A 57,671-nucleotide genomic window follows, 5' to 3' on the forward strand; every position below is an offset into this window, starting at 1 on the left:
TTAATGAACCCTAAACATTTAAGAAATTGGTTTGCTAATTGCTGCTACTGTACCTCATAACAGCGGGAACCGCTGTACTTGTAACTTCGATCGATCCATTGTCGGTACTTTCTACCTGGTCATCTAAGTTTTTAGTGTTCATTATTTACTTTAAGTACGCCTTAAACAGGATTTAGATTCTTTTCCACGATTGAAGTTTGAGACTTTTAAGTCACACGAGTTAACGACCACAGCACTCTGCTACGAAAGCAAGGTCTTGAACCATGCTGAGTATAGTCTGAGCCAAACCCCTCGGACTGTAGTAAGACTCACTAATTGATCGGGAGCGATCGCACAACTGACAACAGGAAGAATACCCAAATCTTCAACGAATCGGGGGCAAAATTTTAGATGAAGAAAGCCCAGCTCGCTGTCGCCATCCCAAACCAACATATTCGGGAGATGGGCTGCTGCTTAAGGATGAGTTTAGGGGATCGATCGCCCATCAAACTAATAAGTTTTGTGCAAAACCCGGCCTGTACTGCGAGAATTATCACTTTTGCGCCTGCATGACAGCCAAAAAGATTATGCTAGAATCCATCAATACGCAGTCGTAGGTTGGGCACGGGCCGAGAAGAGCAATCTTCTTGCAGTCTAGGGGAGGTTGTAGGTCAGCCACCATTTGGGTCTTCCCAGTTGAAAGCCACCCTGCAACATGAGCCTGGAATCTGCAACCGCAGCCGAGTGCGGCAGATAGGTTGGGAGTGTCGCGCTAGAATAAGCAGTACGAGTTAACACTCGAACACAAACGCTCGTTGTGCGAGCGTGACCTCGAAACGGGCACATAGCAGCAGGTGATGGGAATAAATCATGTTTGAACGCTTCACAGAAAAAGCAATAAAAGTAATCATGTTGGCCCAGGAAGAAGCTCGCCGCCTGGGTCACAACTTCGTAGGGACAGAACAGATCCTCCTGGGTCTGATCGGAGAAGGAACCGGGGTTGCAGCGAAAGTCCTCAAATCAATGGGCGTCAACCTGAAAGACGCGCGCATTGAAGTGGAAAAAATCATCGGGCGCGGTTCCGGCTTCGTAGCAGTCGAAATTCCGTTCACTCCCCGCGCCAAGCGGGTTCTAGAACTATCCCTAGAAGAAGCTCGCCAACTCGGACACAATTATATAGGTACTGAACACCTGCTGCTGGGCCTGATCCGCGAAGGTGAAGGAGTAGCGGCCAGAGTCCTGGAAAATCTGGGAGTAGACTTGTCGAAAGTCCGCACCCAAGTGATTCGGATGCTGGGAGAAACCGCAGAAGTCGCAGCCCCTGGCGGCGGCGCTCGCACCAAAACCCCAACCCTCGATGAATTCGGCGCCAACCTGACTCAAATGGCGGTCGATGGCAAACTAGACCCAGTAGTCGGACGCCAAAAAGAAATCGAACGGGTAATTCAAATCCTCGGTCGCCGCACCAAAAATAACCCGGTGCTCATCGGCGAACCCGGAGTCGGTAAAACCGCGATCGCCGAAGGTCTGGCCCAGCGCATCGCTAACAACGACATCCCAGACATCCTCGAAGAAAAGCGCGTCGTTACCCTCGACATCGGCTTGCTCGTCGCTGGTACCAAATACCGGGGCGAATTTGAAGAACGCCTCAAAAAAATCATGGACGAAATCCGCACAGCGGGTAACGTGATTTTGGTGATTGACGAAGTGCACACTTTGATCGGTGCTGGTGCGGCGGAAGGCGCGATCGACGCGGCGAACATTCTCAAGCCGGCTCTGGCTAGAGGCGAACTCCAGTGTATCGGCGCTACAACTTTAGACGAGTACCGCAAGCACATCGAGCGCGATGCAGCCCTAGAACGGCGCTTCCAGCCCGTTATGGTCGGCGAACCGACTGTAGACGAGACGATCGAGATTCTCTTCGGTCTGCGGGAACGCTACGAACAGCACCACAAGCTGAAAATTTTGGACACGGCCCTGGAAGCTGCAGCCAAACTCTCACATCGGTACATCTCCGATCGCTTCCTCCCAGACAAAGCAATTGACTTGGTAGACGAAGCTGGTTCCAGAGTTCGCCTGATCAACTCCCAACTGCCCCCCGCAGCCAAAGAACTTGACAAAGAACTGCGCCAAGTCCTCAAAGATAAAGACGAAGCGGTGCGTTCTCAAGACTTTGACAAAGCCGGCGAATTGCGCGATCGAGAAATGACGATCAAAGCCGAAATTCGCGCAATTTCCCAAGCTAAAAAAACCGACTCGGCCCGCACCGGCGAAACCGACCCATCGCCAGTTGTCACCGAAGAAGACATTGCTCAAATCGTGGCAAGCTGGACGGGCGTCCCGGTCAACAAACTGACCGAATCCGAATCCGAAAAGCTGCTGCACATGGAAGATACCTTGCACCAGCGCTTGATCGGCCAGGAAGAAGCAGTGAAAGCCGTTTCCCGCGCCATCCGTCGCGCCCGCGTCGGTTTGAAAAATCCCAATCGCCCGATCGCCAGTTTCATCTTCTCCGGGCCTACCGGCGTCGGCAAAACCGAACTCACCAAAGCCCTAGCAGGCTACTTCTTCGGTTCCGAAGATGCCATGATTCGGCTGGATATGTCGGAGTACATGGAACGGCACACCGTCTCCAAACTCATCGGTTCTCCGCCTGGGTACGTCGGCTACAACGAAGGCGGCCAACTCACAGAAGCAGTCCGCCGCCGTCCTTACACCGTCGTGCTGTTCGACGAAATCGAAAAAGCCCACCCCGATGTCTTCAATATGCTGTTGCAAATATTGGAAGACGGCCGCTTAACAGATGCCAAAGGTCGCACCGTGGACTTCAAAAACACGCTGCTGATTATGACCTCAAACATCGGTTCTAAGGTGATTGAAAAAGGCGGCGGCGGTCTCGGTTTCGAGTTCAGCGACAACCAAGCCGATGCTAATTACAACCGCATTCGTTCTTTGGTTAACGAAGAACTCAAAAACTACTTCCGCCCCGAATTCCTCAACCGACTCGACGAAATTATCGTCTTCCGCCAGTTGAACAGGGAAGAAGTCAAAGAAATCGCCGTCATTATGCTCAAAGAAGTGTTCAGCCGTTTGACAGAACAGGGCATCACCCTGGAAGTGACCGAAAAATTCAAAGAACGGCTGGTAGAAGAAGGCTACAACCCCAGCTACGGAGCCCGACCCCTGCGCCGCGCCATTATGCGCTTGCTGGAAGACAGTTTGGCTGAGGAAATCCTTTCTGGCCGCATCAAAGACGGCGACACCGCTGTTGTGGATGTGGGCGAGGACGGAATTGTTAAGGTGCTGCAAGGTCAAAAGCGGGAATTGCTGCCCCAAGGCGTTGAGTAAGTTTGAGTAAGTGCGATCGCGAGTAAAGTTTTGAAATAACCAATCTCGCGATCGCAAACAACTCAAAATCCTCACATAAAAAAGGTAGAGAATTTAAATTCTCTGCCTTTTTTATGAGTTAATATCAAGATGAGAGTTATTGTATAAATCTTTGATTGATAGGGAAATCGCAGGTGCAACGCCGATGCCTTTCTAGATACTTTGCAACTTTGCAAATGCCTGCACTTCACGTCTAGTAATTAACAGCGACATACTTCAATGGTAAGCTGTACTGCATTTAAATTGTATATTTTGGGCTGGTTCGCGTGTGCAGCTAGTCATGGTTTGATGATTTGTAGAGATGCAATTTAAATGCTGAGCGAGCTTAATCAGATAATTAGTGGCAACTATTTAGCGAGGACTTTCATGACATCTGAAAAAAAGAATTTGGGTACAGAAGTAGCAGAAAATCCGCCTGAAAGCTGGTGGCAGAAAGCGTGGAAGTCACAGCGAGAAAATCTTCAGATAGTGATTATTGCTTTAAGTTTAGCAATAGTGATTCGAGCCTTGGTCGCCGAACCGCGCTACATACCCTCAGATTCTATGGTACCCACTCTGCACGTGGGCGATCGCGTCGTAGTCGAAAAAATCTCCTACTACCTCGAACCTCCAAAAACTGGCGACATCGTAGTATTTGCCCCGCCCGAAAAGTTGCAAGAACAAGGCTTTACCCAAGACCAAGCATTCATCAAGCGGGTAATTGGCTTACCGGGTCAAACAGTCGCCGTTAAAAAAGGTTTAGTTTATCTCAACGACAAACCCCTGGTCGAAAAATATATTGCCGAACCTCCTAAATACCAGTGGGGGCCTTATCGCGTTCCAGAAAATGAATACTTTGTGATGGGAGACAACCGCAACAACAGCAACGACTCCAGCAGGTGGGGATTTTTACCTAAGCAGAATATCATCGGCCGCGCTGTAGTGCGGTTTTGGCCTCTAGAACGCATCGGGGAAGTTTGAAGAAGTCATTAGTCATCAGTTATCAGTCATTAGTTATTGGTTATTGGTTGGTTGTTAGTTTGAATAACCAATAACCAACGCTTTTGGGGCCCGATGCCCTGCGCGGGCATCGGCCCTGCGCGGGCATCGGCCTCTCCTGTACGGAAATTTCTACTAATTCTTGTACCTTGAGGGGTAGGGACTTCCTCCGGCAACTGATAAAATGGTACAAAAAGCAGCGGGTTTTCTCGCCTCGATCAAAATTAGTTGAATATTAAAAAATTAGGAAAGCTATGGGATTTTTTGATTCGGAAATTGTTCAGCAAGAAGCCAAGCTGTTGTTTGAAGACTATCAATCTCTCATCAAACTAGGTGGAAATTACGGCAAATTCGATCGCGAAGGCAAGAAAATGTTCATCGCTCAGATGGAATCGATGATGGAGCGCTACCGTATTTTTATGAAGCGCTTTGAGCTGTCTGAGGACTTCATGGCTCAGATGACTGTAGAACAGTTAAAAACACAGCTCAATCAATTTGGCATCACGCCCCAGCAGATGTTTGAGCAAATGAACTCAACGCTGGAGCGGATGAAATCTGAGCTGGAAAAACAATCCTAGTGTCAGAAGGAAGAAGGAAGGCACAACACGGATGTTGATACGGATACACGGATTAATTATCGAGTGTGAGCCAGAAGCCAGAAGTCAATCGATTTTAGATTTTAGATTTTAGATTTTAGATTGAAGCATTGACCCCACGCATAAATACGTTCGGCAAGTTTCATCTGATACAGGTTTTTTATTTCTCCACGGATGAATCACGTGGCGGGTATCCTGGATTCTTTCGGTCAGAGGAGAAATAATGGGTAATTGTCAACTGCCAAGTGTCAATTGTCAACTGTCAAACACCAACTGCCAACAGTCAACAGTCAACTGACAACTGACAACTGACTGATAATTAAGGCCGCTCAAAAGATGAAGCAGGTTTGAAACTTTCTGCGGGAACTCCCTGCAAAGCTTGGCTCATAAAATCACGCCAAACAGGGGCGACAATCCCACCGCCAGTAGCACCGTAGCTCATCGGTCTATAATTGTCGTTGCCCATCCAAACAGCCACCGACAACTGGGGCACGTAACCCACAAACCAGATATCGCGTTCTGAGGAAGTTGTACCAGTTTTCCCCGCAGCCGGCCGGCCAATTTGAGCCGCCCTTGCAGTTCCGCTGGTAATTACTCCTTGCAGGGCGCTGTTGACAGATGCCGCCGCCCAGGAATTGAGAACTAATTTGGGTTTGGGCGTATTGTCGAGCAAGACGTTGCCACTGCTGTCAGTGACTTGCACGATAAACGTGGTGTCAGAATGCCAGCCGTTGTTGGCGAAGGTAGCAAAAGATCCGGCCATTTCTAAAGGAGTGAGGTCAACTGCACCCAAGGGCAAAGAAATCACCGGTTCCATCGGACTTCTGATGCCGAGCACGCGGCAAATCTCAATCACTTTATTCAATCCGACTTCTTGGCCAAGCTTGACGGCGGGAATGTTCAGAGAGACTTCCAATGCTCTGCGGATGCTGACAGCACCGGAGAAGCCGCCACCGTAGTTTTGAGGGTAGTAGTAGCCGTCGCCGTCGCGGTAGCCGACAGGGGAGTCGTAGACAACTGAATCGGGGGCGTATTTGCCGCTAGCAAAGGCAGCGTAGTAGATAAAAGGTTTAAAAGCAGATCCGGGCTGGCGGCGTGCTTGAATGGCGCGGTTGAACTGACTCTTTTCGTAATCGACGCCGCCAACCATTGCTTTGACGAAGTGGGTGCGGGGATCGACGGCGGCTAGGGCAATTTGACCTTCATCGCGATCGTAAAACAGCCCTTGGTAGTAAAGCCGATTGTGCCACGCTTTGACGGTTTCTTCGGCTATGCGCTGCATTTTGAGGTCGATCGTGGTTTGAACGCGCATTCCTCCCTTAACCACGGCATCTCGCCCAAAACGCCTTGTCAGTTCTTGGACTACGGCTTGTGTTACGTAAGGAACTTGAGAGCCGCCAAAAGAGGTAATTTTGCCTAGCTTAATTTTTTCCTGTCGGGCTGCTGTCTCTTGGGCCGGCGTAATCCATTTAAGATCCTTCATGCGGCCTAAAACGAGGGCTTGCCGCTCTTTTGCCAATTTGTAATTGACGAAAGGACTGTATTCTTCGGGGGCAGAAATTAAGCCGGCCAGCATCGCTGCTTCTGAAAGAGTCAAATTACTTGCGGATTTGTTGAAATAGCTTCGAGAGGCTGTCTCTACGCCGTACAAGTTGTGACCTAAGTAGATTTGATTCAGGTATAGTTGCAGAATTTGGTCTTTGTTGAGAATTTGCTCCAAGCGGATAGACATTACCGCTTCAGCTACCTTGCGACTAAATTTTGACTGGGGAGAGAGAAACAGGTTCTTGACTAGCTGCATAGTCATAGTCGAGCCGCCTTCAACGGTTCTACCTTTCTCTAGGTTGACCATCAGAGCTCGGGCTATCCCGCCGGGGTTGATACCTTTGTGGGTGAAGAAGTTGCTATCTTCGATCGCCAGAACAGCTCGTTTCAGGTTCGGGGAGATTTGGTCAAGGGGTACGACATCCCGGTTGGCTTCGTCGTGGATGCTGGCTAGCGGCTTGCCGTTGATGTCGTAAATGTGGGTAGTTTCTGTGGGAGAGTAGGTTTGCAAGATCCGAACATCTGGCAAATTGCGGAAGCTGATCGCTAAGCCAACCAGTCCACCAGCGACTACGGAACTGGCAAGCATTGTCATGCTGAGTATGGTTCCGGCGGTCACTTTACTGACTGACTGAACAAACTCGAATACGGGGGCTGAGTTTTCCGTGTTATTGCGGACTGCGTTGGTTGACACGTGGATTTCACTTCCTCACTCGATTTGGGGTTTAAGACTTTTAATTTTAGATGCGAAACCTAGAGACTGTCAGTCGATCGATTTTAGATTTTAGATTTTAGATTTTAGATTTTAGATTTACTCCACAGATCAATTTAGGAGTTTGAACTAGCGTCTAAAATTGTGGGATGTCGGCGACTGTTGTCGGGGCTGGTATCCGTTTTTGGGCGGGGTCAGCTAATGAAAGCCGGTCAGGTTTCGGATTATAGTAGCGTGATAGTTATGTTTTTATGCGTCAACCAGTGAGTGTAACTAATTCTGCTGCACTTTGGCAAAATATGATGAACGATCGCTCCCCGATGATAACTCCTAACCTTTCAGCGCTTTACCGCGGCATCAGCGAGATTTTTCCAGATCGACCTGATTCTAGCAACTCTGACGAAAATTTAGCCCAACTGCTGGCCCAAGTCGATCGACCCTTGCGAGTCAAACTGGGAATCGACGCCACAGGGGCGGACATTCACTTGGGACACAGCATTTGCTTCCGCAAACTGCGGGCTTTTCAGGATGCCGGTCACACAGCGGTACTGGTCATCGGAGATTTTACCGCAAGAATTGGCGATCCGACAGGGAAGTCCGAGATGCGAAGCCAGTTGACAGCCGAACAAGTGGCGGAAAATGCCAAGACTTATTTAGACCAAGTGCGTCCGATTCTAGATTTTGACACGCCCGGACGTTTGGAAATTCGCTATAACTCCGAGTGGTTGTCGAAATTGGACTTGGCGAAGATTTTGGAACTGCTGAAGACGATGACGGTGCAGCAGATGCTCGCTAAAGAGGGATTTGATAATCGGATGCAGCAGGAAAATGCGATTTATCTGCACGAGTTTCTGTACCCACTAATGCAGGGTTACGATTCGGTGGCTTTGGAGGCTGATGTGGAGTTGGGGGGAACTGACCAAAAGTTTAATATTGCGGTGGGGAGAGATTTGCAGCGGCATTTTGGGATGAAGCCGCAGTTTGGTTTGCTGATGCCGATTTTGATAGGGACTGACGGGGTGCAGAAGATGTCGAAATCTTTGGGCAATTATGTGGCTTTGTCGGAAGACCCGCTGACGATGTATTCTAAGTTGGAGAAAATTGCTGATAGTTCGATCGCCCAATATTTTGAACTATTGACAGATTTACCAATTGATGAATTGCCAGAAAATCCGCGAGAAAAACAGAAACTTTTGGCTTTGGATGTGGTGCGCCAGTATCGGGGGCAGGAAGCGGCGGAACGCGCACAACAAGATGCAATGGCGCTGGTTAAAGGTGCTGCGGGACAAGCTGATGCTGTGGCGGAGTTTTCTTTGGCAAACGTGCAGTTTCCGGCTAAGTTGTTTTATATTCTGAGTGCTAGCGGGCTTTGTAAAAGCAGCGGTGATGCGCGGAAGTTGATGCAGGGGGGCGGGGTGAAGTTGGAGGGCGATAAAGTTTCTGATGTTAATCTTACTTTTGAATCACCTGCTGATTTATGCGGTAAGGTTTTGCAAGTCGGGAAAAATAAGTTTGTGCGATTGGTGTCTTGAATAGACATCTCCAATAATTATTGTGGAACAGGCATCTTGCCTGTTCAAAGCAGGCAATTATTGCGATGACTAATCTATTTTTTTAACCGCAGATGAATACTGAAGATGAACGCTGATGAACGCTGATAATCGAATTATTGTTGCTTTGGATGTTTCGAGTCAAGAAGAGGCGATCGCGCTTCTGGACAAACTGCCGCAAGTATCTTTCTGGAAAGTGGGTTTGGAACTGTTTGTGAGTTCCGGGCCGGGGATTTTGGAAATTTTAAAACAACGGGAAAAGCGGATTTTTCTCGATTTGAAGTTTCACGATATCCCGAATACTGTGGCTGGTGCTTGTCGGGCTGCTGCTAAGTATAATGTGGATTTATTGACTATCCATTCTACTTGTGGTAAAGATGCTTTGAAAGCGGCACAGTTGGCTTTGACTGAAGGGGCGGCGGCTGTGGATAAACCGAGTCCTAAGTTGATTGCTATTACCCTGTTAACGAGTTTGAATTCGCGACAGTTGGCTTTTGAGTTAAAAATACCTTTGGAGTTGCCGGAATATGCTTTGCACATGGCATTGTTGGCTAAGGAAACTGGTTTAGCTGGGGCTGTTTGTTCTCCGCAAGAAGTGGAACAGTTAAGAATGAGTTGCGGGGATGATTTTGTGTTAGTTTGTCCCGGTGTGCGTCCGAAATGGGCTGAGGGAGGCGATCAAAAAAGATCGATGACTCCGAAGGCGGCTTTGAAAGCTGGTGCGGATTATCTGGTGATTGGGCGCCCGATTACTGCTGCGTCTGATCCAGTGGCGGCTTTTGCACGTATTTGTGAAGAGTTGGAGTAACAATATGAATGTTGTTTTTAACTCACATCTTGCACCATTCTCAAGAACAGGCAAGATGCCTGTTCCACAAGAAAATTCACTCTTTGTGGAACAGGCATCTTGCCTGTTCATAAAAGGCTTATTGAGAATGGTGCAACATCTCAGTTTTAACCGCCGATAAACGCCGATGAACGCCAATGGAATTTTATCTGCGTTCATCTGTGTTTATCTGCTGATATCTGCGGTTGCAACTCCGACTTTGGCTGCTAATGTTGTCACAAATGCCGATCGCACTATAAACGCAAGTGGGTATGGTTGGTTAGCGCGATCGCCCTGTCCCGCTGATTTAGAAACTTTGGTCGATCGCCTGTTGCAAGATTTGCCGAGTTATGCTAATCGCGTAATTGTGCGATCGCACTTTTCTCCTAACACTAACACACCGCCCGGTTACGCGCTGCCTCAAATAATTTTAGCCGGCCGCCCGGAGTTTGAACCGCTACCTTTGAATTTTGAAGATGCGCTTCCTGAAAATGCCAGTCAAGTTTTCATTACTACTTTGGAACGGCAGTATCGCGGGGGAAAACGAGTTGAAATTGAGCAATATCATTGGTTATTTTTCACTAAAACGGAGAACGGGTGGGAATTAGTGAAAATTGTTTCTAGGTATGATACCGTGGCGGCTGTTAGTCCGTTGTTGCGGCCACAGGGGGAGAAAAGCGAAATTGCTGAGGCGATTCGTTTGTGGCTGCGCGATTGTCAGGCAAAGCCATAGCTTTCGCTGGTTCCGATGATTTTTTTTACACTTAAAAATAGCCTCTTGACAGCACGTCATCTTCGTCTAGTTCATCTTTACCAATCATCCCTTCAATCTCACTTAAAAATCTCATAAAAACTTCCGGTGCAAAGGGGTTGTTATCGAGATGGTTGACAAAATAATCTTTATTTTTCTTTCTTCCCTCTACCGTACTAAAAGCACTTCTTATATTAGACGATAAGCGTTTTGCTTTTCTCAAAATTAGTATCTCATCAATAGCTGTGAGTGATGAGCTAATCGGCGACATATCAAGCCACTCACATAGCAAGAAATACTTGGCTCCTGGTACACTCAATTTTACATCCAGGGCAGTTGCTGCGCCCTCTTGAAACATGGTTTTATCAAGATTTGTTTTACACTCAGCCGCAACATAAGCAATATTTGCCTCACGGGAGGTAGTCTCCTTAAAATCTTGGTTATGAGAGGCTTTTAGGAATATTTTTCTACTAATCGCAAAATCTTGATCCTTGGCTCGAATACTCATCCCGCCGCCTTTTGGACTGAGTTTTAAACTTGACTCAAATCGTAGTGATGAAAAACACTGTGTTGGGCCAAAGGATAATTCTTTGTCCTTTAATGAATCTGCAAAGACGGTTGTAACTAAGATAGGTATAAATTCTTCAATAATTGAGTTGTCAAGTTTTAATTGCCCTTTTTGACGGTACAAAAAATCATTGTCACTGTCAAAAATTAGTTCAACGTCAATGTATCGCTTATAGGAGGTTAGATGGGATACCATCTCTGGAACAACTTTCAGATCATCCCCCCTGATGTTTTTAAGCGTTTCCAACCATTTTTTGTAGTATTCGATTGCTTGATTAACACGCCGTTTATCTGTAGGAGGTAATTTCACGTTATCAAGTAATGCTGCTAGTTTGTCCCCATGTGGTTGAGCTAAATTAAACATAATTTTCTGCTTTTGGGTTGAGTATTTCAATGGTTTTTCGTGAACGCTGCAGATCGAAATAAGGTGAGGGCTGTACTGTGGCAGCCTTATCGATAGCATCCTTGATTTCATCTTTTACTTGTTCATTGGCTACGGAATAAGCAGATATTAAAGCTTCTATAGAAAGAGTTCTGGCTTGATGTATGGCAAAATAATACTGTAAGTCTTCTCTTTTTGTAAAGTGTAGTATATCTTCTTTGATAATTTTTCCATAACGATTTACAAAACTTCTTTCTTGACGGATATCTAAGCTAATCCCCAAGACTTGACGAGCAACTTCTGCAACTAACTCCCCATTTAAAAAAGGCGTTCCTCTAATATTTGATTCTTTACCTAGTACAAATATTATTCTACTGTTAGGGCTGCATATTCTTAACAATTCTTGCAAAGTATAGGCGATGTCTAAGCAATATTGAATGACAGTTAGAAATCTATTACTTCTATGCTTGCGATTAGAACCAAACTCTGATTTTGCCACCTCTAAAATTTTCCAATTTAGTGCTTCAGTAGAACCGCGATACTGCTGATGATAGTTAAATACATTGATATAAGGGGGGGAGGTAATCACAAGATTGACGCTGGAGTTTTGTAAGGGAACGTGTCTTGCATCGGCATTGTAGGCATTTATCGGCTTTTTACTATAGGGTAGTTTAAGGACAAAAGTAGCGATATTTTCCGCAAGTGTAAAAACTCTTGATTTGGTAAGTTTTTTGTTTTCTAAGTCTAGCAATATCACTAATACTTCATGTAAAATATTAAGGAAGTTTTCTTCATCATCAACGGCTACATCTACGATTTTATCTATTAAATCATTAGGTGTAAGTTCTTTTTGTATTGTTTGGAAGAGTGGCATTCTCTCCCATATCTCTGTTTTTAGTTGAGCGAGAAAACAATTGATACATTTTTCACGCTTTCCGGGTGAAATAGTGATGAATTTATAAGTGTTAGCTAGGATTAAAGCTGCTGGATTGATTTCTGTTCCGCAGGCTTCCACTCCGAATCTTCCTGCCTCATATAAAACTGTTCCACTACCTAAAAATGGATCAAAAATAACACTATTTTTAGTTGCGTATTTATCAATCAAAGTTTGGACGAACTGGGGTGAAAATTGCCCTTTCCAAGGAAGTGGATTAGTACGTTGTTTATCTTCAATGTCTAATAGTTCTTGAGGAATTTCTTGTCTATTGATAGGAGTTTCACTAAAAATACTAGAGACAACCATAATTCGGATTTTTACTACGGGGCGTGAATTTATGAATGGAAAGCGGGAACTTGTTTTGTAGATGGCAGGTAAAAATCAGAGATTGTTGGTGAAACCCGTCCCCTACTAATTGCACATGAAAATTAATTATAATTTTTCGGTGGGTGGGGGCGGGTTTTAAGATTGTGGGTAAAAATCCGAGATTGTGCCTCAAACCCGCCTACAAATCAACAAGAAAAATTGATTAGACTTGCTCTTTGAATTCATCCAATTTAGCCTTGATTAGTTGCATATCTTGCCACATATACCATTTTGGAGTTTCCGGTTCGCGGGAGGGGTTTCGCAACAAGTACGACGGGTGAAAAATTGGCATACACAAACGATTTTCCCATTCAATCCATTGACCTCTAATTTTACTAATGGGTCGCTTGTCGCTTAGCAAACCTTTGAGGGCTGTTGCACCGGTTAATAAAATAATTTTGGGGTCTAAGATGCGGATTTGTTCGAGCAAGTAAGGTTTGCAAGCTTCGATTTCTTTTGCTGTCGGAGGGCGGTTGTTGGGAGGGCGACATTTGATGACGTTGGCAATGAATACGTCGGTTTCTGCACTCAATCCCACGGATTCTAAAATCTTATCTAACAGTTTGCCCGATCGCCCGACGAAGGGCAATCCGGTTTCGTCTTCGTTTTGTCCGGGCGCTTCTCCCACAATCAAAATTGAGGCTTGAGGATTGCCGCGCCCGATGACGGCGTGAGTGCGGCTGTTGCCCAATTCGCAGCGGTAGCAGCGGTTGCAGTGCTCGGCGATTTGTTCCATATTTTGATAAGTGCCGGGAGGGATGGGAATTTTGGCATTTGCTGGTATTGAGTCTGTTTGGAAAGTGGCACTTTGATTGTTGTCAAAAAGGCTGAGTTGCAAGTCGCTGGACATACATTTTACAATTAGGGAGATTTTTTCGAGCCTAGAGTTTATAGTTTAGATCGGGTTGTGTGATTTGAGATTGGCTAGAAGCTTGTGTGCGATGCTGTCGATTCCCTACGGGATAGCTACGCACGCGCGCACAATCTCCAATTAACACTCGCAGAATCTCCAATTGTTTGGTTGAGCTCGTACAGGCAAAAATATGTTCTCTAACCCGTTTTTTGACGATCGCGCCGATGCAGGCGAAAAACTGGCCGAGGCAGTTGTGGACGAGTTCGGCAAGTTGAGTTTAATGACACAGAAGGCGGTGAAACCGATTGTTTACGCCTTGCCGCGCGGGGGTTTGCCCGTTGCTGTGCCGATTGCGCGCCGCTTGGGCTGTCCTTTGGATGTGGTTGTTGCCAAGAAAATTACTCGCCCAGATAATTTAGAATTGGCGATCGGGGCTGCAACTGCTGATGGTCATGTCCTCTGGGAAAAGCAAAAGCAGCACAATTTACGCTTGCAAAAATCAGCATTGCCCGTGGCTCAAAATAATGCTCAATCTCTGCTGGCAGACTTGTCTCCGGGACGCCCAAATATCAGTGCGGCGGGGGCTTTGGCGATTGTGGTAGATGACGGCATTGCGACGGGGATGACAATGGCTGTGGCGGCTAAGGCTTTGCAGTCGCAGCAACCGGCGGCTTTGTGGATTTGCGCGCCTGTCGCCCCGGCAGATTTGATGGGATTTTTGGCCCAAATGGGCGATAAGGCGATCGTCTTGGAGACTCCTCACCCTTTTTACAGTGTCAGCCGCTTTTATGGGCAATTTCCGCAGGTTGAGACGGCGGAGGCTTTAAGGTGTTTGCAGGAACAAACAGAATGGCGATCGTAGGTTAAGCTAGAAGGCTAAATCCAAAAGCTCGATCGCTAACACATGAGACCTTGGCAATATTGGTTGGACACTTTAATTCTGTCTACTCAGCACAATCCGCCTCGCTTTGTTGAGTTGGTGATGTTGACTTTGGCGATGATTTTGCTCGGGCTGTGGAGTGTAACATTGCAGTGGCAATATTTAACGCTGTCTCTGAGTTATATAATTGGTTCGTCTTTTTCAATTTTGGTGCGGGAATCGATCGGCCCACGGCCTCAATTTCAGCTAACTCACCTAACAGCCTTGTTGTTATTAATTATCAGTTTTTATAGTTTTGCTGAACTGATGAGATAGTTAAGGCCGTTTTGATTTGTAGACGCGGGTTTGACAATGTGATTGCGAAGGTGGTGAAGCAATTGCATAATATCAAATCCGTTAGCATCGGAATTACATCTCTCTGTTCTCTTCCTCTGCGTTCTCTGCGTACTCTGCGGTTTAATCATTCCAATGCAACCGGAATTGATATAACTTATATAGCAATCCTCAGCGGGTTTTGAACTAGATGTTTTTTTGAACGAACCGCGAAGACGCGAAGAAAGAGAAGAGAAGATCGAGAGTTCACCAATAATTAGCCATCATCCTACATTCTAATGGGATTGATGTAAAATTATGCGGTTCCCGGCAGGATCGAAGGCATAGATTTCTAGACCGTGAGAAGCTTTGATAATTTCTCCGCTGGGCGGATAACCTAAAGCCCAAATTCGGGCGATCGCAGTTTCGATATCGCTGACTTCCAAACACAAACTCATGCCTGTTTTTGCTCGATTTGCAAATTCCGATTTGTGGGAATCTTTGGGTTTGAAGATGCCGAGTCTTAAGCCGTTGAGTTGAAATTCCGCATAAGTATTGGGAATGTAAGGGTTTGGTTCTATGTCGAGAAATTTTGTATAAAATTTAACGAGAACTTCTTTATCAAGGTCTGCTAAAGTCACTAGGGCGGCGCTGTATTGGAAACTCATATAAATTGGCACTGCGTAGTTGGTGATGGGGAATTGATAATATTATAACTTTCTATCTATTTAAAATCCTCCAATTCGTCCGAGTATTTGGATTTTACCTTGTCGATCGCTTTTGAGAATCACAGCTTCGCCACTTTGCGGTACAATATCAGTAATCGCGGTAATATTTACTTGATGAGTTACCAGAATAATCGCGCCTTTTGTGTTGCGATTATCAACAATTAATTTGCGGATTGTCGCTGTTTGTCTGGCTTCTGTGCTGCTGTCCCTAAAGAACGAGTTCAGCGCTGGGAAGGGTTCGACTTTGCCTAACTTTATCAATTTTGCTGTTTCCAAACACCTACACCACTGACTCGATAAAACTCTGGCAACTTTGATGTTGCGGTTGCGAAATTCGGCTCCAATTTGCTTGGCTTGGGTTTGTCCCTGTGCTGATAAATTGCGCTGGGTGGAACAGTCGCCTAACTTAAAGTTAGCAGGATCTCCCGTACCTGGGGCGATCGCGTGTCGCATTGCTACCACCAACCCTGTCTCATCCCGCTGCAACAATTGCCACCCTGCTTGAGTTTGGGCGTTGGTTGCTGCGTCAGAACTTGCAGTTGCAATCATTAAGCCGATCGACAATACTAAAGCTAGCGACCGGAAAAACCATTTCCAGTTAAGGTAAATCCGTGCAGCCATTGTTGCAGAAGTTAGGAATTAACTTATCATATTATAATACAACAAATATTGCTCTATGGAACTCACCAATTTTATTGCTCTGTCTGTCATTATTGCCCTTGTGCTGGGGATTGGGTTTGGAACAATGACTTGGGCTTACTTCGGCAAGGGCAGCATTTCTGTAATATTTAAAGAACCAATTTTAAATTCCCCAGAATTTCCCGATACCGACAGTGGCAGCAAAGCTTCCGTTTATTTTCAACAAGGAATTGAGGCTTATCAGTCGGGAAAGTACCGCAAAGCCAAAGATAAATTTAGCAGCGCTGTAGAACAAGTTTCAACTTTGGCAGAAGCTTACCACAATCGCGGCTTAGCTTTTGCAAATTTGCGATCGGATGACGAGGCTGTTGCAGATTTGATCCGTGCCAGCGAATTATACCAACAGCAGGAGGCTGGATTTGCGATCGACACGATTAAACAAAATCTGGCAGCCTTGAAGCAGCGCAAATTAGAACGAGAAAAACAAAAAGCAGTAGCGAGATAAATTATTATGTTCAACCAGTTGGACTCAACTCACACCTAGATTTGAGGTCTGAAAAACCCGGTTTCTTGAGTGTGGTTGGGAGAAACCGGGTTTGTTTACATAATTTTTATTAAAGTTGAAAATCAAGATTTAACCTTCTCCTTCTCAACTAAATTGTTCTGGTATCTTCTATTTGGTCGATTTTAGCAATCATCATTTCTCGGCTAGGTGCCACAACTCGATAATTAGTAATGGGATCGTAAGCTTCCCATTCTTGAGTCACTTCGCTGTCTTGCCACAAAAACCATTCCCGGTAAATTTCGCCGTCATCAATGTCGCCGCACAAGGGAAGCCAATCATCTCCTCCCAAGCTCTCAAAATCTCCTCCTACTAAGTCAATCCAAGCTGTAAGGATACAAGAGTCAATAACATTATTATTAACAGTGACTGCGTTAGAGTGAAGAGAAGTTTCGGGAAAACAAAGTGTGGATTTCATAAGCTGTACCTGAATGTTATGTTATTAATTTATAAAAAAATCTTCTACGGCAGTGAAAGCAGAATGCCACTATCCTAACCTCCACAGTTCCCACCTCGAAAAACCTTGACACCCAAAGCGCTCAAATGCCTCTGCTGTAAGACTTGAGACCGCTTTGAGTCAAGTCGCTACAGAGGCTAAATTGAGCCACTTTGCCAACTGGCATAGAAGAAAGCCCGATCGACCAAATATTGTTGGCGAAGGAGCTCGCGCATTAAGGAGCGAAGACAGCGCGACTGCCAATTGTATACTGGGTAAGTTGGCGAGTTTCCGTACAGTTTTTGTGGTAAAATTAGCAGTAACCGGACTTTCGTACCGACAGCCTGGTTTGGTCAAAAGCTTTGCAACGAGCTTTCCAACGGTGGTGCGATCGCCAGTTTTGATTTATTGTTAATTTTGCCAAGTCCCGATCGACTGTTAGGGGGAAAAAATTATGCAAGCAACCAACCAAGAAGGAATTATCAATCTGACAATCCACTATACCAACGGCAAACAGCAACACTTCCAGTTCATTGCGCCAGAGGGAACAGTAGGAGAGCAAGCAACTTTAGGCACTCGCCTGCACAAAATGTTGACGGCAGACCCGATAATTCTCGAATTGGCAGATAAACTGGTAGTTATCCCAGTTCACAACATACAAAGTATTGAAATATCGCCGGTTCCTCCCAAATTGCCAGAGGGTGTGCTTTACCCAATGCGAGAAATCAAGAAATAGCTAAGGTGTTCTGCATCTAAATTAAACTGCAAAGGCGGGCTGAAACCCATGTCATGCCGAGTTTGAATAAGCATAAATGTGTACCCATTAAAGGCGCAAGAAGTTATTACAAATAACGATAAACATAAAAAAAATGTTGCTGGTTGTGAAACCAGTTACGAAAAAAAATGCAACAGTAGACAAGCTCCCAACCCTTATATTGTCACTCATGCCCAATCTAAAATCTAAAATCTAAAATCTAAAATAGTATGACGATATATGTGGCGTGAGTGAGGGGAATAATTGCAGATTTCGCAGACTTTAACTTACCAAAAAAAATGCTAGAACTCCACTGTCACACAACTTATTCCGATGGCACTCTCACTCCTGCCGAACTCGTAGCCGCGGCCGCTTCATCGGGGGTTCGCGCCTTGGCTGTCACGGATCACGATACGATGTCGGGTTGGGATGAAGCCTTCGCCGCTGCTGCTTTGCACGGTATTGAAATAGTCCCCGGACTAGAACTCAGCACCGTTCACAACGGCCGTTCCCTGCACATTTTAGGTTTTTATCCTGATGCAAATAAGTTGCGCGTTCCTTTGAACGATCGCCTGGAAGGAAGGTTTCGCCGATCGCAGGAAATGGTCGAAAAATTAGCAGCAATGGGATACGCGATCGAACTGCCAAAAACATCGCCAGGAATGGCACCGGGAAGGCCTCACATTGCCTCTGCACTTGTAAAAGCAGGTCACGCGAAATCATCGCGGGAAGCATTCGATCGCTGGCTGGGAGATGACGGCCCGGCTTATGTGCATTACGAGAAATTCTCGATCGTCGAAGGCATTGATTTATTGCGAAGTTGCGGCGCAGTACCAGTTTGGGCTCACCCTTATTTATTTCGCGGCGGCGGTGTTGAAGAAGTTTTACAAGAATTAGTAGATGCTGGTTTAATGGGAGTTGAAGTATACCATCCCACCCACAGTTCTAGCCAAATCCAAAAGTTAAAAGATTTGTGTCTTCATTACGGTTTGCTAGCAACTGGTGGCAGCGATTATCACGGCCCCGATCCGGAAAGGAAAGCCGCAGATAGCACCCAATTGAATATGCTGCATTTGCCGTTAGAATTACTCGAACCGATTAAAGTTGCTGCGGCGAGTTTGAAATAGTTTTTTAGGACTCATATTTTACACCATTCTCAATTAGGCTTTTATGAACAGGCTTTTCGGCCTGTTCCACAAGAAAATTTATCTTTTGTGGAACGGGCCGGAGAGCCCGTTCTTGAGAATGGTGCAACATCTCAGTTATGACGAATTTGGCCGACGTATTCAGTGGTAAAAAAAAGGAAGCCTTCGCTTTGTGAGTGAGTAATTTGCACAAAGTAAATCATCAGCAGAAGACCGAGGTCAAGCAGAATATAAATTAATATGAAGTTAAAGGCAATTGCAGGTGAGTTAATTTTACAATGTTACTATAGCAACTTGCCAAACGGAGCTTATCATGACTACAGAAGACAGAGCGAAGGCGATCGGCAAAAATTTAGAAGGCAAAGCTCAGGAAATTTTAGGTAATATTACGGGCAACAGAAAAGACCAGGTTGAAGGCAAAGCCAAACAAGCCGAAGCGGCTGCCCGCCACGCAGCAGAAGATGCAAAAAATGCGGTTAAAAATCTGGCAGAGCAAGCCAAAAGGTCGATCGACAAATTGTAGAAACCGCGCTATACCCAATCCTGGCGAAGAGTATTCGCTTCATATCAAATCCTTTGCTATCAAGGATTTGATATGATTTATTTTTGGAAGGTGCAAAAAAATGGGTGACTCCTGCGATATCTCCTCAAAAGCGCACTGGAGAAGTCCCTATTAGACCTCTTGCAAAAGATTTTTATGATATAATGAAAATGTTTGCTTTAGTTGATTGAATCCCAACTCCTCACTGCTTTTGGCTCGGAGCATTACCACGATTTTAATTCGACTAAAAAAATAAAATTAATTTTCATCCCGAAACAAATAGCTTACAAGATAGTGGCTATCAAGGGATAAAGAATGAGCGCACCAATAGTTATCTCCCTAAAAATCAACCTAAAAAGGGGAAACTGTATCTTTGAGAAAAAGACTACAATAGAGTTTTAGCACAGGAGCGAATAGGGAATTGAACAGGTTAATCGAAGTCTCAAATTTTTTAAAATATTGTCGAGTCGTTATGGTCTGCTTTGTAATTTGTTGTCAGCAATTTACAATTATGAGTTGGCTCTAGGGGATTCAATTTAACACCTGTGATGATAACATATATCTTTTTTGCAAGAGGTATATTATTCCAGATCGATAACCAATTACCAAGGAATTCATAATTATGTCTGCTGTTAGCTTAATTCAGGCCAATTCCTACGATCGCCAAATTTTACAAACATCTTTAGAAAGTTTGCTCGCACCCTTGGGCGGAATCTCGGCTTTTGTCAAATCGGGCGATCGGGTTTTACTCAAACCCAATCTCCTCACCGGTTCTCGCCCTACAAAAGAATGTGTCACCCGCCCAGAATTGGTTTACTGCGTCGCTAAAATGGTCATTGAGGCGGGAGGAAAACCCTTTTTAGGCGATAGTCCGGCTTTTGGTAGCGCGATGGGTGTGGCAAAAGCTAATGGTTATTTGCCTCTGTTGGAAGAACTGAATTTGCCAGTTGTTGAGTTTCAAGGAAAACGCTACGAAACAGTCAGCAAAGATTTCAATCATCTGCGAATTTGCAAAGAAGCAATGGAAGCGGATGTAGTGATTAATTTGCCCAAACTCAAATCTCACGTTCAATTAACGGTGACAATGGGCGTGAAAAATTTGTTCGGCTGCGTTCCCGGCAAAATGAAGGCTTGGTGGCACATGGAAGCTGGCAAAGATAGCGCCAGATTCGGTGAAATGCTGGTAGAAACTGCTCGGGCAATTAACCCAAATTTGACGATTTTGGATGGAATTATCGGTCACGAAGGTAACGGGCCAAGTGGGGGCGAACCTAAGTTTTTGGGAATTTTGGCCGCCTCTGATGATGTGTTTGCTTTGGACAGAACTTTAGTGGAAATTATTAATGCCGATCCGGAGGCGGTTCCCACTGTAGCTGCGGCGATGAGATTGGGGCTTTGCTCGAATTTAGAGGCGATTGATTTTCCGCTTTTGCAGCCGGAAAATCTCAAGGTTTTGGATTGGAAGTTGCCCGAAAGCATGATGGCGATCGACTTTGGTATGCCCCGCGTGGTGAAGTCGGCTTTCAAGCACCTTTATATCCGGTTTATAAAAGAAAAGTTCAGCATCAAGGCTTCGCATTAGCGAAGACAGAAGGGGTAAAAATTTTTTTTACTCCTTCTACTTCGCCAGGGTAATTGTCAAAAAATATTATTATATTACAAGATATATATTTATGTAAAGTTTATAATAAATTTGTTATAAATCTATGGTTTCATTACGTAGACCTGCTTAAACCGCATAATGTAACACCATGTAAACAGGTTTAAGTCAGCCATTAGAGAGCATTTGGAGACTTTGCCCTCGTTTACCTAGGGGCGTTTTTTCCCATCGACTTACTTAAAGCATTGAGATCGCCGTATTCGCAACTCGCGCTCATTCTTGCTAGTTAGATGATTTTACTTAAGTAAAAATACTTAGAACAGCCATTGCTTTAACCAAATTCACCCTAAAATTGCACTTTTCTTTATAATTTACCCCTAAACTATAAAGATTTAGTAAAGCTCGGAAAAGATTATTGACACTTATACGTAGATCGCAGATGATTGCTACATATCAAACAGACCTCCCATTAAATAATAAAGGTCTAATCCAGTTGCTGAATCAATCTTAAGTATTAGATATCTCCGAAACCGAGTCTGAAATGCTTCTCGTATCAGGCGGCGAAATTAAAATTCGGTAAATGTCTGTTATATTGATAAACAGCCCTTGCCAAGAACAGCAAAGATTCACTACCGCATCAACCGTAAAAACTTACAATCAGGGAGTCCCTAACCTATGCTTACTAACAACAATCTGACTATCGTACAGCCACTCAAAGTAAAGCTTTTGCCAAACGGTGAAGTTTTACTCACCCGCAAATTGATTGAAGCAGTTGGTGAGTTAGCCGAGTATTGGTCGGGATCTATTACGGTGATGATGGAAGAAACGAAAAAAGACAACGACCAGATAGATTCAAAAATATTCAAACTTGATGAATTGCCATTCAAACTGGAAATAATTTCTTTTGACAAAATCACCCCAGCTTTACTACATCAGCATCAGAGTTCGCTGGTATTGGCAGCCCCGGAATACAGACAGAACCATATCAGTAAAGTGTGTAAAATAGCGGGAGTACCGTGTATTTACGTTTCCGAATACAGTCTGAAAACTCGCAAACAAATCGTGAATGTGAGTACGAGCAATCCCTTGCTCCGTTTGCGAAGAATTATTTGGACTTACATTCAGGAATATAAGCAGCGCAAGGCAATCGCAATGGCAGATGGATTGCAGTGCAACGGCACCCCTACTTACCAAGAATACAAGCATATCAATCGCAATCCACAGTTTTTCTTTGACACGCGGATTAGCGAGGATATGTTAGCAACAGAAGCTGATATTGAACGGCGCACTGAAAACCGCTCTCCAGATATGCCTCTGCGGCTAGTATTCTCAGGTCGCCTAATTAAGATGAAAGGAGCAGATCATTTACTTGAGGTCGCTAAAGAACTCAAACAACTGAAGGTGAAATTTGAAATGTTCATCAGTGGTATTGGTGAATTAGAAGAGATGATGCACCAGCAAATAGCGGCCAATCAACTTAATGATTGTGTAAAAATGCTTGGAGTGCCTGACTTTAAAACAGATTTCTTCCCCTTTGTGAAGAACAATATTGATTTGTTTGTTTGCTGTCACCGGCAGGGCGATCCTTCTTGTACTTACATAGAAACTATGGCTGCTGGCGTGCCGATTGTTGGCTATGCTAACGAAGCATTCGAGGGAATTGCAGAAATGTCGGAGACGGGATGGGTTGTGCCAATGAATCAGCCTAAACAGATGGCGAAGAAAATTGCAGAACTCAGCCACAACCGGGAAGAAATTAAATCGATGTCGTTCAAGTCCCTCAAGTTTGCTCAACAGCACACATTTGAGAAGACTTTTCAAGCTCGCGTAAAACATATGCACGCTATTGCCTACTCAACGCGGCCTAATCCAGTCACCGAAAGTCAAGTATGTGATGCTCCCGATATGGTTTTGGCGTACAGTCAACTGCCTTAAGAATCCTTCTGCCTATGATTGAGACAGGTTTCATTAAGGTAGCCACGGAAATCGGAGGTTTTGTAAAGGCAATGGTTGAGGCGAGCGATCGTCATTAGATTTAGATGTTTTTCTCAAACTTAATAGCATCCAACTCGACTGGGCGATCGCACTTGTTCCATAGGTTATCAAGTATTCTTTAGTGGGTTACATTTTCTTGGCAACTATCAGATCCCACAGCAACTATAAACAATGGAGCGACCAACTCATTTTCCTTTCCACCGGAACTGGCAAAACTAACAGGGGTTTTAAGTAGGTAGGCGGGATTAAACCGAATACTGTAACAGTATGTAAATAGGCTTAAGTTAGCCAGTAGAGATCATTTAGACATTTTACATCGTTTACATAGTGGCGTTTTAAAGCGCCGACTTATAAGCTGTTGCGGCCTTTAAATTGTATGTCAAAAAAAAATCAAAGTCTTGTGGGATGGGCGTCCTGCCCGCCCTGAATATACAATTTAAATGCGCGACTGCTTACCAATTTCCTAAAGTCCTGCTACAGAGATATCCTATCAAATAAATTTCCATCCCCTCAAAGAAGCAATAACTTCCAACGTCAACTTATTTAACTATTTTTTCTCCGCTGCTCTCAACTCTTCTATTTGGTCAAATCTCAACCATTTCAATGTTTTTTTACGTAGCCCGACAGTCATTCTATGGGGTTTACTTCCGGACTGTATGGGGGTTGAAACAGCAGGGTAAGCTCATCTAATTTGGGATAAATTGTACTTGACTTTAAGGGCAAGATATAAAGGATCATCGTGTCAAGAGTGGTTCTTTTGAACTCATTTGAGATACAGCATATTCCATGTAGATGTGGTACACACAAGAAGAGCGATCGCCTGCTGTTTGGTGCGGATACACCCGTCAATCTGTAAGTTTTATCGACCTTTTAAATAGAACTTGCAGATTGATGGGTGTATCCGCACCTTATTTACTACAAGATAGTGTGTACTACATATACATGGAATATGCTGTATAAACACCCTAAACATACAGCATATGCCCAAATCTTATTCAACAAAAAAACAGGGATTAATGCAAAGAAATTCACCCGCATTAATCCCCAATTATTCCAGATTAGATTAAGCCAGATTAAGCAGCAACTAAACCGCTGTGTCTCAACAAAGCTTTAGTGCTCGGTTCGCGTCCCCGGAAAGTTTTAAACACTTCCATCGGGTGCAAACTGCCGCCCAATCCTAACACTGTATCTCGGAAGCGCTTGCCTGTAGATGCGATCGCACTTTCATCTTCCAAACCCGCTTCCTCAAACGCCGCAAAAGCATCAGCGCTGAGCACTTCAGCCCATTTATAACTGTAATACCCCGCCGCATACCCGCCCGCAAAAATGTGTCCGAAAGCGCACAAAAATGCGTCTTCTTCCAGAGGAGGCAAAACAGTCGTAGTTTTAGCGATACGGTTGCGGACATCGGCCACAGTTTCGTTGCCGCCCGATCGATAGCGGTGATGCAATTCGATGTCAACGCTGCTAAAATGTACTTGCCTGAGCATGACGGTGCCGCTCATGTAGTGGCGCGCTGCTAGCAGTTTTTGGTAGTAGTGTTCCGGCAAAGTTTCCCCGGTTTCGTAATGCTTTGCCATCCCGAACAAAGTCGCGCGATCGTAACACCAATTTTCCATAAATTGACTGGGCAATTCCACCGCATCCCACTCAACATTATTGATGCCCGAAGCCCCCGGATAGTCTACCGTTGTCAGCATATGCTGCAAACCGTGACCGAATTCGTGAAACAAAGTTTCGACTTCCAAGAAAGTCATTAAACTCGGTTTGCCGTCAACCGGAGGACTTTGGTTGCACACCAAATAAGCCACCGGCAACCGCGTGGTTGTTTTTCCCGCTTCCACAAATTTAGCGCGCACCACGCACTCGTCCATCCAAGCACCGCCGCGCTTTTCTTCGGGGCGACTGTAGGGGTCTAAATAGAAATTGGCGATCGTATTTCCTGCTGCATCATCTATTTGGAAATAGCGCACATCTTTGTGCCACACAGGAGTTTGACCGTCCGCCGCAGTTACTGTCACACCGAACAGCCGCTTTACTAATCCAAATAATCCCTCTAATACCTGTGGCAAAGCAAAATAAGGCCGCAATTCTTCGGCACTAAAAGCAAACTTTTCTTCCCGGCGCCGTTCCGACCAAAAACCAATATCCCAGTGCTTCAAATCCCCAGCTTCCGCCGCGCCTTTTTCGGCAGCAAAAGCTTTCAATTCTTCTAAATCTTTGACAGCAGCATCATAACTAGCCTGACGCAATTCTTCTAACAAAGCTTCCACTGCTGCAACATCGGGAGCCATTTTGCTCGCCAAGCTCAATTCGGCATAACTGCTAAACCCTACCAAAGCAGCTTTTTCCTGGCGCAAAGCTAAAATGCGATCGGTCAACGGCCAGTTATTCAATTCTCCGCTACTTGCTCTGCCGATAAAAGCTTTGTACAACTTTTCGCGCAAGTCACTGCGGGTGCTGTGCTGCATGAAAGGGCCGTAACTCGGAAAGTCTAAAGTAATCCGCCAAGGGCCGTTTTCGGCATCCGCATTTTCTTCGCCCGCGCTGCGAGCGGCTTGAGCTGCTAAACTCAACAAACTCGGTGGCAAACCGTCAATTTCGTCTTTGTTTGTGAGGGTGATGCTGAATGCTTTGGTAGCGTCGAGGACGTGATTAGAAAACTGGGTAGTAATTTCGGCCAATTCTAATTGAATGGCATTAAAACGATCTTTTTGCTCGCCTTCTAAACCGACGCCGGAGAGTTGGGCGTCTCGGAGAGCGGCTTCGACAATTCGCTTTTGAGCTGACTCTAAGCTGTCCCAATTTTCGCTTGCCCGCAGCGCTTTAAAAGCTTCATAAAGCGGTTTGCTTTGACTGAGCTTGCTCCAAAATTTTACTACTTCCGGCTGCACTGTTTCGTGAGCCGATCGCAGTTCCGGGCTATTTTTCACGCCCATCAAATGTCCGACAATGCTCCAGCTCCAATTTAAACGCTCTCCGAGTCGCTGCAATGGTTCTACTAAGCCGCTCCAAGTCGGCTCTACAGAGGCTTCTAAGGCAGCTAGCGAGGCTTCTAGTTCGGTCAGCAGTTGGGTGATGGCGGGGACTACGTGTTGTGGTTCGATCGCGTCAAATGGGGGCAATCCTTGACCGATTAGTAACGGGTTATCAGCAATAGTTACGGTTGCAGTCATTGATTTTTCTTGTAACAGGTTGAAAACAGTTGAACTAGACAGATTAGCTTTTAATCTTTTAACACAGTTGTCGAAAAAGTAGGACTCGATCGGGCGTGAGTCGGAGAGTCGGAGAGTGTCGAGCGTGTCCGAGGGCAAAAGTATTCCTTCTGACTGATGACTAATGACTGCTGACTAATGACTACTGACGGTTCTCTGGTGTGTGCTGCAACTCCTTGACAACTGAGATTAAGCGCTTGAGGTGAGGTTTGACAACTTCTTGCTGCTCGTGTTCCAAACGGTGGATTTGAGCTTGGACAATCGACAAATCCGCACTCGATTGGTGTGCGGGAGCTTGCAGTTGGCTTTGCAAATTGGCCATGACTTTCTGGATTTCCAAAAATCTAGTATTTACTACTTCCCAGTCGTCTCTGGTGATAGAAGTTTCTGCCAAGCCTTGCGTCGCACTTTGCAGTTGCTCTATAGCCTGTTCCACAGCTTGGAGATTCGCCCGTTGGCCAACCGATAAATCTTGCAGTTGTTCGCTCACCTGCTGGCGGACATCGAGCACAGCAGACGCCACGATTTCTTGCAAAGAAGCTACCGACTCTCCTAAACTCAGTAACTGCCGCTGAATATCGATCGACTCCTCAACAGCCTCATGCCTAGGTAGTGCAGCCATTTGCTGGCGCAGCGCTGCAATATCTGCAGACAACTGCTTGCGTAATTTAACAATTACCGTCACCGCCGTTTTTTCGACTTTATTGACAGACTTTTGGACTTGGGCCATTTCCGAATTTTGATGCACCCGCACTTGCTGCTCGAACCGATACCGGTTAGCAACATTCAGCGACAAAGCCAAAGTTAGGGGAGCAACCCCGTAAAAAGCTTGACCCGACACTGCCACCGCCAGGGAACCCACACCAGAGGCCGCCAGAGAGGCGTACTCTGCCATCTCCAGCCAGTGCCTTTGAGGAAAACTTGGTCTCAAGTGGTTTGCAACAGAGGGTTTTGGCTTCCGCACGGCTCTTTGGGTCATAGTATTTGCTCGTTGTGGGTAAGGTTGCGAGACTGGGTGGAGCATCGATTTCTATCCTTTTTTCAGTTATATGTTTTAGATTATTTCTTGGCACTCTTCTATTTTTACCTTTGTGAGTAAGTTAAGGATGACTGACATATTATTATGTATTTGGGAGCCTGTGGCGATCGCCCCTAATTTCGGCTGTTAAAAGCTTCGCCCCCACGCGCCCTCTATTTTACAGGAGTTAGCGCGATCGGGTTCGGGCGATCGACTTCGGGCTGCCCAGGCTCACCGAAAAATGCCTAAGACTATTTTAGATTTTAGATTTTAGATTAAAAGTTAAAAAATGCGACCTACTCAGGGCGATCGTCGTTTGGAGCTTGTCGGGAGTTGCCTTTTTGTTCGCCCATTGGTATAATCTACTCTTTCTCAATTCCCCCTCTCCAATTTACTGTAAAAATTGACCAATGAATTCAGAAAAACCCGGAATTGGCGATCGGCTAAAGTCTATTTTCAGTATCGCCATCTTTATCATTCTCGTACTAGGAGTAGGCTTTTTAAGCGTGAATTTTATTTCAGCTCTCTATGCAAAATTTTCTTAAAATTAGTCCTGGACGCATGGTGTCCCAGAAACCGGGTTTTTTGCGAGAATATTTGGTCGCAGCCACAGATTCCCTGAAAAACCCGGTTTCTTTGGCTTTGATGCGTAAGTCCTGAAAATGACTGATGAGTAACGTTCTTTTTTTAGATTTCCAATTTCGCCGAAGTTGTCGGGAATGTGGAATATTGTGTTTTTTTCAAAATTTATCATAATTTCAACTGTAAAGATTGTGGTCTGGGTCTAGCCAGACAATATAAAAAACATTTTCACTAAAAAAGCCATGCACCCTGCCGTATTCATTAGCAGATATTTGAAACTGGTAGGGAACATTTACTAGCTCGTCTTCATTGGGAATGCCAAAGCCATTAGGTTGAGTAGTATTTTTCCAAACTATGCCATGACAGCGCAGACTTTTACTCTGATTATTGATAATTTCTTGAGCATTCAATTGTGACAAATCGCGCAGCCTTCTCAATAGAGATGCTAGATACTTAGCATCTCTACCGCCAATGGAAAACTTATCTTTATCATCCTGATAATACCGGAAAGAAAAACTAATTCCTTCCGGTATTTTTACATCCAGACGATTGATGCTAGATAAAGATGGCTGGCGGCGTATATCTGCTTTTTTAATTTTCTTCGATGACACGGGTTTTGTAAAATTCTCTCATTAATTCCTTGGTAATAATAGCATGAGAAGGTTCATCTTTTGGCAAATCACCTCTAGCATTAATCCAAGGGTCTTCGCGGCGCACCATCAATTCTAACTCATAGGCATCGCAAAAGAAATACTCGTCGGATAACTCGTCTAAAAACTCTTGTACTTCTTTGGGAAACTCTGGTTTTTCGACTTCTTTCAGAATTGGCTTCCAGTCAAATTGTTCTTTGTATTCATAAAATAAAGCCGGGATAGTCGGCCCGTGCACCCAAGCTTCAAAATCTTCATCAAAAAGCGGTGTATCCTCAAAGGCTAAATACCATGCTTGGGCGTAGTACAATAGTTTTTGTAGCTTGTGGTTGCTGAGATAGGAGCCTACATCATTCGCGAACCAGAGGTAGTAATCAGCGAGTTTTGAGGCTGTTGTGACTGTAGTTATTGTGGTCATATAACTCGACTCAATAAGTTTTGTATTCTATGATAGCACAGTCACCACTCTTTATGATGGGGCGGTTGAAACCGCTTCTTGTCAAACAAAGTCTGCCTCTGCAGACTAAGAAATAAAGGAGGTGTTTAAGCCGGATTGGGTATAACTGAAATCTTACCCTCTGTCAAAAATTTGTAGGGGCGGGTTCACCAACAATAATTGCCTAAAACGAACAATCTCGTAAACCCGCCCCCACCCACGAAAAAGCCCCTTATTGATATTGGTGCGACATCTCCGTTACAACCCTTTGATATATTGCTTCAGTACAGGTGGCAAAGTGTAAAGACTTTCCTGTTTTTCGCTCGCACAGCGCCGCGATAGAGATTGCAAGGCGTTTAGCAAATCTGATGATGATATTTGTCCGTTTTGTAGCAATTTTGCCATAATGCCCAATAGGTTATGATATATTTGTTTGCAGTTCAGTTTTTCTCAGATAAGGTTAAAGTTGATTTTTGACGAAGGTAGGCAATTAGAGGTTGTGCAGGCAATTGAGCGGGTGAGAGACGGAATTCTCTGGAAACCTGGAAAAGCAATGTCTCATTTACTCAAAAGGATTAATTTAGGCCATTTAGGGCCGGACGCGACCCTTGAAGAATATAATAGACTTATCAGTTTTATTGTTAGGAATGCTGATGCTAAAGTTTATGTGTATGTCTACGGAGAAACGTTTTATCCGACAGTTACCAGCAGTGTAAACAACACAATATGGCTGGTAATGATGGGCTTGGATGGAGTTTTAGAAACGGCTTTTCCTCCAAAGGAACCGGAAAGCTACCTGGCTAATTCAATGTTTATTTATGTAGGTTTAGTTAAGGATTTGTTATGAATACTTTGGTAAAAAACTATTGTGTAATGGTTGAATTTCCTGATGTGAGTGGGGCTGAACATTTAGAAATGTTGCAACTTAGAGATGAGTTGGCAAAAGTTGAATCTCAACTGAGTGAGGAAGAGAAAGGTGTATTAGCAAATGCAGATCGACGGTTAGTTGAACAAGCAAGGGAGTTTTATGAGGAGTTGTCGAGATTTGTGGATTTAATGCAGAAGCGCAAATTTGAGGAGATTACACCTCAGCGTTGGTGGTGGTATTTGGATGTTTTGGCATTGTTGCCGAATTTGAGGAAACAAGAGTTGACAAGCGGTGTTGTTTGAAATGTTTATTCACTGTCGATGTTTGTTAAGTGCGATCGTCTAGTTTTGATATACTGCTTTAGTACAGGTGGCAAAGTGTAAAGACTTTCCTGTTTTTCGATCAAGCAGCGCCGCGATAGAGATTGCAAGGCGTTTAGCAAATCGGATGATGATCTTTGTGCATTTTGTAGCAATGTGGCGACGTTGACTGGCTGGTTTTCTGTCGCCAACAATGACATGACTTGTTTTTCGAGTTCGGAAGTGCGATCGTACTGCTGCTGTAAAACATCTTTCAAATCTTCGGGTAACAATATGGTATCATCTATTAATAACTCACTCGCGCCGATTCCCAACTCTTGAATCAAAGTCGCCACGCTTTTTAACCATAAGGGATTGCCTTGGTAGCGGTGAATGAGTGCTTCGCAGTTATCGCTTTCAGCTAATCCTTTATCTCTGAGGATTTCCTGTGCGGTCGCAGTGTCTAAACCAGTGAGTTGTAAGGTACGAATGGGAGTATTTTCGCTTGTGAGTTGAGGAACTTCTTTCGGCGGTTCCCAACCGATTAGCAGAAAGCAACTTTGATGGGATAATTTTTCTATTTGTTTGAATAAAGAGCGATATTCTTCGTAGTCTGGTTTATATTTTCCTGCCAATTCGCCGCTACAGAAAAGGTTGTGAACGTCATCCAAGACTATTAAACAGCGATGGTTTTGTAAATACTTAATCAGCGGTAAGCGTTTCTGGTTTGTTGGGGATGAATCAGGGTTTTCTGACTGGGAAAAAAGCTGTGTTAGGTTAGATTGAAATTTATCGATGGTGGGAAATTCGTCTAGTGTGTACCAAGCTGCGTATTCAAACTCGTCTTTGATTTGTTGTACGAGTTGTACTGCTAGGGATGTTTTGCCGATTCCGCTGATACCGGTGATGGTGATGAGGCGGCAGTTTTGTTGTATAATCCAGGTTGTGAGGGTGTCGAGTTGGGGGGTGCGATCGTAGAAATTACCCAACTCCGGCATCTCGCTTAAATCTTGATGTAAAGTTTTGGTTGGTTTTGCGTTAGCTGTTTCCTGATTTGGTGGGTGTGAGTTTGGTATATCTGGCGGGTGTCTACCTTCTCCACAAAAACTAATATTCCTAATTTGCACAGAGTCTTGTGCAACATTTGATGAGAATAAGGAGAATTGCAATCTCTCTATTGCCGATCGGAAATTCTTTTTATTAACATCTTCTCCCAACTCTTCTGAAAGTATCGGCCATAACTTTGAGCCAACATCCCTCACATAACTTTCGTTACAGTGAATATCATCGGCAATTTTGGTGTATTTTTCACCTTGCATGGTACCTCGCAGAATTGCCTCTTGTAAGTTATCGAGGTGCTGACCGGTTTTGGCAAACACCATCTCGTCAGCCATTTTTAACACTTCCTTAAGATTCATGCAGTATGGTGGATGTTGTGATTTTCCGTATTATACCTAACATTTTCCAACATTTTCTGGCATTTACAAACATTTTTTACATAAGGCGAGTTGGAGTAGCCAACAAAATTGCCAACAAAATCCAGCATTTTTGGCTAGACAAAGCTTTGATTGCCAAGGAAAATAGGAGAAGTATTAAAGCGTAAATTGAGATATTTAACGCTTGCAGTTTTATACCTTGTAACAGTGTGTTAGAGCGCAGTTGCGTTCTCATTAATAGTTAGCTTGTTAACAGTGCATGGCTCCAAAACAAAATCGAAGATCGGAAAATCGTTGTCGTTATTATGTTCGGCGTGAAGCTGAACGTCGTGGTTGGGATCTGCGTCACGTTAGTAGCGGAGGAGATGTTTTAGAGGAGCAAGAAATTGAGGCTTATTTCCATAATATTGGTCTTCAAGGCGAACGCCCGGACTTTCTTTTCTGTTTGGTAAGTGATCCCACGATTATTGTCGAGGCAAAAAACGAAGCAGGTAAACTAAAACAAGCACAAAAGGAAGCAGAGGATTACGCTGAAAAAATCAATGCAACAGGTAAATACAGTATCAAAGTAGCGGTTGGTGCTGCGGGAGAAGAAGATAAAGGGTTTGAGATCAGTGTTTCTTTTTTGACTCATCAGGGATGGATTTCTCTCACTTCACATGGCTTCGCCCTAACTACTTTTCCAACCAAAGCAGAAATTGAAATTGCGCTGAAAACCGATAATGGCTCAACAAAAGTTAGTGTACCATCACAAGCTGAGTTTGTTGATGCCGCAATTGAAACAAGTCGTATTCTACGCACTGCGAAAATAGAAGCTCCACTTCGTCCTAAAGTGATTGGTGCTTTAGTTTTGGCTATGTACCAGGGACAAATTGATACAACTCCTACTAATGCGTTATCCTCAGTTAATACACTAGCTGAAAGTGCTATTAATGGCGCCCACAAATTACCAGATAAAAATAAACAACGACTCAAAGATGCTCTTCGTTTATCCGGGGCAGATTTTAATCGCCTTTCTCCTTATATTGGTCGAGTAGTCAATACACTAAAACGCCTCAATGTTCGCTCAGTCATACAAACGGATGCTGATTTTTTGGGAATGTTCTATGAAGCATTTTTGCGTTATGGCTATGATAACAATGCCCTGGGAATTGTTTTCACACCACGACATATTACGCGGATGTGTGCCGAATTAGTTGGAGTTAGTGTACGAGATCGGATTATTGATATTGCTGCGGGTACAGGCGGTTTTCTCGTTGCTGCATTTGATGCCATGATGCAACAAGCTCGTAGTGCTGCTGAAATTGAGAAGGTCAAAGATTCAATTATTGGTTTTGATACTAATCCGACTGTTTGGGCGCTTTCGATGCTCAATATGTTCTTTCGAGGAGATGGTAAAAGTCATATTTATAACGAAAGCTGCTTTGACGAAAATATATTCTCGATTGTAAATCGTAGATGCACTAGAGCGTTTCTAAACCCGCCGTTTTCCCAAGACGAGGAGCCGGAGTATCTATTTGTTGACCGAGCAATGGATGCACTAGAACCAGGTGGATTATTGACTGTAGTTGTATATGCTGGAATTTTCGCCGATATGGATCACAACGCATGGCGACAACGTTTTCTACTCAAACATAAACTCCTCGCCATGATTAGCCTTCCTGAAGACTTATTTTACCCGACTGCTGCACCAACCTCGATCATGGTTGCTGAAGCTCATGTACCTCTTGCCTCAACTGACAAAATATTCATGGCGCGAATTTGGAATGATGGATATGAAAAGCTTAAGGGTAAGCGTGTGGAACGAGCAGGCAATCAGATTGATGAGATTGTCAACCAATTTCATGTTTTTATGAAAGGTCAAACGGTGATTTCTGAATTAGTCACAGTCGTAGAAGGATGTGACATTCTCCCATGAGCAATATCGAGTGGAGTCCACAACAATGGCTACCTCAACCTAAACTCTCAGAACGCGAATTTGAACGTTTACGAAGTGAAGCTATGCGCGGCATCTTTGAAGCGGTGACTTTGATGCCAGACTTGGCTGATGTTGTTCTTGAAGATTTTGGGGTTGCAGATGAAGAGGATGACGGTAATGAATTACCTTATGGAACTCATGGAACACTTTCCAAATACTTCGACATTAAGAATGGACGCTCGATAGGTGAAAAAAATTACATTGAAGGCGCGATTCCCTATATAAGTAGTGGTGACTCGACCAACAGCATTATCAGCTTGATTGATCCTGTTCCAGAGGAGGTGTTTGAGCAAGGCGGCATCACGATTACTGCTTTTGGCAAAGCAGCGTTACAGCCCTGGTCATTTATGGCAAGGGGCAACGGTGGCAGTTCAGTTCGGGTTTTGTTGCCCAAGTACAAGATGAGCCTCAACGATTTGCTCTGGTTTGTGGTGCAGATTAACAGGCAAAGATGGCGTTTTTTCTATGCTCGGATGGCAATTAAGGGGCGTATCGCCAATCTAGAAGTCAGTGCTCCTCCCAAAGCTTTAGTAGACACTGGAAAAACCTTGTTTGAGCGAGTTAGAGTCTTTCGTGAACAGCTTGAAGACCTTGTACACCTCAAGACCAAGCTTCCAGTTTAGATCAACGTGGAAGTGCGATCGCCCGATAGCGCATCAAGACCGATCGCCCTTTCTTGTTTCTGATGACCGATCGCCTAAAATGAAAGAGCGATCGCCCATAAGTCAAGAACCCCCGCACACCATTATGACCATCAAAGAACAACTCCTCCAAGCAATCGAAGCTTTGCCCAGCACAAGGCTTGCTGAAGCCCTCACCTTCGTGACATCTCTCTCCACCAAACCTTCGATTGCATCTGCTAAATCCTTCCTCGCTCACCTCAAGACAATCGGCACTTGGTCAGGTGACGACTTCCAAGAATGTCTAGAAGCCGTCCAAAACTCACGCGGCGAAACCGAATTTGACTACAGCCCCAATCCCTTTGAATAATGTTTCTTCAAGGGCACCAACCATTGTAGTTATGCCCTACTAGGCAACACTCAAATACTCGATCGCCTCGCTAACCTTGGGGATGAGCCGATCGCCACCTGCACCATCGTCAAGGGTGAACTGATTGACATGGCGGCGCGATCGCAACAACGACAGGTAAATCTTGCCCTAGTTCAACGCTTCCTGCTTGGGCTATACATCTACCCCATCGACGAAACCACCGCCGAAATTTACGGCAATCTTAAAGCGGCAGTTTTCGATCGCTACGCCCCAAAAGACAAAGCCCAACGCCGTAGAACCAACATGACTCAATTGGGCATCGGCGAAAATGACCTGTGGATTGCCGCCGTTGCAATCCAGCATCAACTCACCCTAGTGACGGCCGATCGAGACTTCCAACGGATTCAAGCAGTTCAGCCATTTGAGTTGGAATCCTGGATCTTAACATCGCCAGAGTAAGGAGGAAGGATCTCGCCCCATCAAAACAAACAGCGATCGCCCTTTCTTGTTTCTGATGACCGATCGCCTAAAATGAAAGAGCGATCGCCCTTCACACCAAATACCAAACAGTAGGATGATTCTACGGAGTGCGATCGCCCTTTCTATCAACTCCTGAAAACTTGCACTTTTTCCTCCATATCCAATCCCCCTTCGTCTAAAATGTCAGCAGAAGACTTCCGAGCGATAAACTCATCTAACAGCTCAAAAAACCGATCGAGTGCTTTGCTTTCATCCTCTGAATAAAACAGAATGACGTTAGCCCAAGATTGGCTAGTCTGCAGGTTGAATCTTTTTCGTATCCATTCAGGAAACTGCATAAAATCGCTATCTTGTTTCGTTGGCTGTTCTCCTAACTCATATTTAGCAACGCTGTAACCCGATAAAAAAGCCTGAAGACAAATAATTGAATGTCGTCCCAAGTACATTGAAGGAGCTTTCTTAATTTTCTCAATTAGCGTATATAAATCGTGCATTTTTCACCTCATTTTTTTGAAAATAACTGTAAGTTTTGCTGCTCAAAATTCCTCTTCTATAATCTTAAAACTTCCCATACCCAGTTCCAGAGTAGGTGATGTTAAATTTTGTAGCCATTCCTGCCGATTCACGCCACTACAATCTATATTATCAAACACAATTTCCTGTTCGTCGATTGTAATTGATATCCCTTGATGGTAGCCATTAGTAGCAATTTGCTGCTGTCGTCGTAAATCATAAATCACTGACCAAGGTAGGTCTTGCCTTTCTAAATCCAGTTTAATCTGCTTACCATTTAGGTTTCTGATGGTCAAGAACTCTTTGATAGCCTGACTGCATTCAACACATTGAAAGACCCCATAGCGACTGGCAATTTTAGCGATATCTTCTCGAATTTCATCTAAACTACTCGGATCTAAACTCAAAGTGTAAAGTTTACCTCCTATATTTAGGTACAAGTATATCTCAAAATCATTGCCATTGAGCGGGCAGATTGCGTAGCGTGCGATCGCGCTCTTGCAAGGCTTGTCCAAGGGATCGCGAGATCCCTTCACACCAAATACCCAACACTGCGATGATTCTACCAAGTGCGATCGCCCATCAAAACTAATAGCGATCGCCGTTACAATCAAAGTATCAATCCTCGTGAGATGCCGCGATGACCATCAAAGAACTCCTCATCCAAGAAATAGATAGCACCCCTGACGAACTGCTTGCGGATCTTCTCAGTTTGGTACGATCGCTAAAATCCACTCCAAACCCCCAACTTAATACCTACGAACAACTGCTAGAACGAATCGACTACCTCGAAGCTATCATCGGCATTCGCAAAGGACTCGAAAGCTTCGATCGAGGTGAAGGAATCCCAGTCGAGAAAGCCATGACAGCGCTACAGCAGCAGTTCAACATTCCTCAGAGTCTATGAGTTCCTAGAAGTCAGTCACATTGACATTTTTGATTTTCGCCATTTTGCCCTAAATAGTAAAATACAGAAGTAAGCTAGGCAATTGCCAACCTCCCTCTTCTGCTTGAGAGTACAATAGATCTATGAAGTTTCAGTGGGACTCAAACAAAGCGATTAGTAATGCCAAAAAGCATGGTGTGTCTTTTGAAGAAGCTGTCACTGTCTTCGGAGATCCACTGGCTATTACAATTTCTGACCCTAACCACTCTGTAGGTGAGTTCCGTCTTTTAACGATCGGTCAATCAAATTTACAGCGCCTTTTTGTTGTGTCCCATACAGAACGACAAGGTGAAGTGCGTTTAATCAGCGCCCGTTTAGCCACCCGACAAGAGAGAAAAAGCTATGAGTCAGGAACCTGAAGTAACAATTAATGACGAGATGAGACCTGAATACGATTTTTCAGGTGGTGTCCGTGGCAAATACTATGAAGCCTATATGAAATCAAGTAATGTTGTGATTCTCGATCCAGACGTAGCAGAAATATTTCGAGACTCAGCTTCTGTCAATGAAGCGTTGCGATTGCTGGCAAAAATTGCCAAGTCTGTCACTGTTTAGGTAGCGCATAGAGCACAACAAATCAGATCCGAAAGTTTCCAGGTTATCTGTGGTTGCATAGGTGGAAAGCAAGGGGTGGTGCGATCGCCCCTAACACCAGATACCAAACACTGCGATGATTGTACCCAGCTCGATCGCCCTTCACACCAAATACCAAATCGATGTCTGCGGTACAATCAAGGTAAAACGCATGATTAATCTTTCAAAAATTACCACGCTCAACTGACTGGTGACTAACTAATGTAAAAACTTGCGAACTTGATATTCGCGACTTTCGGCGATCGCAATGTGCAAATCGCCCATTTGGGCATCCAACTCATCTATTGTGCTTTGCGGAACCGACTTCCACTTCTCCCTAGTTTCCCAGCGAATCAACATCACCACCTCATTTTCCACCGGATCTACCCAAATTTCTTTGCCTAAAAAACCGTCCCAACTTTTTAGTCCCGCCGTCCAAACTTCCTGATCTCGTTGAATAAACTGCTCCCACTTTTCTTGAGGTACTTTAAATTTTAGCCACTCAATTACCATCTTATTTCCTATTTGTAAATAGCCAATTAATCGTTGCCGATCGCAATTTTAATTATCAACTCCGTTCCCTCTCCCGGACGCGAAACACAGTGCAACTTACCGCCGTGCTTTTCTACTACTAAATGCTGGGAGATTGCTAGACCCAAACCAGTGCTCGTGTCTGAACATTTAGTGGTAAACAAAGGGTCAAAGATGCAGTCGAGGACTTCTTCAGTCATGCCAGGGCCGTTGTCACTAATGGCGATCGTAACTTCGTTTTCCCCTACCACGGAAGTCCGAATCCGAATTTCGGGATTGAATATTTCAGATTTCGACTTGGCTGAAGCTAAGTAAGACTGATTTTGAATTTTACCATACTTTTCGGCATTTCTCCCCCCTTCTTCCAAAGCGTCGATCGCATTTGTCAACAAGTGCATGAACACTTGGTTTAAGTGTCCCGCATAGCAGTGAACTCGTGGCAAATCTCCGTACTCTTTAACTAGAGAAATTCCTGGCCGTCCCCCTTTAGCTTGCAGGCGATTTTGCAAAATCAGCACAGTGCTATCCAAACCTTCGTGGATATCAGCCGGCTTCATTTGGGCTTCGTCGGTACGCGAGAACAAGCGGAGCGATCGCACGACATCGCGAATCCTTTCCGAACCGACTTTCATGGAATTTAGCAGTTTTGGCAAGTCTTTTTTGATGAAGTCTAAGTCTAATTCTTCTATCAAATCTTGAATTTCCCGCACGGGATGGGGATAATACTTTTGGTAAAGCTCGATCGTTCGCAGCAGTTCTTGAATGTAGCCAGTGGCGTGGCTGACATTGCCAGAAATAAAACTAACTGGATTGTTAATTTCGTGGGCTATTCCTGCTACCAACTGCCCCAGAGATGACATCTTTTCTGTTTGAATCAGTTGAGTTTGAGTTTGCTGCAAAATTAACAGCGTCTGCTCTAATTTTGCCGCTTGTTGTCGCAGGCGTTCTTCGGATTCTTGCAAAGCTAAAAGAGACTGTTTGCTGTCTGTAATATCCAATCCCACAAATACCGCCGCCGTATTATTATGGTATTTTTGAGCCACTATTAGATAAGTTTTATTTTCTCCTCTGATGCTCGCTGTTACTTCTTGAGATGTTTTCTTTTTATGGTTTGCAAAGAAATCGTATACTAAATCGTTAAATTTGGGACTTGTCTCTAAAAAACCTACTTTTTGACCGAAAAATAGTTCGGCTGGCATTTTGTAAGCGCTAGCTAAATGTCGGTTTACTCCCAAATAACGCAAATCGGAACTTACCCAAGAAACTAATCCCGGCACCGCGTCCAAAACTGCTTGAAGTTGCTCTTTTGCCTCTACGAGCGCTGATTCTGCTGCGAGGCGAGCGGAAATGTCGCGGGCGATCGCGCAGCGGTATTCGCAGCCGCCGTATACTAAATAATTGACTTTAACTTCGACGGAAAAACTGGCGCCGTCTTTGGTTTTGTAACTGGTTTCAAAAGTGAGGTTGTTTTGCTGCTTGAGAAGAGCCCAGTGTTCACGCCAATCCGATGCTGGCAACCGCGAATCGATGTCGCTAACCCTCATGTTTAGCAGTTCCGATTCCGAGTAGCCAAAAAGATGGCAAGCGGCTTTGTTCGCGTAGCAAATTTGACCGTCGGAGGTACTAAAAAAGATTGTATCAGCAGCATTTTCGAGGGCAATTTGAGTTAGTTGCGGTATTGTTTCTAACTGCTTACTTTTGACCTCGGACTGAAATTTATTATAGCAATTGGTTTGAGCGGAAGCCTCACCTACCTTAGATGCAAACAAAATCAAACCGCCGATCGCACCTTCGTTATTTTTCCAAGGTTGAAATACCCATCTTACCGGCTCGCTAACACAGCCGCTTGCGATTTTTCCTGATACAGATGCGATCGATCGCCCTGCCACAAACTCGCTGTATTCCAAAACTCCCCTCAAACAAGCCTGGGCATTTTGCTCCCAATATTCCGGGAGATTCGGGAACAGTTCCCAATGAGATCGGCCGATGGCCTCGCCGTCGCCCAACCCGCAATCTGTTTCCCAGCGACGAGAAACCGACAGATAGCGCATTTCACAATCTACCATTGCCACGGCCTCGGCGGAGCGCTCCACAAACCGCCGAAATCTGTCTTTACTCTCCGACACGGTTGCCTCTGCGGGTTGTTGGGCGATCGGGAAAGTCCCGTCAACGTACCTTCCCAGTCCCTGAATTTTTTGCTGAACTGGCTTAGTTTGCACGGTTTGGGATTTCCTCCATAGCTGTCAAGTTTGAAAAATTCTGTTTGAGACCAAAAATGCTGTTTTTCCCTGATTTGCTCTCTCGGACGATACCCTTAGAGGGTATCACCCATCATTGATATCATTTTTGATGGGGATATGTCTATAGGCATTAGTGTCAATTTAAGAGCAAATCTAGTGCCCGCCTGCTGTTTGACCATTAGGCATAGATCGCGTCGGCGCCGCCGGAATAGTCGGAGGGGACTGGAGTGCTCTGTTTTGTCCCCCGACTATGAGATCGTGTAGCCAGTGCGATCGCCAGATAGCTTGATAATCCAAGATAGCGCTCAAACAAATTTGTGCGTAAATTCACTGGTAAAATCCACTCTCCCTTTCCGTAACATTGCAGGATCTAATCTTTCCGTCGTGTTACAAGTCATCAAAACTACGAGTTTTTGCTGAAATTGAATGCCGTTTTCGTCGATAACGCTTTGATACAAAGTGCCATCCAGCAAACTCAAAATATGTTCGGTTTTGTTAGTGCGTTGTGCTTCTGCAGTCGATCGATCTTGAGCCAAATTATCAGCCTCATTGATAATAATACAAATCCGCTCCAAATAACTCGGTGGCACAAAATTTTCCACAGCATCGTGGTCTAAGATAAAAATCACATAACCCAGCGGCACTAAAATTTCCTTGGCTACCGCTTGCGTCCAAGCAGTTTTGCCTGTTCCCGGTTCGCCACTAACCAAAACAGCCAACTGATTTTGATCCAAAATTGCCTGCTGAACTGTATCAGTAAAACTTTGAACCTCCGCAGAAAACGTGCGAATTGGGAACTGGCTGTGAACCTGTCCGACGCGGCTTTTGTACCCGCCCAGAATCACCGCTAAATTATAAGTTGCCTTGCTAACGAGCGGCGCCATATCTTGGCAAATCAGAGTGTAACAGCGTCTTCCCCTATCGTAGCTGTCAATTTGCAGCCAGCAGCCGAATCGAGCCCAAGAAGCATAAACAGTACCCAAAACTTCCAAGCGTTCCCAGCTAACAAACCGCTCCGGGGGATAAGAAAAATGTCTCTCCATAAAAGACTGGGTAATTGCATCCGGTTTCCCTAGCAAATCCAGAACTTTGAAAACAGTAATTTCTTGGAGTTTGTTGAGAACGTAGTCGATGGGAATGCTAGCGCGGCTGACCAATTGCACCACAGGCGTTTCGGTAACTAAAACATCTTTGTAGCGGTAATCCGGGTAAACTGGCTGCGGAGTAATGTAATCCCAAAATTCATCAATTTCGTAGCGAGTATTTTCCGAAAATACATTTAAAATATTGGCCCACCAAGTATATTGGTGTCTTCCCATTGCGTCGGCAATATCGCTAGCTGCACCTAAAGTTTTTTGAGCTAGTTCTTGGGGGTCGCTAGACGCTAAATGTACCAGGTGTTGCCAATCAAATTGACGGTAAAAAGGTCGCCAACCAGAGCCTAGCAGACCTCTATTTTGAGAATTGTTTTGATGAAAATTGTTTTCGCGATCGCCCATATATTCCGCACTCATTTTGCCAAAGTCCTACTTACTCTTATTTTACATTTTTTGTGGCACACATTCTACAAAAAGAAGGAAAATTATCAAGTTATTTTGAGATAAGCTGGCGGCACAAAATCTACTAACCACACTTTGTTTTCCGAGCAGTAAAATGTATGACCGTCGCGTTGCATTGCTGCGGCATCTACAGTAAAGACGGCCGGGATGCCATGTCTTGCACCTACTTGGCGCGCCGTCGGGATATTCACCGACAAATGAACGTGATGCCGCGACATTTTCCTAATTCCTTGAGTGAGAATAGACTCGACGGCGGTGCTACCTGTTCCGTGATATAAAATATCCGGGGGAACCGCGGGTTCTAACTGCAAGTCAACCTCTACACTGTGTCCTTGGTTGGCACGAATTAGAGTGCCTGTGGAGTCAAATGAAAAGCGCTGCTTGTCGTTTTGCGCGACTACTTTTTTGAGTTCTGCAAGCTGAAGGGTAAAGTTATTTTTTTGGCACGCATCGAGGAGTTCGCTAACAGGAACCCAGCCACCGGGAGCGAGTTCAATGCCGATGCGCGAGGGCGCGTGACGCAGGTGTTTGCTGAGATATCTGCTGATTTTTACTAATCGAGAATCGTTCATAGTTTTACTTTATTTATTGAGCTTTTAAATCACCTTTTACAAAATGTCAATAACGGGTTATCTTGTTGATGGGAGGCGGGTTTGTTGAATCTGTTTGCACTGCCAGAGGGCGTTTGAGTGAACCCGCCTCTACAGGTTTGGGAAAATGATTCCCGGACGTAAAAAATGGTCTCACGCGCGAATTATAGCGGTAAGGTTCAGCCTTAAGCACTTACATAATTAGGTGAGGCGTCCGGGAACCAAAAACTTTTATGGGTGCAGTTTTTTACGCGTTTTATCTTTTGATAATTATCCAAAACTCTGCATTTTGCCGAAGGCCTTCTACCTGGGGACAACTCCGCCAAAAACAGCAAAATTTAGATAGCGCCAGTGACATCCTGCGTCGGCAAAACCAGCTTCTGCAAGCCACTTTGTCTGCTCTTCCACAGAGGAGGGAATATCTTCTTCTCGATATTTTTGAAACCAGGCTGCATCGTCTTCTCCGTTAGCTTTCATGTACTGCCGCCACAACTGTTCGTATTGCTCAGTCAGCCTGGGAGTAGCACCTGTGACAATATCTCGAATTAGCAAGATTCCCCCTGGATTCATCGAGTGGAAAAGTTTGTGAAATAGCTGTTGTTTACCTGCGCTGTCGAGGTGGTGGATTGCCAACCCTGAAACTACCAAATCGTAACCGCTGCCGAAATCATCTTCGGCAAAGTTTCCTTGCTGCAAGGTCAGCCGTTCTCGGAAAGCGGACAAGTTAGTTTGGCAAGTTTTCAGCATATTTTGAGCCATGTCAAAGGCGAGGACTTTTGCTTGAGGAAATGCTGACAAAATCAGAGCCGACAGTATGCCAGTTCCCGCGCCTAAGTCCAGAACTTTTATGTTAGCATTAGTTTCAGAAGGGATTAACTGCAATATTACATCGTGTTGTTCGCGATAGCGCGGAATGAGGCGAGGAGTTAAGCCGTCATAATCAAATGCTTCTTGTTCAAAGTGCTCGCGTACAGCGTCTAAATTCACAGACTATTTTCCTCAAATTGTTAATAGTTGAGTGCGTCAAGGCAGTTTCCCGACTCTCTTCTCTGACGACATATTACATTTGATAATACAAAAAATATACAAACCTGTCAAGATGTTGAAGAAAATAATTTAAAAGAAGTTATGGACGATCGCCCGACAGGGACTTTGTGCGCCCCAACCCGCCCCTGATCGGGGAACTGTCTAGCCCTGCACATATATCTCCTTCTGTGCAGAGGAGGCAGAATGCCACAGACTCGAAAGCCTTCCGAAGACGAGGCTTTGTGCCAGATACTAGGAGTAATTGTGAGAAAAAAGTTGACGGTTATGATACCCGTTTCAAACAAGAATGCAACTGTCGGTGTGTACTCCACACCATAAATTTCTCAGTGATTCCCCCTAGTAGAATATAAAAGATAAAAACGAATGAGCTAGCAGCCGACGATCGCCTAGATCTGAAAAAATCAGTCCTCAGATTGACAAACTTTAGCCAACAATAAACAAAAATTGAGTTGACTCCCGAGTGGATGTGGTACCTGCCAATTTTTCAGGAAGATGAAGAGATACAAAATATTACACCCGTCGGTGCGGGAAAGCAAATTGTGATAATGAATCAGGATGCGAGTAGATTAGGTGTCAGCCGTCAGGGGAAAATAGAAGCAATGGAAATCCAACAACGGAGCAAGGATAAGCCCGATCGCCAGCAACAAAACGCGTCCGATCGGCTAGGTCAATTTTCTACGACAAAAGAACTAGAGTGGTCGCTACAAGAATGTTTAGATTTTAAAAGAGCGATCGACCAATCGGCACTTGCTGTGAGGACTGACGCGCGAGGAATTATCAACTATGTCAGCGATCGAGTTTGCTCAATCTCCAACTATTCGCAAGCCGAACTAATCGGCTGCCACTTCGGCATCCTCCATTCGGAATATAAATCTTCGGAAATAATCAAAAATCTGCTATTAACTGTTGCCAAAGGTGAAGTTTGGCAAGGAGACATTCAGAATAAAGCCAAGAATGGAAGTGATTATTGGGTGTACGCAGCAGTAGTTCCACTGTTGGACTGTAAGGGAAAACCCTGTCAGTATTTGGCGATCGGATTCGACATCACCGATCGCAAAGCCGTGGAAGCAGCCCAAGCCGAAGCCAACCGGGCAAAAGACGAATTTCTGGCGATCGCCTCCCACGAACTGCGATCGCCCCTGAGCGCGATTTTGGGATGGGCGCAGCTAGCTCGATCCCGCAATTTAAACGAAGCCACCACCACCCGCGCTTTGGAAATCATCGAGCGCAACGCCAAATTACAAAACAGGCAAATAGACAATCTCCTCGACCTCTCGCGGTTGCTGCGGGGGAAAGTGTGCCTGAACATCGGCGAAGTTCACCTCCCGTCGATCGTGGAATCTGCGATCGACACCCTCCGTCCCACCGCCGATGCTAAAAACCTCCGCGTAGAAAAACATTTCGACCCCGCCGTCAGCTACGTTTTGGCGGATGCAGAACGCTTGCAGCAAGTAGTCTGGAACCTCCTGGCCAACGCCATCAAATTCACCCCAGAATCCACACCATACCCAGTTCAAGTGCGGATCGAGCCTACTGAGTCGGGCGTGTTGATTCGGGTCAGCGACAGCGGTTGCGGCATCGACCCCAAATTTCTGCCGCACATCTTTGACTACTTCCGCCCTGCAGACAACTTCCAGAACAAGGAACAAAATCGGCTTGGGCTCGGACTCTCAATTGTGCGACAGTTGGTGGAACTGCACGGGGGAAGTGTTTGGGCTTCGAGTCCCGGTCTCGGTCAGGGGGCGACCTTTGATGTGCTGCTACCGGGCGCCAACAAAAATGCACCCGACGATCGCACTGCTGCGATCGCCCAAAGCGAAAGCAGACCCGGATCGGTTTCCAAACCCCTAGCGGGAAAGCAAGTCCTGGTGGTGGAAAGCAGCGCCGAAATCCGGCAATTTCTCAAAACTGGCCTCGAAGCATTTGGAGCCAAGGTAACAGCGGTGGGTAGCGCCGCCGAAGCGATGGCGGAGTTGCAACAGTCGCGCCCCGACGTGTTGGTGAGCGATATGACGGTATCGGGAGCCGACGGCTGCGATTTAATCCGCCGCATCAGAGCCATGGAAATGTCCGAGCACAGGGAACTACTGCCGGCCGTGGCGCTGACGGGAGGGATTGAGGAACAAGATTCGGCCGAAGCGCTGGAGGCGGGGTTTCAGAGGCATTTGTCGAAGCCGGTGGAAGCGAATCAGTTGGTGAGTGCGATCGCCCAATTGGCTGGACTGACTGGATTCGGATCTGGAGAGTGGGGTTCGGGAAATATCCGGGCGGCCACACCCCAGGCCACGCTGCCGGAACCTAACAGTTTTGACGACAAAAATTATCTAGAACAATTAACAAGTGACAGCAGAGAATTACCGCTGTTGCTGGTAGTAGAAGACAACAATTTTCTGCTGGCTTACCTCCAAACTTTATTAACTCCGTACTATCGAGTCGCTGTGGCGAGGGACGGGGTTGAAGGTTTAGAAAAAGCCAAAAGTTTGCAGCCAAATTTGATTGTGAGCGACCAAATCATGCCCCGACAAAACGGACTGGATTTGCTCAAGGAGATTCGGAACACGCCAGAATTGAAATCTACTCCGGTAATCTTTTTGACAGCGCGATCGGGGATGGACGCTCGGATCGAAAGTTTGGATGCGGGTGCTGACGATTACATTTCAAAGCCTTTTGACGAGAGGGAATTGCTGGCGAGGGTGAGAAATTTGTTGCGATCGCACTCAGCCGAACAGCAGTTGGCGGAGCTCAACCGTCAGTTGCAGCAGCAGAAACAGCAGTTAGAAACAGTGAATCGAGCCTTGCAGTATTTGGCAAATTACGACAGTTTGACTGAGGTCAGAAACCGCCACTCTTTTAATGAATACCTTGATACGGAATGGCGGCGTTTGGCGAGGGAAGAAGCACCGCTGTCATTAATTATGTGCGACATTGATTATTTCAAACTTTTCAACGACACTTATGGGCACCAAGCGGGGGATGAATGTTTGCGGCAAGTGGCGACGGTGATCCAGCATTCGGTAAAGCGAGCGGCAGATTTAGTAGCGCGTTACGGTGGAGAAGAATTTGTAGTAGTTTTGCCGAATACCGATATTGAAGGTGCCACTTCCGTAGCTGAAATGATCGCACAACAGGTGCGGGGTTTGCACATAGCTCACGATAAGTCTGCTGTCAGCGAATATGTGACGCTGAGTTTGGGTGTAGCTTGCTGCATTCCGGGGGCGAAATCGCAGCCTGGTGAGCTAATTGCGATGGCCGATGAGTCACTTTATCGGGCGAAAGAAGCAGGGCGCGATCGGGTTTCGGTTGCCACATTTCAAGGATAATATAATAGTTAAATCAACTTGTATGGTGCGTCAGAAATCTATCGTTTCGATTTAAATATCTTTTTTGGGATCGGACACACCATACCAATGTGCTGGCAAACTTTGGTGAATTCAAATTGCTATAAATATAGTTAAAGGAGGTCGTGCCATGACAGCAACCACCGCTTGCACGCCGAAGGAAAACCAGCGGTACAATTGGCCGACGGTGTTTCGATTTATGCCTATCACGGCGTGATTTTACCCGAATGGTAAGGTAGCCTGCACCCGCACCAGTCGCAGTCTAAGGAATGAGAATTAAATAACTTCCACAAGATTGTGGGATGGGCGTCCCACAATAACAATTAAAAGTGTAAGTTATTTAATTCGCGATCCTAAGTGGGTGTTGAAGGAACAGAATGCAGAAATTCGGCGCGGGTTAATTCAGGGAATTACTTACGATCGCATAATTCAAGAATTCGCGGTGACAGAATTAGATAGTTGGCAGGAATACACTTTATTAAGCATCGAGTTTGACGATGATTTTGATCGGGTGAATAATGCAAATCCTGTTTATTTGTTAAAAATGACTTGTCCGAGTACGGGATTCATTCACGCTTTGCGAGTGCCGCCTGATGTGCGATCCTCTTCGAGGGCTTCGCTAACGGCTAAAGAGGCAATTCGCTGGGTAAATTGGGGAATCGATCCAGAGGAGTTTTCCGTGCAAACCTGAGTGATACCAATTGTTAAAAGTCACAGAACCCCGCGCCACAGTTAGGATCAGCCGTTTCCCTACCCGATCGTCTGTACTTCACTCCACTGAAAACCGCTATATTGACAACAGCCTTAACCCATGAAACACCGATAAACGTTCCCGCAGTGTGCCACTTCCAAGGGTGGAATGTACCAACCACCGATCGCCCACAAACGGTTAATAACATCAAGAAGAAGCCCACCCTCGGATCGAAGGTGGGCTCTGTTCATGCCAGCTTACCGACAGCTAGGCAATCGGGTCTCTTCGCTGGTAGACGTAAAATATCGGAAAAAGATCCGAACGTCTGAAAAAACTTCTCGCCCACCATTAAGCTTCAGTTTACCCAACCGGATCGGGAAAATTGCGCCCGCAGCGCTGTTCCCCTGAAATCGGGGAACACTGGGGCTTCAACTTTTCAATAGACTTTTGCAAAAAAAGTAAGTCAAGGGCCTGCAGGATGCCTAAAACCACCTTCCCACAAGAATTAAAATTGTTCGAGAAGTCTCATAATTCTCCTCTTTAACTTTGATTTCCCAACTGATTAGGCATCGTGATCATGTGCAAAACGACGGAACAGGAAATCTAGGGCGTAGTTCCGCAAATTGTAGTATTCCGGATCTTCCATCATTTGAACCCGATCGCGCGGACGCGGAAAAGGAATCTCCAAAACTTCGCCAATTGTCGCCGACGGGCCATTAGTCATCATCACCAGTCGATCTGCCAAAAACAGCGCTTCATCAATATCGTGAGTAATCATCAACACCGTACAGCGGTGATCGTTCCAGATTTTCAGCAACTCTTCTTGCAATTCCTCCTTAGTAATTGCGTCCAGAGCACCAAAAGGTTCGTCTAAAATCAACACTTTCGGGCGAATTGCCAAAGCGCGGGCGATCGAAACCCGCTGCTTCATCCCCCCCGAAATTTGCGGCGGTCTTTTCTGGGCAGCTTCAGTCAACCCCACCATCGCCAAATGCTCGTTGACGATCGCATTTTTTTCCACCTTCGACTTATTCGGAAATACAGCATTAACCGCCAGATAAACATTTTCAAACACCGTCCGCCAAGGCAGCAAAGCGTAACCCTGAAACACCACCATGCGATCGGGGCCCGGCTTCTCAATTTTTTGCCCGCTAATTCTGACGCTGCCTTGAGTCGGATGGCTAAAACCCGACACCATATTCAACAGCGTTGACTTGCCACAACCCGAGTGTCCGATCAGCGTAATAAACTCTCCCTCAGCTACAGTCAAGTTAACGTTTTCTAAAGCCTTGTAACCATTTGGGTATGATTTGTGAACATTTTCCATCACCAAAAAAGGCTTCCGGCGATCTTTCTTAGACTTGATTTGGGTTTTGGTATTCGTCTGGTTTGTAGTGGTGTTGAGCATAATTTGGGAACTTGTTAGTGGGTTATTGGCAATTGCGAATAATGGAATTTTGAACGGTGAGTTGCGATTTGAGACTACTTAAATCCTCTGTTTTTCTCGTTTGTATTGAAGTCTCCTTTCCCCTAAATCCCCCTGGTTGTTGGGGAGTAGGGGTTGACTTTGAACTCTCTTTTTCCCCTTTTTTAGGGAGACTTTGAACTCTCTTGTTCCCCCCTTGTTAAGGGGGGTTAGGGGGGATCTTCGGGTTTAAAAATATCCCCTAGAGAGAATCGAGTTGCTCATCGTCAGACGCAACTCTAAGCAACTCTACGGTCGGAATCAAGTACAACTTCCGCCATCGTGAAATCGCGTTTAATCGCCAGACTGTTGAGATAGCCGATCGGATCGTCAGCATTAAACACCGAGCCGTCAAACAAGCTGAGAGAACCGCGAGTGTAAGTAATATCAGCCATCCCCAGCTCTCGCGCCGCCGTGCTGAACGCACCGACTCGCACCACCCGCTCCAGAATTTCCACCCAGTTGCGCGGGAACACAGTATCGCCCCAGCGCGCCATCTGCACCATGTGCCAGAGTTGTTCGGTGCGGCTTGGGCGATTCACCCCCTCTCCAGAAAACAAGTGGTGGGCGTATTCCCGCATCGGAGTATCGAGGTTGCAAGCAGAAGATTTGGGGTCGCCGAGTTGGATGTAACTCTTATCAGTAGCGACGTACTCCCTTCCCGCGACAATTTCCGAAACCTCGGCGGCGCGACTTGGATCGGCGCAATAGTTGCAAGCTTCGAGCAAAGCTTTGACTAGAGCAATGTGAGTGTTGGGATAAGCATTTGCCCAGTCTTCCCGCACCCCCAAAATTTTTCCCGGATGCCCCGGCCACAGTTCCAAATCTGTCGCCACCGTAAAGCCGACTCCTTCCATCGAGGCCCGCAAGTTCCAAGGTTCGCCGACACAGAAACCGTCAATAGTGCCGCCCTGCAAGTCAACGATCATTTGGGCTGGTGGGATATTTGTCAGCAACACATCGTGATCCGGGTCAATCCCGCCGGAAGCCAGCCAGTAACGCAGCAACAGGTTGTGCATCGAAGAAGGGTGAACGATGCCCATGCGGTGCGTTTGCGCTGGCGTTCTCTGGAGCATTTTTTTAAAGTCTGCCAGAGTGTAGATTCCTTGGTCGTAAAAGCGCCTCGCCAGGGTAATTCCGTTGCCATTGCGGCTCATGGTGAGGGCTGTAACCGTTGGAATCGGCTGCTCTTGGTGGCCCCCCAAGCTCAACCACATCGCCATCCCAGAGGGCATTTGGGCTGCGTCTAAGTAACCTGCGGCGATGCCGTCTACGATGCCGCGCCAGCTTGTTTCCCGCACGAGGTGGACTTCATCGAGGCCGTGCTTGGCAAAAAAGCCTTTTTCTTTGGCGACAGCTAGGGGAGCACAGGCTGCGAGGGGAATAAAGCCGAGTTCGAGGTTGACTTTTTCCAGGCCGTGGCGGGCGATCGCGGGTACTTTCCGCGCCCGCAGTTTTTTGACGCGCTTCTGCTGGTTGAGGAAGTAAATCATTTCGCTACGTAGAGCGTAGTAGCTGGGGTGTGAGACTACTTCCATCCGCTTGCGGGGGCGGGGGATGTCTACTTCGAGAATGCCGCCAATCTTCGATTCTGGGCCGTTGGTGAGCATGACGATGCGATCGCTCAGCAAGACTGCCTCATCCACATCGTGCGTTACCATCAGGGCGCTGATTTCGTACTCTTGGCAAATTTCCATCAACTTTTCTTGCAAGTTGCCGCGAGTCAAAGCATCCAAAGCGCCGAAGGGTTCGTCTAGAAGTAACAGTTTGGGGCGCAGGGCCAGAGCACGGGCGATCGCCACGCGCTGTTTTTGTCCCCCTGATAGCAATGCAGGTTGTTTTTCGGCGTGGGGAGTTAAGCCCACCATGTCGATGTGTTTTTGAATGATTTCGAGGCGTTCGGCTTTGGGTAAGCCGCTCATCACCGAGTCTACAGCTAGGGTAATGTTTTCTCTGACCGTCCGCCAAGGTAGCAGGGAATAGTTTTGGAATACTACCATGCGATCGGGGCCTGGCTGGGTGATTCTTTGTCCTTCAATTGTCACCAATCCTTCTGTCGGCAAATCCAAACCTGCCACCATATTTAGCAGCGTAGATTTGCCGCAGCCGGAGTGTCCGATTAAGGAGATAAATTCGCCTTTTTCAATTTCCAGATCGATGCCTTTGAGAGCAACGTATGTGCCGCCGTCTGATAAATTAAATACTTTTTCCAGTTGTTCTATTTCAATCAAAATAGACATGATTTTCTTGCCTTTTTTGTAGGTTTCTTATTTCGCTAGCTGCCCGTTTTTCTTGATTAGCAGCTAGCTTTAACTGTCGCTTGTTGGAGATTTCGTAACCCTGTGTAGATTGCAGTTTCCTGAAATATAAATATCGAGTTTTGAACTCAAATCTTTCAACTCAAAACTCAAAATTATTTAGCGAGTTACTTGCACAACTATTTTCCTTGAGGGGGAGCAATTTTTTGCTGCAACCAAGCCATCATGCGATCGAGCAGCAAACCAACAGCCCCGATGTAGACTACAGCTAACAAAATTTCGCTGATGTAGTTTTGCTGGTAAGCGTTCCAAATAAAGAAGCCGATACCTGTAATCCCGGACATCACAATTTCCGCAGCGATAATTGCCAGCCAAGCCAAACCGATCGCAATTCTCAATCCTGTGAAGATGTAAGGAAGTGCCGACGGAAACAAGATATTGAGGTAATACTCTTTCCGAGTAAGTTGCAGCACTTTCGCAACGTTGTTATAGTCGTCGGGAATTTGGCGCACACCTTCAGCCGTGTTGATCAAAATCGGCCAAACTGAAGTGATAAAAATCACGAACAAAGCAGCAGGTTCGTTTTGTTGCAGTGCAGCCAGGGCGATCGGCACCCAAGCCAAAGGAGCCACCATCCGCAAAAACTGAAAAAGCGGATCTAAAGCCTTATTTAGAAAAGGATTTGTACCTACCACAACCCCCATGCCAATTCCCACAGCCGCGGCGAGAGTATAGCCTTTTGCCACCCGTTCCAAACTAGCTAAAGTTTGCCAAAATAGTCCGACTCCGTAGGTTTTGGAGTTCATGAAAGGATACATCAGCAAAATCCGCGTCCGTTCATCTGTCCAAACGCTTGTCGGCCCCGGCAATTTAATAATTCCAGAACTTGACAGGAATTGCCAAACAAACAGAAATCCAATTACCCCCAAGATTGGCGGCAATATATTCGGGGAATTCTTCTTCCAAAACTCGCCCAGCGCCGCTTGCGGAGCGGCTCCACCTCTCCGACTTGTACTTACAGCCATCCTGCTTATCTCCTCTGTTTCTGCGGTGTTTTCTTTCGAGAGTAAATTTTCGAGGCTAAATTATGGGAAGCTTTTACCCATCACACTTTTTTAATCGCCAAACTGCTCAGATAAGCTTCGGGCTGATCCGGGTTGAATTCTTTGCCGTCAAAGAACTTCTCAATACCGCGAGACGTACTTTTCGGAATATCAGCATCAGCAACTCCGGCTAATTTGGCTGCTGCTTTCCACAAATCTTCGCGGTTGACTTTATCGATGAGTGTCTTTTTGTCTGCCAAGGTTTTTGTTGGCAAGAAACCCCAGCGAACGCTTTCGGTTAAGAACCACAAATCGTGGCTCTTGTAGGGATAAGAAACGTTGCCGACACCATCGTTCCAGTATAGGGGGCTGCTCTTGAAGTCGTTGATGTCGGGTTTGCCGTCGCCCATGACATACTTGCCTTCATAGGGAGGAGTCAAAACAGCCGGAGATACGTCAAAGAAGTTTTTGCCCGAAACAATGGCAACTAATTCGGCGCGATTTTCTGGCTTGTCGCACCACTGTTGCGCTTCGATGATTGCTGCTATCACGGCTTCTGTGGCTTTCGGGTGTTTGTCCACCCAGTCGCCGCGAATGGCTAAATATTCCTCTGGATGTGCTTTCCAGATTTCGCCAGTCAGGGCTGACATGAAGCCGATGTTTTCTTTGACAATCCGCAAAGGCCAGGGATCGCCGGTGCTGAAAGCGTCCATGCTTCCGGTTTTCATGTTTGCCACGGTTTGGGCAGCCGGTACTGTTAGCAAGCTGACATCTGTATCGGGATTGATGCCGTTAGCTGCCAGCCAGTAGCGAATCCACAAGTCTTGGTTGGCTTTGGGGAAGGTGTAGGCTGCTTTGAAGGGGGTGCCTGCTTGCGCCAAACCTTTGATGTAGTCTTGGGCTGCTTGGTCTAGTTTGAGTCCGAGCCCTTTGCCTTGGTGTTTGCCCGCGATCGCAATTCCATTTCCGTGAGTGTTCAACTGGGCTAGAACATACATCGGGATTTGGACGCTGTTTTTGGTGATCAGGCCTTGACTAATTTGATAAGGCATCGGCATTTGCCACTGGCCGCCGTCTATGCCGCCGCCGGCCGATCCGATTTCTACGTTATCTCTGGCCGAACCCCAGTTGGCTTGCTTGGCAACTGTCACCTCAGTCATGCCGTATTTGGCAAAAAAGCCTTTTTCTTGGGCAATGATTAAAGGTGCTGCTTCGACGATCGGGATGTATCCCAATGCGATTTTAGTGCTTTCAATTCCTTCTACTCTTTTCTCGTTGGCCACAGCAACTGCTGATGTTGCCACCGGCACTGCCCCGCCACCAGCAGTGGCTCCACCACCGCCAGCACTAGCACCCGGTTCGGGAGGATTTCCCAAACAGCCTTTGAGCAGTATTGAACTGACTGCAGATGCACCTGCTGTAACGATAAATTTACGCCGAGAAAGCGCAGAAAATTCATCTGAAAATCTTGTCATAGTCTAGCCTCGCTGCAATTCATAATCTTCTGTAACAACATTCACTGAAGTTTATCAAGGCGCTTTTTTTCTGTTCGCTAATGGAATTTAGCGAACTGTTTTGAGCGATCCTTGGCAGGAGGGAGAAAAAGATTTATCGCTAGTATAAGTCTTTAAACTATCCCTGCTGATTTGACTTGTTTGATTAATATCGATATTTCGATCGGCCCAGTTGTGTGAGGTGGCAAAAAGCGAGCAGCACATTTTCTTGGCTTCATTATTAGCTGACCGTACTCTTCCGGAAATTGTAAAACAATTATTAAATTTGATTGATAAGTAAAACTTTTCTAGTAATGGTATCGATAAGGAAGGGTTGGGAAGGGCGATCGGGTTTGCTTATCAAAACTGGTTCAAACCAAGGCTTCCAGGGTAAAGGTTGTAGCGAAGGGCGATCGGGCAGCCTTCAACTGTATTGTCAATAAGTTGCAAACATCGCAGCCACCGCACATTTACTTTGTTAATATACGTCTATATTTTTTTTAGAAAATTGTAGTTTATTATACAGAAATAATAAACTTTTTAGGATTCGGCTGTTTTAAAAGGCTTAACTGGTTTTCATTGGACTAAAATTGGCGCTTAATCGTAAGTGATTTACCGGATAGGATATGACGTGCGCTTTCAGGTTCGATTTCTGTAATACCGAGAAACCGGGTTTCTTCAAGAAACCCGGTTTCTAAGCACCCGAAATTACTAATCGATCGCAGTACCTACAAGTTCGATTAGTTGGGCGGGTCAAAGCGGTTGACGGAGAGAGCAACACCGATCATCGGCAGAGCGACACCGAAGCAAATCAGCCACTGATCCAGATTCATCGGAGCCGTCTCAAATATGCTATTGACAAATGGAGAATTAGCAAAGATGATCTGCAAAATCACCGCCACGACAATTCCCACACCGAGGGCGGGAGCACCGCTAACTTCTTCCTTAGATCCGCTAAATTTAGCCATCAAAGAAGGCAACAACTGGCTGAGGCTCAACAGGTAAAAAATTCTCCCCATTACCAAGGCTTGAATCGCCATCGTGCGGGCGAGTTGGATCGTTCCCCACTCGGCTTGGCGCACCCATTCAAACATTCCGAAAATCAAAGTCCAGTTGTAAAGAGAAATAGCGATAATTCGCTTGATTCGATTTGGAGTCAGCAAAGGTTCGTTTGCCGATCGCGGTTGTTGTTTCATCACTCCCGGTGACTTGGGCTCGAAAGCAAGCGGCACAGTCATCGTAATTGAGTTGAGCATATTCAACCAGAGAATTTGTAGCGACAAAATCGGCAATTCTCGACCGAGGAGGGTGCTGAGCAAAATTGTCATCGATTCTCCGCCGTTGACTGGGAGAATGAAGCTGATTGCTTTGAGCAGATTTTTGTAAACCGATCGCCCTTCTTCGACAGCAGATTCGATCGACGCAAAGTTATCATCGGTAAGAATCATGTCGGCGGCTTCTTTAGAAACCTCCGTACCGCTGCCCATCGCAATCCCGATATCCGCTTGTTTCAGCGCCGGCGCGTCGTTAACGCCGTCTCCCGTCATCGCCACAATTTCGCCTTGATTTTGCAAAGCTTCTACGAGGCGGAGTTTTTGTTCTGGGGCGACGCGGGCAAAAACTGAGCCGGCTTCTACGGCTTCGCCGAGTTCCTGCTTGCTCATGGAGGCGAGCTCGGCGCCGGTGTAGGCTACAAGTTCTCTGTGGTGTTTAGTTTTGCGGAATCCCATGCGGCGGGCGATCGCCTTGGCTGTAGCTATGTGGTCGCCGGTAATCATTTTGACTTGGATGCCGGCGGTTTGACAAGCTTGGACGGCTGCGATCGCTTCTGCCCGCGGCGGGTCAATCATGCCTTGCAGTCCCAAGAAAACCAGCCCTGACTCCAAATCCGAGTGATCGACGGAATTTTGGCTTTGGGGTACTGGCTTTTTCGCTAAAGCCAAGACGCGCAAGCCTTGATGCGCCATTTCATCGACTTGGTGGTGGATTTGTTCGCGATCGACTTCTACCGGATTTCCTTGAGTGTCGAGACTGGAAGCGCAGCGGCCGAGAATTGATTCTACGGAACCTTTGACGTACAAAATTTTGCCACTGGGAGTTCGGTGCAGCGTCGCCATGTATTGAAACTGAGATTCAAAGGGAATTGAATCCAGCCGCTGCATTGATTTGGACAAAGCTTGCTGACTCAATTCGGCTTTTTTGCCCGCAGCAATTAACGCTCCTTCTGTCGGATCTCCGACGACTATCCAATTATCGTCTTTGAATTCCAACTGAGAGTCGTTGCAAAGGAGTCCAGCTTGCAAACATTCTTGCAAAGTTGGAGCTTGGCTGACAGTAATTGGCAGTTGGTTGAGTTGAATTTCACCTTCGGGGCTGTATCCCGTACCCGTAACTGAGTAGGATGCGCCGCCAGAATAGATTTCTTGCACCGTCATTTGGTTTTCCGTCAAAGTTCCGGTTTTGTCGGAACAGATGACTGTAGCGCCGCCTAGGGTCTCTACAGCGGGCAATTTGCGGACGATCGCGTGGCGATTTGCCATCCGGGAAACGCCTACGGCTAGGGTGACGGTGATGACGGCGGGTAAGCCTTCGGGAATTGCGCCGACAATCAGGGCGACTGCGGGTTCGACTGCTTCTTTAAAGGCTGAAACTCCCTCTGGGACAGGTCTGCCCAATCTGACGGCGAAGGTCAAGGTTGCCATTCCCAACACGAATAACAGCCAGTTTTGACTGAATTGGTTGAATTTGCGGGTTAAGGGGGTGGTGAGGTCGATGTGCCGATCTAATAGTTGGGAGATTTTGCCGGTTTCGGTTTTATTGGCGATCGCAATTACGATGCCGCTACCTTGGCCAAAAGTGACAAAACTGCCGGCATAGGCCATGTTATCCCGTTCTGCTAGTGGCGTTTCTTTTGGCAGAACTATGTCTCCAGATTGTCCTAATTCTTTTTCGACAGCAACTGATTCCCCGGTGAGTCCCGATTCGTCGATTTGCAAGTCGCGGACTTTCACTAAGCGCAAGTCTGCCGGTACTTTGTCGCCGGAAGTCAGGGTTACTAAGTCGCCAACAACGAGTTCTTTGGAGGGAATTTTTAATTTTTTGCCGCCCCGAATAACTGTGGCTTCAGTGGTGACAGCTTGGGCGAGGGCTTCAATTTTTTTCTCGGCTCCAGCTTCTTGGATGAAACTAATAGTAGCGTTTGTGGTTGTTACGCCCCAAATTACGCTAGCGTTTAGCCATTCTCCGATCACTGCTTTGATTAAACCTGCACTCAGCAAGATGATCAGGAGGGGTTGGTTAAATTGCAGGATAAATTTTAACCAGGCTGGTTTCCCTGCTTTAACTGTTAGTTCGTTGGGCCCGAATTTCTGTTGGCGATGGTTGGCTTCTGTCGGTTCTAAACCGCTTTCCAGGTTGGTTTCTAAGATAGTTGCAACCTTGGATATTTCTAGGTAGTGCCAATATTGCTCTGCTACGTCTACATCGTTGGCGGATCTTGATGGCATTATTCTTCCTGAATATTGGGGGTGTGTGAGGAGCTTCGATCGCTCTTTAATAGGCACGCTAAATACAACTCAGCGCTCGTTGGAGCGTGAATATATTGAGCGGCTTAATTGTTTGTTGATTACTTTAACGGGCTGTGACTTACATCTATATTACAACGGATGTGGCCGTTTGTGGCAAGAGATGTGGGGAATTTTTTTCGGTGCTAAATCTGGTTTGGGACTTGGTGGCTAAGGTGGGGAAAAGTCGATCGAATCCCTTGACATTTTGCAAGTTTTAGGTGTGGTTGAAGAAAGGGAGGACACGGAAGTCACGGATAGACGGATTCATTATTGAACACGAGTCAGGAGTTATCGATCGCAGAAATGTTACAACCTAGTTAAGCAACAAAATTTTGAGTTCATGGAAATAGTAGTGACGCTGGTGCTGGGTTCAGTGCTGTTTGTCTGGGGAATGCGGTTCGGGCGGGTGTTAGTTCGATCGGGAGTGACGGCTAACGACTTGTTTAAGGGCAGAAATTCGATCGCCCTGCTGTTTTTGGGTTTTTATATTGCCTTGCTGCTACTGGCTCTAAATATGCCTCAAATGCCTGTTTTGCCGATCGAGTGGCGCTTTCACGGGATGCGAGTTACTTGGACTTTGCTCAGAGTGATGCTGATGGGAGTCTGCGGTATTGGGTTTAGTATAAGTTGGTTGACAGCGCGATCGCAAGTAATCGCAGTAATTTTAATTGGCTTGTTGGGATTGGGAGGATTTACAGGCGCTGAAAACTATTTTCTGGCGCCAATTTACGCTGATTTAATAGATAATTTGCGGCCAAACGGTGTATTTCGGCAAACATCTAACAGCAGTTGCGCGCCGGCGGCGCTAGCAACAGTGTTAAGGCGTTGGGGGATGGATGCGACGG

At 45.8% G+C, this 57,671-nt stretch carries 51 protein-coding genes and 3 pseudogenes (1 of these 54 running past the window's edge); 29 read left to right on the plus strand and 25 right to left on the minus strand.

The genetic code is table 11. From position 1 onward, the window contains the following. Positions 1 to 849: 849 nt before the first annotated feature. From QUB51_RS21475 to QUB51_RS21485, 3 genes are all read left to right on the plus strand, one after another. Positions 850 to 3,327 carry an ATP-dependent Clp protease ATP-binding subunit gene (locus QUB51_RS21475; protein ID WP_333263270.1) on the plus strand — a complete coding sequence of 826 codons (2,478 nt, stop codon included), beginning with the start codon at positions 850 to 852 and terminating at the stop codon, positions 3,325 to 3,327. A 405-nt stretch (positions 3,328 to 3,732) separates the two neighbouring features. After that, positions 3,733 to 4,326 carry a signal peptidase I gene (gene lepB, locus QUB51_RS21480; RefSeq protein WP_333055946.1) on the plus strand — a complete coding sequence of 198 codons (594 nt, stop codon included), beginning with the start codon at positions 3,733 to 3,735 and terminating at the stop codon, positions 4,324 to 4,326. 272 nt (positions 4,327 to 4,598) lie between these two features. Next, positions 4,599 to 4,922: a DUF1825 family protein gene (locus tag QUB51_RS21485; protein WP_006632589.1), complete on the plus strand. Its 324-nt coding sequence runs from the start codon at positions 4,599 to 4,601 to the stop codon at positions 4,920 to 4,922. 337 nt (positions 4,923 to 5,259) lie between these two features. On the opposite strand, the gene QUB51_RS21490 is transcribed toward QUB51_RS21485, so the two are convergent. Continuing rightward, positions 5,260 to 7,179 carry a transglycosylase domain-containing protein gene (locus QUB51_RS21490; RefSeq protein WP_333055945.1) on the minus strand — a complete coding sequence of 640 codons (1,920 nt, stop codon included), beginning with the start codon at positions 7,177 to 7,179 and terminating at the stop codon, positions 5,260 to 5,262. A 317-nt stretch (positions 7,180 to 7,496) separates the two neighbouring features. On the opposite strand from QUB51_RS21490, the gene tyrS reads away from it, so the two are divergent. The 3 genes from tyrS to QUB51_RS21505 all read left to right on the plus strand — a co-directional run bounded on the left by tyrS (position 7,497) and on the right by QUB51_RS21505 (position 10,306). Then, complete coding sequence (gene tyrS, locus QUB51_RS21495) at positions 7,497 to 8,729, plus strand: tyrosine--tRNA ligase (RefSeq protein WP_333263276.1); 1,233 nt, start codon at positions 7,497 to 7,499, stop codon at positions 8,727 to 8,729. Positions 8,730 to 8,844: 115 nt separating this feature from the next. Then, on the plus strand, positions 8,845 to 9,555 hold the full coding sequence (gene pyrF, locus QUB51_RS21500; RefSeq protein WP_333263266.1) for an orotidine-5'-phosphate decarboxylase: 711 nt from the start codon (positions 8,845 to 8,847) through the stop codon (positions 9,553 to 9,555). Positions 9,556 to 9,721: 166 nt separating this feature from the next. Further along, positions 9,722 to 10,306 carry a hypothetical protein gene (locus QUB51_RS21505; protein ID WP_333208100.1) on the plus strand — a complete coding sequence of 195 codons (585 nt, stop codon included), beginning with the start codon at positions 9,722 to 9,724 and terminating at the stop codon, positions 10,304 to 10,306. Positions 10,307 to 10,337: 31 nt separating this feature from the next. Here QUB51_RS21505 and QUB51_RS21510 read toward each other — a convergent pair whose 3' ends face one another. The 3 genes from QUB51_RS21510 to QUB51_RS21520 form a co-directional block, all read right to left on the minus strand. After that, a complete protein-coding gene (locus QUB51_RS21510; protein ID WP_333263263.1) occupies positions 10,338 to 11,255 on the minus strand; it encodes a Bpu10I family restriction endonuclease in 918 nt (305 codons plus the stop codon). After that, entirely contained in the window at positions 11,248 to 12,516 is a 1,269-nt protein-coding gene (locus tag QUB51_RS21515) for a DNA methyltransferase (protein ID WP_333055941.1), read from the minus strand. The genes QUB51_RS21510 and QUB51_RS21515 overlap by 8 nt, the downstream gene beginning before the upstream one ends. 223 nt (positions 12,517 to 12,739) lie before the next feature. Beyond that, positions 12,740 to 13,426 (minus strand): uracil-DNA glycosylase, encoded by a 687-nt coding sequence (locus QUB51_RS21520; protein ID WP_333055940.1) that lies wholly within the window; start codon positions 13,424 to 13,426, stop codon positions 12,740 to 12,742. 193 nt (positions 13,427 to 13,619) lie between these two features. Between QUB51_RS21520 and QUB51_RS21525 the strand changes: the two genes are divergently transcribed. After that, a complete protein-coding gene (locus QUB51_RS21525; protein ID WP_333055939.1) occupies positions 13,620 to 14,291 on the plus strand; it encodes a phosphoribosyltransferase family protein in 672 nt (223 codons plus the stop codon). A gap of 63 nt (positions 14,292 to 14,354) precedes the next feature. Then, the gene (locus tag QUB51_RS21530; RefSeq protein WP_445251563.1) at positions 14,355 to 14,624 is read left to right on the plus strand and encodes a hypothetical protein; all 270 of its coding nucleotides are present in this window, start codon (positions 14,355 to 14,357) and stop codon (positions 14,622 to 14,624) included. Between the two features lie 293 nt (positions 14,625 to 14,917). On the opposite strand, the gene QUB51_RS21535 is transcribed toward QUB51_RS21530, so the two are convergent. Further along, positions 14,918 to 15,289, minus strand: coding sequence for a VOC family protein (locus QUB51_RS21535; RefSeq protein WP_333055937.1), 372 nt, complete (start codon positions 15,287 to 15,289; stop codon positions 14,918 to 14,920). Positions 15,290 to 15,349: 60 nt separating this feature from the next. Then, a complete protein-coding gene (locus tag QUB51_RS21540; protein WP_333055936.1) occupies positions 15,350 to 15,970 on the minus strand; it encodes a histidine phosphatase family protein in 621 nt (206 codons plus the stop codon). 55 nt (positions 15,971 to 16,025) lie between these two features. On the opposite strand from QUB51_RS21540, the gene QUB51_RS21545 reads away from it, so the two are divergent. Further along, positions 16,026 to 16,493 (plus strand): hypothetical protein, encoded by a 468-nt coding sequence (locus tag QUB51_RS21545; protein WP_333055935.1) that lies wholly within the window; start codon positions 16,026 to 16,028, stop codon positions 16,491 to 16,493. A gap of 148 nt (positions 16,494 to 16,641) precedes the next feature. On the opposite strand, the gene QUB51_RS21550 is transcribed toward QUB51_RS21545, so the two are convergent. Then, positions 16,642 to 16,968: a hypothetical protein gene (locus QUB51_RS21550; protein WP_333055934.1), complete on the minus strand. Its 327-nt coding sequence runs from the start codon at positions 16,966 to 16,968 to the stop codon at positions 16,642 to 16,644. A 154-nt stretch (positions 16,969 to 17,122) separates the two neighbouring features. On the opposite strand from QUB51_RS21550, the gene QUB51_RS21555 reads away from it, so the two are divergent. The 7 genes and pseudogenes from QUB51_RS21555 to QUB51_RS21585 all read left to right on the plus strand — a co-directional run bounded on the left by QUB51_RS21555 (position 17,123) and on the right by QUB51_RS21585 (position 22,961). Further along, positions 17,123 to 17,401 carry a hypothetical protein gene (locus QUB51_RS21555; protein ID WP_333208105.1) on the plus strand — a complete coding sequence of 93 codons (279 nt, stop codon included), beginning with the start codon at positions 17,123 to 17,125 and terminating at the stop codon, positions 17,399 to 17,401. A 39-nt stretch (positions 17,402 to 17,440) separates the two neighbouring features. Next, positions 17,441 to 17,722: a hypothetical protein gene (locus QUB51_RS21560; protein WP_333082156.1), complete on the plus strand. Its 282-nt coding sequence runs from the start codon at positions 17,441 to 17,443 to the stop codon at positions 17,720 to 17,722. A gap of 317 nt (positions 17,723 to 18,039) precedes the next feature. Beyond that, entirely contained in the window at positions 18,040 to 18,867 is an 828-nt protein-coding gene (locus QUB51_RS21565) for a PHP domain-containing protein (protein ID WP_333055932.1), read from the plus strand. 331 nt (positions 18,868 to 19,198) lie between these two features. Then, positions 19,199 to 19,408, plus strand: coding sequence for a CsbD family protein (locus tag QUB51_RS21570; RefSeq protein ID WP_333055930.1), 210 nt, complete (start codon positions 19,199 to 19,201; stop codon positions 19,406 to 19,408). A 216-nt stretch (positions 19,409 to 19,624) separates the two neighbouring features. Continuing rightward, positions 19,625 to 19,966 (plus strand): annotated as a pseudogene (locus QUB51_RS21575) (transposase family protein); the annotation flags it as partial. A gap of 82 nt (positions 19,967 to 20,048) precedes the next feature. After that, on the plus strand, positions 20,049 to 21,008 hold the full coding sequence (locus QUB51_RS21580) for a DUF362 domain-containing protein (RefSeq protein WP_333055929.1): 960 nt from the start codon (positions 20,049 to 20,051) through the stop codon (positions 21,006 to 21,008). 693 nt (positions 21,009 to 21,701) lie between these two features. Beyond that, positions 21,702 to 22,961 carry a glycosyltransferase gene (locus tag QUB51_RS21585; protein WP_333055928.1) on the plus strand — a complete coding sequence of 420 codons (1,260 nt, stop codon included), beginning with the start codon at positions 21,702 to 21,704 and terminating at the stop codon, positions 22,959 to 22,961. A 1,133-nt stretch (positions 22,962 to 24,094) separates the two neighbouring features. Here QUB51_RS21585 and QUB51_RS21590 read toward each other — a convergent pair. Together QUB51_RS21590 and QUB51_RS21595 are read right to left on the minus strand one after the other, a co-directional pair. Further along, complete coding sequence (locus tag QUB51_RS21590; RefSeq protein WP_333055926.1) at positions 24,095 to 26,197, minus strand: M3 family metallopeptidase; 2,103 nt, start codon at positions 26,195 to 26,197, stop codon at positions 24,095 to 24,097. A gap of 181 nt (positions 26,198 to 26,378) precedes the next feature. Beyond that, the gene (locus tag QUB51_RS21595; RefSeq protein ID WP_333055925.1) at positions 26,379 to 27,215 is read right to left on the minus strand and encodes a hypothetical protein; all 837 of its coding nucleotides are present in this window, start codon (positions 27,213 to 27,215) and stop codon (positions 26,379 to 26,381) included. 567 nt (positions 27,216 to 27,782) lie between these two features. Between QUB51_RS21595 and QUB51_RS21600 the strand changes: the two genes are divergently transcribed. Further along, a complete protein-coding gene (locus tag QUB51_RS21600; protein WP_333055924.1) occupies positions 27,783 to 27,914 on the plus strand; it encodes a hypothetical protein in 132 nt (43 codons plus the stop codon). Between the two features lie 98 nt (positions 27,915 to 28,012). Here QUB51_RS21600 and QUB51_RS21605 read toward each other — a convergent pair whose 3' ends face one another. The 3 genes and pseudogenes from QUB51_RS21605 to QUB51_RS21615 all read right to left on the minus strand — a co-directional run. Then, positions 28,013 to 28,447: a hypothetical protein gene (locus QUB51_RS21605; protein ID WP_333055923.1), complete on the minus strand. Its 435-nt coding sequence runs from the start codon at positions 28,445 to 28,447 to the stop codon at positions 28,013 to 28,015. Further along, complete coding sequence (locus tag QUB51_RS21610) at positions 28,428 to 28,904, minus strand: type II toxin-antitoxin system antitoxin SocA domain-containing protein (protein ID WP_333231171.1); 477 nt, start codon at positions 28,902 to 28,904, stop codon at positions 28,428 to 28,430. Before QUB51_RS21610 ends, QUB51_RS21605 begins: the two co-directional genes overlap by 20 nt. 276 nt (positions 28,905 to 29,180) lie before the next feature. Continuing rightward, positions 29,181 to 29,327: pseudogene (locus QUB51_RS21615) on the minus strand (ATPase); the annotation flags it as partial. Positions 29,328 to 29,388: 61 nt separating this feature from the next. Here QUB51_RS21615 and QUB51_RS21620 point away from each other — a divergent pair. After that, a complete protein-coding gene (locus QUB51_RS21620) occupies positions 29,389 to 29,769 on the plus strand; it encodes a hypothetical protein (protein WP_333231173.1) in 381 nt (126 codons plus the stop codon). 26 nt (positions 29,770 to 29,795) lie between these two features. Continuing rightward, the gene (locus QUB51_RS21625; RefSeq protein WP_333374641.1) at positions 29,796 to 30,092 is read left to right on the plus strand and encodes a hypothetical protein; all 297 of its coding nucleotides are present in this window, start codon (positions 29,796 to 29,798) and stop codon (positions 30,090 to 30,092) included. 5 nt (positions 30,093 to 30,097) lie between these two features. Here QUB51_RS21625 and QUB51_RS21630 read toward each other — a convergent pair whose 3' ends face one another. Then, positions 30,098 to 31,507: an ATP-binding protein gene (locus tag QUB51_RS21630; RefSeq protein ID WP_333263258.1), complete on the minus strand. Its 1,410-nt coding sequence runs from the start codon at positions 31,505 to 31,507 to the stop codon at positions 30,098 to 30,100. 277 nt (positions 31,508 to 31,784) lie between these two features. On the opposite strand from QUB51_RS21630, the gene QUB51_RS21635 reads away from it, so the two are divergent. The 4 genes from QUB51_RS21635 (at position 31,785) to QUB51_RS21650 (ending at position 34,952) form a co-directional block, all read left to right on the plus strand. Then, entirely contained in the window at positions 31,785 to 33,443 is a 1,659-nt protein-coding gene (locus QUB51_RS21635; RefSeq protein WP_194011528.1) for an HsdM family class I SAM-dependent methyltransferase, read from the plus strand. After that, positions 33,440 to 34,126, plus strand: a complete 687-nt coding sequence (locus QUB51_RS21640) for a hypothetical protein (protein WP_194011529.1) — start codon at positions 33,440 to 33,442, stop codon at positions 34,124 to 34,126. Before QUB51_RS21635 ends, QUB51_RS21640 begins: the two co-directional genes overlap by 4 nt. Positions 34,127 to 34,205: 79 nt before the next feature. After that, a complete protein-coding gene (locus tag QUB51_RS21645) occupies positions 34,206 to 34,493 on the plus strand; it encodes a hypothetical protein (protein WP_228042137.1) in 288 nt (95 codons plus the stop codon). Between the two features lie 54 nt (positions 34,494 to 34,547). After that, on the plus strand, positions 34,548 to 34,952 hold the full coding sequence (locus QUB51_RS21650) for a type II toxin-antitoxin system VapC family toxin (protein ID WP_333263273.1): 405 nt from the start codon (positions 34,548 to 34,550) through the stop codon (positions 34,950 to 34,952). A gap of 146 nt (positions 34,953 to 35,098) precedes the next feature. Here QUB51_RS21650 and QUB51_RS21655 read toward each other — a convergent pair whose 3' ends face one another. Continuing rightward, the gene (locus tag QUB51_RS21655) at positions 35,099 to 35,467 is read right to left on the minus strand and encodes a hypothetical protein (RefSeq protein ID WP_194011531.1); all 369 of its coding nucleotides are present in this window, start codon (positions 35,465 to 35,467) and stop codon (positions 35,099 to 35,101) included. Between the two features lie 42 nt (positions 35,468 to 35,509). After that, positions 35,510 to 36,100, minus strand: coding sequence for a papain fold toxin domain-containing protein (locus tag QUB51_RS21660; protein WP_333206935.1), 591 nt, complete (start codon positions 36,098 to 36,100; stop codon positions 35,510 to 35,512). A 26-nt stretch (positions 36,101 to 36,126) separates the two neighbouring features. On the opposite strand from QUB51_RS21660, the gene QUB51_RS21665 reads away from it, so the two are divergent. From QUB51_RS21665 to QUB51_RS21675, 3 genes are all read left to right on the plus strand, one after another. Beyond that, entirely contained in the window at positions 36,127 to 36,393 is a 267-nt protein-coding gene (locus tag QUB51_RS21665) for a prevent-host-death family protein (protein ID WP_194011533.1), read from the plus strand. Between the two features lie 122 nt (positions 36,394 to 36,515). Next, the gene (locus QUB51_RS21670; RefSeq protein ID WP_333055915.1) at positions 36,516 to 36,791 is read left to right on the plus strand and encodes a BrnT family toxin; all 276 of its coding nucleotides are present in this window, start codon (positions 36,516 to 36,518) and stop codon (positions 36,789 to 36,791) included. Continuing rightward, positions 36,775 to 36,987: a hypothetical protein gene (locus QUB51_RS21675; protein WP_106147613.1), complete on the plus strand. Its 213-nt coding sequence runs from the start codon at positions 36,775 to 36,777 to the stop codon at positions 36,985 to 36,987. Before QUB51_RS21670 ends, QUB51_RS21675 begins: the two co-directional genes overlap by 17 nt. 237 nt (positions 36,988 to 37,224) lie before the next feature. Here the strand turns inward: QUB51_RS21675 and QUB51_RS21680 are convergent, their stop codons facing one another. The 5 genes from QUB51_RS21680 to QUB51_RS21700 all read right to left on the minus strand — a co-directional run bounded on the left by QUB51_RS21680 (position 37,225) and on the right by QUB51_RS21700 (position 42,912). Then, positions 37,225 to 37,518, minus strand: coding sequence for a TIGR03792 family protein (locus tag QUB51_RS21680; RefSeq protein WP_333055914.1), 294 nt, complete (start codon positions 37,516 to 37,518; stop codon positions 37,225 to 37,227). Between the two features lie 26 nt (positions 37,519 to 37,544). After that, positions 37,545 to 39,755 carry a PAS domain S-box protein gene (locus tag QUB51_RS21685; protein WP_333055913.1) on the minus strand — a complete coding sequence of 737 codons (2,211 nt, stop codon included), beginning with the start codon at positions 39,753 to 39,755 and terminating at the stop codon, positions 37,545 to 37,547. A gap of 326 nt (positions 39,756 to 40,081) precedes the next feature. Further along, positions 40,082 to 41,290, minus strand: coding sequence for an AAA family ATPase (locus tag QUB51_RS21690; RefSeq protein ID WP_333263252.1), 1,209 nt, complete (start codon positions 41,288 to 41,290; stop codon positions 40,082 to 40,084). 71 nt (positions 41,291 to 41,361) lie between these two features. Continuing rightward, positions 41,362 to 41,907: an RNA 2'-phosphotransferase gene (locus QUB51_RS21695; RefSeq protein ID WP_333208122.1), complete on the minus strand. Its 546-nt coding sequence runs from the start codon at positions 41,905 to 41,907 to the stop codon at positions 41,362 to 41,364. A gap of 321 nt (positions 41,908 to 42,228) precedes the next feature. After that, a complete protein-coding gene (locus QUB51_RS21700; RefSeq protein WP_333263249.1) occupies positions 42,229 to 42,912 on the minus strand; it encodes a methyltransferase domain-containing protein in 684 nt (227 codons plus the stop codon). 524 nt (positions 42,913 to 43,436) lie between these two features. Here QUB51_RS21700 and QUB51_RS21705 point away from each other — a divergent pair. Further along, entirely contained in the window at positions 43,437 to 46,292 is a 2,856-nt protein-coding gene (locus QUB51_RS21705; protein WP_333263246.1) for a diguanylate cyclase, read from the plus strand. Between the two features lie 150 nt (positions 46,293 to 46,442). Next, positions 46,443 to 47,001 (plus strand): annotated as a pseudogene (locus QUB51_RS21710) (hypothetical protein); the annotation flags it as partial. Between the two features lie 562 nt (positions 47,002 to 47,563). On the opposite strand, the gene QUB51_RS21715 reads toward QUB51_RS21710, so the two are convergent. From QUB51_RS21715 to QUB51_RS21735, 5 genes are all read right to left on the minus strand, one after another. Then, positions 47,564 to 48,409, minus strand: coding sequence for a nitrate ABC transporter ATP-binding protein (locus tag QUB51_RS21715; RefSeq protein WP_333231198.1), 846 nt, complete (start codon positions 48,407 to 48,409; stop codon positions 47,564 to 47,566). 296 nt (positions 48,410 to 48,705) lie between these two features. Beyond that, complete coding sequence (locus QUB51_RS21720) at positions 48,706 to 50,706, minus strand: nitrate ABC transporter ATP-binding protein (protein ID WP_333231200.1); 2,001 nt, start codon at positions 50,704 to 50,706, stop codon at positions 48,706 to 48,708. A gap of 197 nt (positions 50,707 to 50,903) precedes the next feature. Further along, positions 50,904 to 51,749 (minus strand): nitrate ABC transporter permease, encoded by an 846-nt coding sequence (gene ntrB / locus QUB51_RS21725; RefSeq protein WP_333055906.1) that lies wholly within the window; start codon positions 51,747 to 51,749, stop codon positions 50,904 to 50,906. Positions 51,750 to 51,829: 80 nt separating this feature from the next. Next, positions 51,830 to 53,242 carry a CmpA/NrtA family ABC transporter substrate-binding protein gene (locus QUB51_RS21730; protein WP_333263242.1) on the minus strand — a complete coding sequence of 471 codons (1,413 nt, stop codon included), beginning with the start codon at positions 53,240 to 53,242 and terminating at the stop codon, positions 51,830 to 51,832. A 758-nt stretch (positions 53,243 to 54,000) separates the two neighbouring features. After that, entirely contained in the window at positions 54,001 to 56,766 is a 2,766-nt protein-coding gene (locus QUB51_RS21735; RefSeq protein ID WP_333263239.1) for an HAD-IC family P-type ATPase, read from the minus strand. Between the two features lie 400 nt (positions 56,767 to 57,166). Between QUB51_RS21735 and QUB51_RS21740 the strand changes: the two genes are divergently transcribed. Beyond that, positions 57,167 to 57,671: the beginning of a cysteine peptidase family C39 domain-containing protein gene (locus tag QUB51_RS21740; RefSeq protein ID WP_333231209.1), read on the plus strand. Its footprint extends 518 nt past the window's final position; the window shows 505 of its 1,023 coding nt (coding positions 1-505); the start codon lies at positions 57,167 to 57,169; the stop codon falls past the right edge of the window.

Origin of the sequence: Microcoleus sp. AT8-A3 (assembly GCF_036705675.1) — a bacterium.
Taxonomy (GTDB): Bacteria; Cyanobacteriota; Cyanobacteriia; order Cyanobacteriales; family Microcoleaceae; genus Microcoleus.

Bases quoted from the DNA above. Each gene is read 5' to 3' on its own strand.
- QUB51_RS21475 (WP_333263270.1), top strand. From the start codon at position 850: ATGTTTGAACGCTTCACAGAAAAAGCAATAAAAGTAATCATGTTGGCC.
- lepB (WP_333055946.1), top strand. From the start codon at position 3,733: ATGACATCTGAAAAAAAGAATTTGGGTACAGAAGTAGCAGAAAATCCG.
- QUB51_RS21485 (WP_006632589.1), top strand. From the start codon at position 4,599: ATGGGATTTTTTGATTCGGAAATTGTTCAGCAAGAAGCCAAGCTGTTG.
- tyrS (WP_333263276.1), top strand. From the start codon at position 7,497: ATGATGAACGATCGCTCCCCGATGATAACTCCTAACCTTTCAGCGCTT.
- pyrF (WP_333263266.1), top strand. From the start codon at position 8,845: ATGAACGCTGATAATCGAATTATTGTTGCTTTGGATGTTTCGAGTCAA.
- QUB51_RS21505 (WP_333208100.1), top strand. From the start codon at position 9,722: ATGAACGCCAATGGAATTTTATCTGCGTTCATCTGTGTTTATCTGCTG.
- QUB51_RS21510 (WP_333263263.1), bottom strand. From the start codon at position 11,255: ATGTTTAATTTAGCTCAACCACATGGGGACAAACTAGCAGCATTACTT.
- QUB51_RS21515 (WP_333055941.1), bottom strand. From the start codon at position 12,516: ATGGTTGTCTCTAGTATTTTTAGTGAAACTCCTATCAATAGACAAGAA.
- QUB51_RS21520 (WP_333055940.1), bottom strand. From the start codon at position 13,426: ATGTCCAGCGACTTGCAACTCAGCCTTTTTGACAACAATCAAAGTGCC.
- QUB51_RS21525 (WP_333055939.1), top strand. From the start codon at position 13,620: ATGTTCTCTAACCCGTTTTTTGACGATCGCGCCGATGCAGGCGAAAAA.
- QUB51_RS21535 (WP_333055937.1), bottom strand. From the start codon at position 15,289: ATGAGTTTCCAATACAGCGCCGCCCTAGTGACTTTAGCAGACCTTGAT.
- QUB51_RS21540 (WP_333055936.1), bottom strand. From the start codon at position 15,970: ATGGCTGCACGGATTTACCTTAACTGGAAATGGTTTTTCCGGTCGCTA.
- QUB51_RS21545 (WP_333055935.1), top strand. From the start codon at position 16,026: ATGGAACTCACCAATTTTATTGCTCTGTCTGTCATTATTGCCCTTGTG.
- QUB51_RS21550 (WP_333055934.1), bottom strand. From the start codon at position 16,968: ATGAAATCCACACTTTGTTTTCCCGAAACTTCTCTTCACTCTAACGCA.
- QUB51_RS21560 (WP_333082156.1), top strand. From the start codon at position 17,441: ATGCAAGCAACCAACCAAGAAGGAATTATCAATCTGACAATCCACTAT.
- QUB51_RS21565 (WP_333055932.1), top strand. From the start codon at position 18,040: ATGCTAGAACTCCACTGTCACACAACTTATTCCGATGGCACTCTCACT.
- QUB51_RS21570 (WP_333055930.1), top strand. From the start codon at position 19,199: ATGACTACAGAAGACAGAGCGAAGGCGATCGGCAAAAATTTAGAAGGC.
- QUB51_RS21580 (WP_333055929.1), top strand. From the start codon at position 20,049: ATGTCTGCTGTTAGCTTAATTCAGGCCAATTCCTACGATCGCCAAATT.
- QUB51_RS21585 (WP_333055928.1), top strand. From the start codon at position 21,702: ATGCTTACTAACAACAATCTGACTATCGTACAGCCACTCAAAGTAAAG.
- QUB51_RS21590 (WP_333055926.1), bottom strand. From the start codon at position 26,197: ATGACTGCAACCGTAACTATTGCTGATAACCCGTTACTAATCGGTCAA.
- QUB51_RS21595 (WP_333055925.1), bottom strand. From the start codon at position 27,215: ATGACCCAAAGAGCCGTGCGGAAGCCAAAACCCTCTGTTGCAAACCAC.
- QUB51_RS21600 (WP_333055924.1), top strand. From the start codon at position 27,783: ATGCAAAATTTTCTTAAAATTAGTCCTGGACGCATGGTGTCCCAGAAA.
- QUB51_RS21610 (WP_333231171.1), bottom strand. From the start codon at position 28,904: ATGACCACAATAACTACAGTCACAACAGCCTCAAAACTCGCTGATTAC.
- QUB51_RS21625 (WP_333374641.1), top strand. From the start codon at position 29,796: ATGGTTGAATTTCCTGATGTGAGTGGGGCTGAACATTTAGAAATGTTG.
- QUB51_RS21630 (WP_333263258.1), bottom strand. From the start codon at position 31,507: ATGAATCTTAAGGAAGTGTTAAAAATGGCTGACGAGATGGTGTTTGCC.
- QUB51_RS21635 (WP_194011528.1), top strand. From the start codon at position 31,785: ATGGCTCCAAAACAAAATCGAAGATCGGAAAATCGTTGTCGTTATTAT.
- QUB51_RS21640 (WP_194011529.1), top strand. From the start codon at position 33,440: ATGAGCAATATCGAGTGGAGTCCACAACAATGGCTACCTCAACCTAAA.
- QUB51_RS21645 (WP_228042137.1), top strand. From the start codon at position 34,206: ATGAAAGAGCGATCGCCCATAAGTCAAGAACCCCCGCACACCATTATG.
- QUB51_RS21655 (WP_194011531.1), bottom strand. From the start codon at position 35,467: ATGCACGATTTATATACGCTAATTGAGAAAATTAAGAAAGCTCCTTCA.
- QUB51_RS21665 (WP_194011533.1), top strand. From the start codon at position 36,127: ATGACCATCAAAGAACTCCTCATCCAAGAAATAGATAGCACCCCTGAC.
- QUB51_RS21670 (WP_333055915.1), top strand. From the start codon at position 36,516: ATGAAGTTTCAGTGGGACTCAAACAAAGCGATTAGTAATGCCAAAAAG.
- QUB51_RS21675 (WP_106147613.1), top strand. From the start codon at position 36,775: ATGAGTCAGGAACCTGAAGTAACAATTAATGACGAGATGAGACCTGAA.
- QUB51_RS21680 (WP_333055914.1), bottom strand. From the start codon at position 37,518: ATGGTAATTGAGTGGCTAAAATTTAAAGTACCTCAAGAAAAGTGGGAG.
- QUB51_RS21690 (WP_333263252.1), bottom strand. From the start codon at position 41,290: ATGAGTGCGGAATATATGGGCGATCGCGAAAACAATTTTCATCAAAAC.
- QUB51_RS21695 (WP_333208122.1), bottom strand. From the start codon at position 41,907: ATGAACGATTCTCGATTAGTAAAAATCAGCAGATATCTCAGCAAACAC.
- QUB51_RS21705 (WP_333263246.1), top strand. From the start codon at position 43,437: ATGTGGTACCTGCCAATTTTTCAGGAAGATGAAGAGATACAAAATATT.
- QUB51_RS21715 (WP_333231198.1), bottom strand. From the start codon at position 48,409: ATGCTCAACACCACTACAAACCAGACGAATACCAAAACCCAAATCAAG.
- QUB51_RS21720 (WP_333231200.1), bottom strand. From the start codon at position 50,706: ATGTCTATTTTGATTGAAATAGAACAACTGGAAAAAGTATTTAATTTA.
- ntrB (WP_333055906.1), bottom strand. From the start codon at position 51,749: ATGGCTGTAAGTACAAGTCGGAGAGGTGGAGCCGCTCCGCAAGCGGCG.
- QUB51_RS21730 (WP_333263242.1), bottom strand. From the start codon at position 53,242: ATGACAAGATTTTCAGATGAATTTTCTGCGCTTTCTCGGCGTAAATTT.
- QUB51_RS21735 (WP_333263239.1), bottom strand. From the start codon at position 56,766: ATGCCATCAAGATCCGCCAACGATGTAGACGTAGCAGAGCAATATTGG.